This is a genomic window from Lysinibacillus sp. JNUCC-52 (genome assembly GCF_015999545.1).
Taxonomy (GTDB): domain Bacteria; phylum Bacillota; class Bacilli; order Bacillales_A; family Planococcaceae; genus Lysinibacillus.
In genome coordinates, this window is the sequence record NZ_CP065546.1 from 343,718 (window position 1) to 401,388 (window position 57,671).

54 protein-coding genes, 1 pseudogene and 1 other annotated feature (2 of these 56 running past the window's edge) are annotated in these 57,671 nt (G+C 35.3%); of the genes and pseudogenes, 41 read left to right on the forward strand and 14 right to left on the reverse strand.

From position 1 onward, the window contains the following. Positions 1 to 101: the 3' end of an AI-2E family transporter gene (locus JNUCC52_RS01925; RefSeq protein ID WP_172771527.1), read on the forward strand. It extends 1,099 nt beyond the left edge of the window; only the last 101 of its 1,200 coding nucleotides appear in the window; the start codon falls outside the window, past its left edge; the stop codon is at positions 99 to 101. 97 nt (positions 102 to 198) lie between these two features. Here JNUCC52_RS01925 and JNUCC52_RS01930 read toward each other — a convergent pair whose 3' ends face one another. Next, positions 199 to 1,362, reverse strand: coding sequence for an aminotransferase class I/II-fold pyridoxal phosphate-dependent enzyme (locus JNUCC52_RS01930; RefSeq protein ID WP_172771526.1), 1,164 nt, complete (start codon positions 1,360 to 1,362; stop codon positions 199 to 201). A gap of 245 nt (positions 1,363 to 1,607) precedes the next feature. Here JNUCC52_RS01930 and JNUCC52_RS01935 point away from each other — a divergent pair, with 245 nt between their 5' ends. Further along, positions 1,608 to 2,420: a hypothetical protein gene (locus tag JNUCC52_RS01935; protein ID WP_337982167.1), complete on the forward strand. Its 813-nt coding sequence runs from the start codon at positions 1,608 to 1,610 to the stop codon at positions 2,418 to 2,420. Positions 2,421 to 2,467: 47 nt separating this feature from the next. On the opposite strand, the gene JNUCC52_RS01940 is transcribed toward JNUCC52_RS01935, so the two are convergent. After that, on the reverse strand, positions 2,468 to 3,262 hold the full coding sequence (locus JNUCC52_RS01940; RefSeq protein WP_337981194.1) for an enoyl-CoA hydratase/isomerase family protein: 795 nt from the start codon (positions 3,260 to 3,262) through the stop codon (positions 2,468 to 2,470). 356 nt (positions 3,263 to 3,618) lie between these two features. On the opposite strand from JNUCC52_RS01940, the gene JNUCC52_RS01945 reads away from it, so the two are divergent. Then, positions 3,619 to 4,494 carry a tyrosine-type recombinase/integrase gene (locus tag JNUCC52_RS01945; protein WP_337981195.1) on the forward strand — a complete coding sequence of 292 codons (876 nt, stop codon included), beginning with the start codon at positions 3,619 to 3,621 and terminating at the stop codon, positions 4,492 to 4,494. 44 nt (positions 4,495 to 4,538) lie between these two features. Here JNUCC52_RS01945 and JNUCC52_RS01950 read toward each other — a convergent pair whose 3' ends face one another. The 3 genes from JNUCC52_RS01950 to JNUCC52_RS01960 all read right to left on the reverse strand — a co-directional run bounded on the left by JNUCC52_RS01950 (position 4,539) and on the right by JNUCC52_RS01960 (position 7,864). Next, entirely contained in the window at positions 4,539 to 5,393 is an 855-nt protein-coding gene (locus JNUCC52_RS01950) for a transglutaminase family protein (protein ID WP_337981196.1), read from the reverse strand. Positions 5,394 to 5,454: 61 nt separating this feature from the next. Continuing rightward, positions 5,455 to 6,420, reverse strand: a complete 966-nt coding sequence (locus JNUCC52_RS01955) for an alpha-E domain-containing protein (RefSeq protein WP_337981197.1) — start codon at positions 6,418 to 6,420, stop codon at positions 5,455 to 5,457. After that, positions 6,374 to 7,864 carry a circularly permuted type 2 ATP-grasp protein gene (locus tag JNUCC52_RS01960; protein ID WP_172771520.1) on the reverse strand — a complete coding sequence of 497 codons (1,491 nt, stop codon included), beginning with the start codon at positions 7,862 to 7,864 and terminating at the stop codon, positions 6,374 to 6,376. The genes JNUCC52_RS01955 and JNUCC52_RS01960 overlap by 47 nt, the downstream gene beginning before the upstream one ends. Positions 7,865 to 7,940: 76 nt before the next feature. Between JNUCC52_RS01960 and JNUCC52_RS01965 the strand changes: the two genes are divergently transcribed. From JNUCC52_RS01965 to JNUCC52_RS02010, 10 genes are all read left to right on the forward strand, one after another. Beyond that, positions 7,941 to 8,354 carry a hypothetical protein gene (locus tag JNUCC52_RS01965; RefSeq protein ID WP_337981198.1) on the forward strand — a complete coding sequence of 138 codons (414 nt, stop codon included), beginning with the start codon at positions 7,941 to 7,943 and terminating at the stop codon, positions 8,352 to 8,354. 454 nt (positions 8,355 to 8,808) lie between these two features. After that, positions 8,809 to 9,771, forward strand: coding sequence for a tyrosine recombinase XerC (locus tag JNUCC52_RS01970; RefSeq protein WP_172771518.1), 963 nt, complete (start codon positions 8,809 to 8,811; stop codon positions 9,769 to 9,771). Positions 9,772 to 9,841: 70 nt separating this feature from the next. Beyond that, entirely contained in the window at positions 9,842 to 10,345 is a 504-nt protein-coding gene (locus tag JNUCC52_RS01975; RefSeq protein ID WP_337981199.1) for a DinB family protein, read from the forward strand. 322 nt (positions 10,346 to 10,667) lie between these two features. Next, positions 10,668 to 10,817 carry a transcriptional regulator gene (locus tag JNUCC52_RS01980; protein WP_172771516.1) on the forward strand — a complete coding sequence of 50 codons (150 nt, stop codon included), beginning with the start codon at positions 10,668 to 10,670 and terminating at the stop codon, positions 10,815 to 10,817. Positions 10,818 to 11,018: 201 nt separating this feature from the next. Beyond that, positions 11,019 to 11,174, forward strand: coding sequence for a transcriptional regulator (locus JNUCC52_RS01985; protein WP_172771515.1), 156 nt, complete (start codon positions 11,019 to 11,021; stop codon positions 11,172 to 11,174). Positions 11,175 to 11,700: 526 nt separating this feature from the next. Then, entirely contained in the window at positions 11,701 to 13,422 is a 1,722-nt protein-coding gene (locus tag JNUCC52_RS01990) for a putative bifunctional diguanylate cyclase/phosphodiesterase (protein WP_139860479.1), read from the forward strand. A gap of 237 nt (positions 13,423 to 13,659) precedes the next feature. Beyond that, positions 13,660 to 13,938: a CD3324 family protein gene (locus tag JNUCC52_RS01995; RefSeq protein WP_139860477.1), complete on the forward strand. Its 279-nt coding sequence runs from the start codon at positions 13,660 to 13,662 to the stop codon at positions 13,936 to 13,938. A 125-nt stretch (positions 13,939 to 14,063) separates the two neighbouring features. Next, the gene (locus tag JNUCC52_RS02000) at positions 14,064 to 14,498 is read left to right on the forward strand and encodes a GNAT family N-acetyltransferase (protein WP_337982168.1); all 435 of its coding nucleotides are present in this window, start codon (positions 14,064 to 14,066) and stop codon (positions 14,496 to 14,498) included. A 14-nt stretch (positions 14,499 to 14,512) separates the two neighbouring features. Then, a complete protein-coding gene (locus tag JNUCC52_RS02005; RefSeq protein ID WP_337981200.1) occupies positions 14,513 to 15,085 on the forward strand; it encodes a GNAT family N-acetyltransferase in 573 nt (190 codons plus the stop codon). Between the two features lie 241 nt (positions 15,086 to 15,326). Beyond that, positions 15,327 to 15,830 carry a GNAT family N-acetyltransferase gene (locus JNUCC52_RS02010; protein ID WP_337981201.1) on the forward strand — a complete coding sequence of 168 codons (504 nt, stop codon included), beginning with the start codon at positions 15,327 to 15,329 and terminating at the stop codon, positions 15,828 to 15,830. A 490-nt stretch (positions 15,831 to 16,320) separates the two neighbouring features. On the opposite strand, the gene JNUCC52_RS02015 is transcribed toward JNUCC52_RS02010, so the two are convergent. After that, positions 16,321 to 16,788 carry a MarR family winged helix-turn-helix transcriptional regulator gene (locus tag JNUCC52_RS02015; protein ID WP_172771510.1) on the reverse strand — a complete coding sequence of 156 codons (468 nt, stop codon included), beginning with the start codon at positions 16,786 to 16,788 and terminating at the stop codon, positions 16,321 to 16,323. Between the two features lie 224 nt (positions 16,789 to 17,012). On the opposite strand from JNUCC52_RS02015, the gene JNUCC52_RS02020 reads away from it, so the two are divergent. From JNUCC52_RS02020 to JNUCC52_RS02045, 6 genes are all read left to right on the forward strand, one after another. Further along, the gene (locus tag JNUCC52_RS02020) at positions 17,013 to 18,224 is read left to right on the forward strand and encodes a MalY/PatB family protein (protein WP_337981202.1); all 1,212 of its coding nucleotides are present in this window, start codon (positions 17,013 to 17,015) and stop codon (positions 18,222 to 18,224) included. Positions 18,225 to 18,232: 8 nt separating this feature from the next. Beyond that, complete coding sequence (locus JNUCC52_RS02025; protein ID WP_337981203.1) at positions 18,233 to 19,519, forward strand: amidohydrolase; 1,287 nt, start codon at positions 18,233 to 18,235, stop codon at positions 19,517 to 19,519. Between the two features lie 39 nt (positions 19,520 to 19,558). Then, positions 19,559 to 19,765, forward strand: coding sequence for a DUF3311 domain-containing protein (locus JNUCC52_RS02030; protein ID WP_172771507.1), 207 nt, complete (start codon positions 19,559 to 19,561; stop codon positions 19,763 to 19,765). Position 19,766: 1 nt separating this feature from the next. Continuing rightward, a complete protein-coding gene (locus tag JNUCC52_RS02035) occupies positions 19,767 to 21,254 on the forward strand; it encodes a sodium:solute symporter family protein (RefSeq protein ID WP_172771506.1) in 1,488 nt (495 codons plus the stop codon). 63 nt (positions 21,255 to 21,317) lie between these two features. Then, on the forward strand, positions 21,318 to 21,974 hold the full coding sequence (locus JNUCC52_RS02040; RefSeq protein WP_172771505.1) for a carboxymuconolactone decarboxylase family protein: 657 nt from the start codon (positions 21,318 to 21,320) through the stop codon (positions 21,972 to 21,974). 33 nt (positions 21,975 to 22,007) lie between these two features. After that, complete coding sequence (locus tag JNUCC52_RS02045; protein ID WP_172771504.1) at positions 22,008 to 22,394, forward strand: RidA family protein; 387 nt, start codon at positions 22,008 to 22,010, stop codon at positions 22,392 to 22,394. Between the two features lie 58 nt (positions 22,395 to 22,452). Here JNUCC52_RS02045 and JNUCC52_RS02050 read toward each other — a convergent pair whose 3' ends face one another. Then, positions 22,453 to 23,067 carry a TetR/AcrR family transcriptional regulator gene (locus JNUCC52_RS02050; RefSeq protein ID WP_337981204.1) on the reverse strand — a complete coding sequence of 205 codons (615 nt, stop codon included), beginning with the start codon at positions 23,065 to 23,067 and terminating at the stop codon, positions 22,453 to 22,455. A 167-nt stretch (positions 23,068 to 23,234) separates the two neighbouring features. Between JNUCC52_RS02050 and JNUCC52_RS02055 the strand changes: the two genes are divergently transcribed. The 11 genes from JNUCC52_RS02055 to JNUCC52_RS02105 all read left to right on the forward strand — a co-directional run bounded on the left by JNUCC52_RS02055 (position 23,235) and on the right by JNUCC52_RS02105 (position 37,544). Next, a complete protein-coding gene (locus JNUCC52_RS02055) occupies positions 23,235 to 24,419 on the forward strand; it encodes a YhgE/Pip domain-containing protein (RefSeq protein WP_337981205.1) in 1,185 nt (394 codons plus the stop codon). A gap of 615 nt (positions 24,420 to 25,034) precedes the next feature. Next, complete coding sequence (locus JNUCC52_RS02060; RefSeq protein WP_337981206.1) at positions 25,035 to 27,077, forward strand: helix-turn-helix domain-containing protein; 2,043 nt, start codon at positions 25,035 to 25,037, stop codon at positions 27,075 to 27,077. Positions 27,078 to 27,490: 413 nt separating this feature from the next. Continuing rightward, a complete protein-coding gene (locus tag JNUCC52_RS02065; RefSeq protein WP_337981207.1) occupies positions 27,491 to 29,659 on the forward strand; it encodes an acetate--CoA ligase family protein in 2,169 nt (722 codons plus the stop codon). A gap of 4 nt (positions 29,660 to 29,663) precedes the next feature. Next, positions 29,664 to 30,119 carry a MaoC family dehydratase N-terminal domain-containing protein gene (locus JNUCC52_RS02070; RefSeq protein ID WP_172771499.1) on the forward strand — a complete coding sequence of 152 codons (456 nt, stop codon included), beginning with the start codon at positions 29,664 to 29,666 and terminating at the stop codon, positions 30,117 to 30,119. A gap of 70 nt (positions 30,120 to 30,189) precedes the next feature. Next, positions 30,190 to 30,606 (forward strand): MaoC/PaaZ C-terminal domain-containing protein, encoded by a 417-nt coding sequence (locus JNUCC52_RS02075; RefSeq protein ID WP_337981208.1) that lies wholly within the window; start codon positions 30,190 to 30,192, stop codon positions 30,604 to 30,606. A 26-nt stretch (positions 30,607 to 30,632) separates the two neighbouring features. Beyond that, positions 30,633 to 31,796: a thiolase C-terminal domain-containing protein gene (locus tag JNUCC52_RS02080; RefSeq protein WP_172771497.1), complete on the forward strand. Its 1,164-nt coding sequence runs from the start codon at positions 30,633 to 30,635 to the stop codon at positions 31,794 to 31,796. Positions 31,797 to 31,807: 11 nt separating this feature from the next. Next, entirely contained in the window at positions 31,808 to 32,224 is a 417-nt protein-coding gene (locus JNUCC52_RS02085) for a Zn-ribbon domain-containing OB-fold protein (RefSeq protein WP_172771496.1), read from the forward strand. Positions 32,225 to 32,260: 36 nt separating this feature from the next. After that, positions 32,261 to 33,457 carry an acyl-CoA dehydrogenase family protein gene (locus JNUCC52_RS02090; RefSeq protein ID WP_172771495.1) on the forward strand — a complete coding sequence of 399 codons (1,197 nt, stop codon included), beginning with the start codon at positions 32,261 to 32,263 and terminating at the stop codon, positions 33,455 to 33,457. 18 nt (positions 33,458 to 33,475) lie between these two features. After that, positions 33,476 to 34,612 carry an acyl-CoA dehydrogenase family protein gene (locus JNUCC52_RS02095; protein ID WP_337981209.1) on the forward strand — a complete coding sequence of 379 codons (1,137 nt, stop codon included), beginning with the start codon at positions 33,476 to 33,478 and terminating at the stop codon, positions 34,610 to 34,612. Positions 34,613 to 34,714: 102 nt separating this feature from the next. Further along, positions 34,715 to 36,193 (forward strand): aldehyde dehydrogenase family protein, encoded by a 1,479-nt coding sequence (locus tag JNUCC52_RS02100; protein ID WP_337981210.1) that lies wholly within the window; start codon positions 34,715 to 34,717, stop codon positions 36,191 to 36,193. Positions 36,194 to 36,263: 70 nt separating this feature from the next. Then, the gene (locus JNUCC52_RS02105) at positions 36,264 to 37,544 is read left to right on the forward strand and encodes an MFS transporter (RefSeq protein WP_337981211.1); all 1,281 of its coding nucleotides are present in this window, start codon (positions 36,264 to 36,266) and stop codon (positions 37,542 to 37,544) included. A 63-nt stretch (positions 37,545 to 37,607) separates the two neighbouring features. Here the strand turns inward: JNUCC52_RS02105 and JNUCC52_RS02110 are convergent. Next, positions 37,608 to 37,925, reverse strand: a pseudogene (locus tag JNUCC52_RS02110) (LysR family transcriptional regulator); the annotation flags it as partial. Positions 37,926 to 38,138: 213 nt separating this feature from the next. On the opposite strand from JNUCC52_RS02110, the gene JNUCC52_RS02115 reads away from it, so the two are divergent. The 3 genes from JNUCC52_RS02115 to JNUCC52_RS02125 are packed head-to-tail and all read left to right on the forward strand — an operon-like array spanning position 38,139 to position 41,691. Next, complete coding sequence (locus tag JNUCC52_RS02115; protein ID WP_228134512.1) at positions 38,139 to 39,494, forward strand: spore germination protein; 1,356 nt, start codon at positions 38,139 to 38,141, stop codon at positions 39,492 to 39,494. Beyond that, complete coding sequence (locus JNUCC52_RS02120) at positions 39,491 to 40,585, forward strand: GerAB/ArcD/ProY family transporter (RefSeq protein ID WP_172771490.1); 1,095 nt, start codon at positions 39,491 to 39,493, stop codon at positions 40,583 to 40,585. The genes JNUCC52_RS02115 and JNUCC52_RS02120 overlap by 4 nt, the downstream gene beginning before the upstream one ends. Beyond that, positions 40,585 to 41,691 carry a Ger(x)C family spore germination protein gene (locus JNUCC52_RS02125; RefSeq protein WP_337981213.1) on the forward strand — a complete coding sequence of 369 codons (1,107 nt, stop codon included), beginning with the start codon at positions 40,585 to 40,587 and terminating at the stop codon, positions 41,689 to 41,691. Before JNUCC52_RS02120 ends, JNUCC52_RS02125 begins: the two co-directional genes overlap by 1 nt. 96 nt (positions 41,692 to 41,787) lie before the next feature. Here the strand turns inward: JNUCC52_RS02125 and JNUCC52_RS02130 are convergent, their stop codons facing one another. The 4 genes from JNUCC52_RS02130 to JNUCC52_RS02145 all read right to left on the reverse strand — a co-directional run bounded on the left by JNUCC52_RS02130 (position 41,788) and on the right by JNUCC52_RS02145 (position 46,775). Then, on the reverse strand, positions 41,788 to 42,168 hold the full coding sequence (locus JNUCC52_RS02130; RefSeq protein WP_337981214.1) for a hypothetical protein: 381 nt from the start codon (positions 42,166 to 42,168) through the stop codon (positions 41,788 to 41,790). A 388-nt stretch (positions 42,169 to 42,556) separates the two neighbouring features. Further along, on the reverse strand, positions 42,557 to 43,306 hold the full coding sequence (locus JNUCC52_RS02135; RefSeq protein ID WP_337981215.1) for a glycosyltransferase: 750 nt from the start codon (positions 43,304 to 43,306) through the stop codon (positions 42,557 to 42,559). 332 nt (positions 43,307 to 43,638) lie between these two features. Further along, entirely contained in the window at positions 43,639 to 45,429 is a 1,791-nt protein-coding gene (locus tag JNUCC52_RS02140; protein WP_337981216.1) for a DUF4127 family protein, read from the reverse strand. An 80-nt stretch (positions 45,430 to 45,509) separates the two neighbouring features. Next, positions 45,510 to 46,775: a stalk domain-containing protein gene (locus JNUCC52_RS02145; RefSeq protein ID WP_337981217.1), complete on the reverse strand. Its 1,266-nt coding sequence runs from the start codon at positions 46,773 to 46,775 to the stop codon at positions 45,510 to 45,512. Positions 46,776 to 47,363: 588 nt separating this feature from the next. On the opposite strand from JNUCC52_RS02145, the gene JNUCC52_RS02150 reads away from it, so the two are divergent. The 6 genes from JNUCC52_RS02150 to JNUCC52_RS02175 all read left to right on the forward strand — a co-directional run bounded on the left by JNUCC52_RS02150 (position 47,364) and on the right by JNUCC52_RS02175 (position 53,942). Next, positions 47,364 to 49,343 carry a cation:proton antiporter gene (locus JNUCC52_RS02150; protein WP_337981218.1) on the forward strand — a complete coding sequence of 660 codons (1,980 nt, stop codon included), beginning with the start codon at positions 47,364 to 47,366 and terminating at the stop codon, positions 49,341 to 49,343. Positions 49,344 to 49,563: 220 nt separating this feature from the next. Beyond that, positions 49,564 to 50,061, forward strand: coding sequence for a DinB family protein (locus tag JNUCC52_RS02155; protein ID WP_337981219.1), 498 nt, complete (start codon positions 49,564 to 49,566; stop codon positions 50,059 to 50,061). Positions 50,062 to 50,298: 237 nt separating this feature from the next. Beyond that, positions 50,299 to 50,838 (forward strand): sigma-70 family RNA polymerase sigma factor, encoded by a 540-nt coding sequence (locus JNUCC52_RS02160; protein ID WP_337981220.1) that lies wholly within the window; start codon positions 50,299 to 50,301, stop codon positions 50,836 to 50,838. Continuing rightward, complete coding sequence (locus JNUCC52_RS02165; RefSeq protein ID WP_337981221.1) at positions 50,835 to 51,824, forward strand: DUF4179 domain-containing protein; 990 nt, start codon at positions 50,835 to 50,837, stop codon at positions 51,822 to 51,824. Before JNUCC52_RS02160 ends, JNUCC52_RS02165 begins: the two co-directional genes overlap by 4 nt. 376 nt (positions 51,825 to 52,200) lie before the next feature. Then, a complete protein-coding gene (gene adhP / locus JNUCC52_RS02170) occupies positions 52,201 to 53,217 on the forward strand; it encodes an alcohol dehydrogenase AdhP (protein WP_172771481.1) in 1,017 nt (338 codons plus the stop codon). A gap of 377 nt (positions 53,218 to 53,594) precedes the next feature. Further along, positions 53,595 to 53,942 (forward strand): hypothetical protein, encoded by a 348-nt coding sequence (locus JNUCC52_RS02175; protein ID WP_172771480.1) that lies wholly within the window; start codon positions 53,595 to 53,597, stop codon positions 53,940 to 53,942. A 264-nt stretch (positions 53,943 to 54,206) separates the two neighbouring features. Here the strand turns inward: JNUCC52_RS02175 and JNUCC52_RS02180 are convergent, their stop codons facing one another. Continuing rightward, complete coding sequence (locus tag JNUCC52_RS02180) at positions 54,207 to 54,413, reverse strand: hypothetical protein (protein ID WP_337981222.1); 207 nt, start codon at positions 54,411 to 54,413, stop codon at positions 54,207 to 54,209. Positions 54,414 to 54,699: 286 nt separating this feature from the next. On the opposite strand from JNUCC52_RS02180, the gene JNUCC52_RS02185 reads away from it, so the two are divergent. Further along, entirely contained in the window at positions 54,700 to 56,499 is a 1,800-nt protein-coding gene (locus JNUCC52_RS02185) for a S9 family peptidase (protein ID WP_337981223.1), read from the forward strand. A 156-nt stretch (positions 56,500 to 56,655) separates the two neighbouring features. Here JNUCC52_RS02185 and JNUCC52_RS02190 read toward each other — a convergent pair whose 3' ends face one another. Further along, positions 56,656 to 56,931, reverse strand: a complete 276-nt coding sequence (locus JNUCC52_RS02190; RefSeq protein WP_172771477.1) for a YqhV family protein — start codon at positions 56,929 to 56,931, stop codon at positions 56,656 to 56,658. Positions 56,932 to 57,284: 353 nt separating this feature from the next. After that, positions 57,285 to 57,537 (forward strand) — a binding site (T-box leader). 82 nt (positions 57,538 to 57,619) lie between these two features. Here JNUCC52_RS02190 and JNUCC52_RS02195 point away from each other — a divergent pair. Continuing rightward, positions 57,620 to 57,671: the start of an amino acid permease gene (locus JNUCC52_RS02195; protein WP_337981224.1), read on the forward strand. 1,313 nt of this gene lie beyond the right edge of the window; the window shows 52 of its 1,365 coding nt (coding positions 1-52); the start codon lies at positions 57,620 to 57,622; the stop codon falls past the right edge of the window.

Here is a 57,671-nt window from a genome sequence, read left to right on the forward strand (position 1 = left end):
GCTATGCGATTTTTAAAGTTTTAGTAACTCATTTATTTAAGTTATTTAAGAGACGATACAATCGCTATGAGGATGAAGAAGTCCAAAAATATGATGTGTAACAAAACACAGCTACTGCGTGGATGCGGTAGCTGTGTTTTTAGTAAAAAAAGCATGTGAAAGGGGAGAATCCCGTATCACATGCTTTTTGAATTAATATTAAATTGAAACGTTTTTCAAACGATCTACTGCTTCTTGCAATACATCCTTTGGCTGCACAAGTGCTAGGCGCAAATAACCTTGTCCTGCTGTTCCAAAAACTGTTCCTGGTACTGTCACAACACCGATTTGCTCGATTAGCTTAAATGCCAATTCAGTACAGTCAATATCGTACGGATATTTTGCCCAAACGAACATACCACCATCTGAAGGGGCTGCATCCCAACCTAAGTCATGTAAGCCGTTCATTAATGTTTTATGACGCGCTGAGAAAGTGGCACGCAAGTTTGCAGTAATTTCTTCTGCATTATCTAGTGCAACAACTGCAGCATCTTGAATTGGTTCAAAAATACCGAAGTCTAAATTTGATTTTAGTTGCTTTAATATAGCAATCATTTCGGCATTACCAGCAATATAGGCAATGCGTGTTCCAGCTAAGCTGAAGCTTTTTGAAAGCGAATTAATTTCCATCCCTACTTCTTTTGCGCCTGGTGTTGCTAAAAAGCTAATTGGACCTTCACCAGTAAAATAAAACTCTGAGTATGCTGCATCATGTAGCACAATTACGTTATATTTTTTAGCAAAAGCAATGACCTTTTCGAAATAAGCAAGAGAAGGCATCGCAGGTACTGGATTCCCTGGGAGATTTAAAATAAGTAGTTTTGCTTTTTGGGCAATCTCTTCTGGCACTGCATCTAAATCTGGTAAATAATTGTTTTCGGCTGTTTGAGGCATATAGTAAGGTGTTGCACCTGCTAGATGAATGCCCGCATCATAAGCAACGTACGCTGGGTTTGTTGACAGTACGATGTCTCCTGGATCACAAAATGCGATAGGCAAATGGACTAATCCTTCTTGAGAGCCTATTGTTTGAATAATTTCACTTGCAGGATCCAAATCAACATTACTACGGCGTTTATAGTAACGGCTCACTGCATCGTAAAAACGTTGTGTGCCACTTAACGTATAGCCATATGATTCTTCTAAGCTAGCTCGATACGATAAATGCTCGCGAATTTTCGCATGTGGTGGAAGGTCTGGGCTACCTAAGCTTAAATCAATCAAAGACATTCCTTTTTCTTGTTGTTGCTTTGCAAAGCTCTTTAAATCTCCAAAAATTGCTGGTGTAAATAAAGACATTTTTTTTGATGGTACGATTTTCAAAACTAGTACACTCCTTATAGTTCTATAACAGAATAGTAGTTCACATTTTAACATACTAAAGCACAGAAAGGGAAAGTTATTCTGAAAAAAGAATATATTCTATTAATGGAGAAGATGCTTGCGTAGGCTAGCGTAAATATTTAAGCTAATATGAGAAAAACTTGTGTACATGATAGTATCTTGTTTATATTAGCAAATAAAAGTGTTAATTCTGCTATTATGAAACGAGGAAGGTGGTTGTATTGATGAAGGTTTGTTCGTTAAGTGGACCGAGTGGAACAGGGAAAAGTACTAGTGCTCTAGTTTTTGCACATAAAATCGGTGTAGAAGCGATCATCGATGATGGTTTACTTATCGTCAATGGTGTAAAAGTAGCGGGCATATCCGCAAAATTTGAAAAAAATACGATAACAGCTGTACGACGTGCAATTTTCACAGAGGAAACTCATCGTGAGGAAGTTATAAAAGCACTCGATACATACAATGTACAATCTATTTTACTCATTGGCACGTCAGATAAAATGACGAAAAATATTGCTGCGCGTTTACAGTTAGGACCTATCGAAACGTATTATTATGTTGAAGATATTCGCTCGCAAAAAGAAATTCAAAAAGCGAAATTTATTCGCCAGACACAAGGTAAGCATGTTATGCCGATACCGTATCGCCAAGTCGAGCAAAATTTCTTTAAACGACTTATTCAAAAAGGGAAAGAGATTTTCACTCCAAAGCGTGAAAAAATCGGTGAAACAACAATCGTTCGACCTGATTTCCAACAAGAATATATTGAAATTGAAAAACAGGTATATGTACAGTTACTTACGTATTGCTGTAATGAGCAAGATATCGTGCAGAAGGTTGAGCATATCCACTTTAGTCTTGGAGAACAGGCTAAGGCAACTATATCATTGCAATTAAAAATGCCGATTGATTATTTATTACCAAGACGACTCTATCTATTGCAAGAAGAAGTACAACGTTCGTTCCTTCAACATTTTGGCTATGAACTAGATGTCATTAATCTTTACGTTCATCCCGCGATGCATAAACGAAAATAAAATACAGGTACTCCATACGCAAAAAGGCGAGAAGAGTACCTGTATTTTTATTTAGACGGGCGAGTAAATTGTGGTTGACGTTTTTCGACAAAGGCGCGACAGCCTTCTGTAAAATCGCTGCCTACAAATGGTGTAGAGCCTTGCCAAAGTGCTGGTACACTATCGATACATTCTTGTACAGATTGTTTTACAGCTAGTAATGATTCTGGTGACATACCAGCAACAAGCTTACCCATTCGAATCATATATTTATTTATGTCCTTTTCAGCAACTAAGTAGTTGAGCATGCCAAGTTTAAATGCTTCCTCAGCTTTAAACATACGACCAGTAAATACTAAATCCTTCGTTGTAGAAGGGCCGACAAGTTGGACAAGGCGTTGAGCGAATTTATTGTTTAGTGTGATGCCTAATTTACCTACTGGAATGCCTAATTTCGCTTTTTCAGAGCCGATTCGAATATCACAAGCTAAAGCCAGCTCTAAGCCAGCGCCCATCGCAGGACCATTAATAACACCAATAGTAGGAATTGGTAAACGTTCTATCGTTGAAATCGTTTTTTCCATATGTAAAAATGCTTCCTCAGCTTTTTCAAGTGAAATGGCGTTAAATTCTTTAATATCAGAGCCAGCAGTAAAGTTTTCACCAGAACCACGTAAAATTAGCACTTTATTTTTCGGATTATCTAACACTTTTAGGGCAATGTTAGCTAATTGTTCCCACATATTTGCTGTTAACGCATTTTTCGCCTGCGGTCTGTGAATAGTGATAATCGCAAGCCCTGCCGTTTCCTGATAAATAATTTTGGCATCCTCAGCCTCAAGACGAGTCGTTCTTACTTGCATAATTGAAAAGCCCCCTACATTAAGATAATACTTATATTATATAACACAAAGAAGGGGAAACACTAAATAATACGAATTTTCATGTATTTTTAGCCTGTTATACAAAATTACAAGCATATTCAAGTGATTGTACTACAACAGAAGATTACTATTGTAAAAAATTAAAACATATGAGAAACTACTATAGGAACATTTGTTTCTTTTTAACTAAGAGACATTTCCAATCGAGAAGCGGTCATCTATTCCTTTGTTACAGATTATCCGACACTATAGTTTGTAAAAAAACTTTACTACACGCCCTCTATATATTATAAAATGAAACTAACTTACGCCCAATCTAATAAGGAGGGAGAAAAATGGTAAAATTAAAGGAGGCATGGCAAAGCTATTTATTGCTTTTAGATTCTTTAAAGAAAAGTGCAGCTACTAAAAAGCAATACAATATAGATGGACAGCAATTTTTAGCATTTGCAAGTGAGCAAAATATTGAAAATGTAGACAGCCAATTCAAAGAATTAATATTTATATATAGTAATTATTTAAAGGAGCACTATCCAAATGTAAATACATTCAATCATAAAATCGCTTCACTTCGTAGTTTTGTAGACTTTATTTTTTTGCGAGAATGGGTAGAACCATTCGATTATGAAAGTATTTTACAGCCTAAAAAGAGAGGTAAAGACACATTAAAGTTGCTTACGAAAGAGCAATTAATGAGCATTGTAGATGTATGGCCAACATATTTTCAATATGCGAAAACACAAGAGCATGCTTGGCTTGCACGAAGAAATGGTTGTATTGTGCAAATGTTTATCGAAACAGGTTGTAAGCCAGCAGAACTTGTTCGGATGAAATGGACACATCTCTCCACGGATAATTTACATATGTCTATTGCCAATCGAAATGGAAAAAGAGAAATGAAGCTTTCAAATGTGTTAATGGAAATGTTGCTGCAGTATAAAGGGGCAACAGAGGAATTGCATGAGAAGAAAGTGGGCGAATGGCTTTGGGTTAGTGAGGCTAGTCAAACAAAACCGATTACAACGAAAACAATAGAGCGGATATTTCAAACGATATCTAAAGATATTGGCACGAATGTACGAGCGACGGATGTCCGTTATACTGTACTCCAAAAGGCTTTACAAAGTGAAAAAACAATTGAAACGATTCAACAAAACATGGGCTATGTTCGAAAATGGGTGCTAACCGAGCGTGGAGAAAGATTTAAATAAATGTGCAGTAAAAGATGTTTTCACATGATTTACTGCACGCTCTATTAAAAATGTGTTAAAGCTTTTACATTTACTTTGACCGTCAAATTATGCTTGCCACCTGAATAGACACCTTCGACGGGACTAATATCTGTGTAGTCTCGACCAATGCATAAAATAATGTGATTTTCTAATACTTCCACATTATTTGTAGGGTCTAAGCCAATCCACCCGATGCCAGGTATCATTACTTCAACCCAGGCATGTGTTGCGATATCACCAATTAAAGCTGAATTTTCATCAACATATAAATAGCCACTTACATAGCGAGCAGGGATTCCTTTAGCACGTAAAATCGCTAACATGACATGGGTAAAGTCCTGACAAACACCACGTTTTAAATCAAATGCCTGACTTGCAGTCGTCGTGACATTGGTCGCTGTTGGATCATATTCAAATGTCGAATATAAATATTGCATTAAATTAAGTGAAAATAATACTGGATTTTCTGCATGACCAATAGCATGAAAAACTTCTTCTATTTGTGCATCCGTCATGTAGGTAAAGCTTGTCGACTTTAAATAGGGCAAATAATGTTCGTAAAATAGTTGAGAATGGAAAATCGTCTGCATTTCAGGTGAATATTGAATCCGATGAATGAAAGGGGCTCGTTGAATACTGACGATAGACGTAGTTTCTATTTCTAGCTCTTGATGTTGCTCAGGAATATAAAATGTCCCGACTGTATTGCCCCAAATATCCGCATGCTCACGCGTCAACGAGGAAGGTGAAATAGCAATTCGATAGGACAGCAAACGCTGACGCTCATCACTCCGAGGCTTTAGGCGGATAGTATTTAGGCTTTGATCGACTTCAGATTCATATTGAAAAATATTTGTATGTTGAATTTCAAATTTCATTGTATCCGCTTCCTTTTGATTACTGACTTGCGTGTTGAAAAGGAGCTGTGAATTGTTCCTTTCAAGATTGTAGGCTGGGTTCATATAAATGATAAATTGTAGAAAATGTATGACCAAAATCAATACATTGACACAATCTTTCCTCCATTGAAAATATTGCTTCCTCTAAAGAAGTCGTCGATAAGTCGATATTGTTAATGGCAGTTAACAAAGCTCTTAATGGCGTATTAAGTGCTAAAAATCTTGCAGTTAGATGGTCTTCTTCGATGTGCATAAATGCTTCTTCCAGTTTTTTTAGGCAAACAATTACAGAGCGAGGAAAATGCTCATCATGCAATAAATATTGAATAACGTGTATCAAATATGTTTGATGGTGCTTACGTAAGTATGGCTCTGTCGCTTTTGCTAAATCAAGTAAAAACGTTCCGTCTGCTTCTTGTAAATTGCTAGCCATTAGTTTTTGTTGCTCTAGCATAATTAATATCATTCGAATCATTTTCTCTACACGTTCAAGCCATTTCCCAACTTGCATAAAATAAAAAGGTAAATCACGTTCCATAGAGCCCTCAATTAAGCCCGTAACCGTTAAGGATGTCTTCCGAACATTGTGTAAAAAATAATTTAAAGAAATTAACGGAAAAGGCCTTTCACGTACAGTAATCTCTTGCTGCATATATAAATAAAAAGCATTGTGTAATTCCCAAAGCTCAATAGGAATACTATCTCGTGTAATGCGTGCATTTTCTCGAATTGCTCTTAATGTTGCATGTAAAGCATTGCTATTGTTCTCCGAAAATAAAAGGTATTCAATAAGAGGATTGACACGAATGACCTCATAGCTTGATATAAACTCTTCTTTTGATGCACAAATATCTAAGATGGCTTCCCAGTGATCGAGATATTCATTTTCTTTACCTGATTGCTCCAGCATATTCAACAGCTGTACTTGTAATATATGAGCATTTGTTTCTGTTCGTTCACTATATCTTGCCATCCAATATAGTGCGTCTGCTACTCGACTTAGCATGCTGTAATTCCTCCTTTAGTATCCACGTATCTTTAGCGCCGCCACCTTGCGATGAATTGACGATTAATGATCCTTCTTGCAGTGCAACACGCGATAATCCTCCTGGAAGCACAAAAATATCAACACCATTCATAACATAAACACGTAAATCGACATGACAAGGATAGAATTTGCCCTGCTGATAGGCTGGTGCACGAGATAACTGAATTGTCGGTTGTGCAATGTATTGTTTAGGATGCTTTACTATTTTTTCATAAAAGCTTGCGATTTCCTCTGTACTTGCATGTGGTCCAATTAGCATATCGTAGCCACCTGAAGCACTAACATTTTTGATGACTAATTCATGTAAGTGGTCAAGAACCCATGCGCGTTGTCTATCATCATCTAAATGATACGTCGTCACATTTTCAATAATTGGCTCCTCATGTAAATAATATCGAATCATATCTGGCACGTACGCATACATCGCTTTATCATCCGCAACACCATTGCCAACTGCATTCAAAATCGCGATATTTCCCGCCTTATAAGCCTCAATTAAATGGGGCACTCCTAGTAAAGAATCTTCTCGAAAGACAGTAGGATCTAAGAAGTCATCATCGATGCGTCGATAGATAATATCAATTTGCTCAAGACCGTAAATTGTCTTCATATATACTTTAAAATCTTGAACAATTAAATCCCGTCCTTCCACAAGCTGAATATTAAGTTGTTGTGCTAAAAAAACATGGTCGTAATAAGCAGAGTTATACATTCCTGCTGTTAATAGTACTGCTTTTGGTTCACCGCGTGCTTGTAAAGCAGGTGGTCGATGTGAGAGGAGAGCTTTTTTCATAATGGCCATTTGTTTTTCAAGCGATTGGATTGTATGTTTTGAAAAAAACTCAGGATATACTTCCTTCATTACATAACGGTTTTGAAAAACATATGAAATGCCTGAAGGATTCCGTAAATTATCTTCCAGTACACGGTATACACCATTCTCATCGCGAATGAGATCGATGCCAGCTAAGAAAATATGATTATTTATAGGCACTTGTACACCAAGCATCTCTGGATAATAAAATGGATTTTGTTCGATAAGATTTCTAGGAATAATCCCATCTTTAACAATTAGCTGTTTATTATAAACATCCTGTAAAAAACAATTTAAGGCTTTTACTCGTTGTTTCATTCCTGTTTCAATTAAGTTCCATTGCTCATGCGGAATAATAATCGGTACAAAATCAAAAGGCATCGTTCGCTCCGTCCCACCCTGTGCACCATATACTGTAAATGTTATACCTTGTCTAAGAAAGCTTGATTGTGCTTGCTGATATTTCTCTTCTAGCTGTTCTTCGGTAAAAGCACTAAGTTTACGATAGAATGAGCGATAATGTGGTTTCGGCTGATCACCATCTAACATTTCATCAAAAAAAGAACCTGAATTATACAATTTCATCATGTGAACCGCCTCCGAATTTAAGTAGTAGAAAAAACGTGTTACACTAATAAGGAATACATAAAAGGAGCTAGTAAAAATGACAAACATTAACTTAATGCAAGCTTATGAATTAGACAAACTATCAAAATTAGATTTAACTGACGAGGAGATATTACAGACATTACGAACTGGGGATGTGTCATCATGGTGTAATCTCGAACCCAAATATGAATTTAATGAAACATTGGCACTTTATAAAGAAGGGGAACAAACTTTTCTTGATGCCTTTCACGGTAATTATCGAATTAAATATGTAACATTACCAGGCATTCAACGTTTACTACATCTTCGTTTTGAATTAGAAGCAACAAAGAATTTTGACTTAGAAGATACTGGAATTAAAAATTTATCTTGCGACGAAGAAATTATTTCGAAAATTCAAAATATATTATCTATTAATTGGAAGCTAACGAAGCAAATAGATGGTACATACAGCATTTTCGCTAAATAATTACAATTATCCAAATAATACCACGCGCGTTGTGAGACGAATCGACTTGTACCATTACCCATCCTTTACAATTTCGATTCGTCTCAGCGCATAGTAGTATACTAGAGTTTAATATTCATTTGGCGAGCAGATTATGCATAAAAAACGAAAGCTAATGGAGAAAATATGAAGAGGGTAATCTTTTCTCTAGTCAATAGATTTCTTTGTGGTTTGATTAACACAAAGAGATAGTTAAACCATTTTCGAATGAAGCTCGCTGTATAATGTTAATTGCATAACAGTTGTCGTTTTACAAAGATGTTTTCTAATTACTTAGAAGTCATCTTTTTTTGTTAGACATTGAAGAACACTTGTTCTTATTACCGTAAAAAGGCACATTTTTATTAATAAAGTTCCCAAATTTATATTTGGGAACGTTTTTTCGTGGTAAAATAGAGAAAATAGAGGTGATTTTATGCAAAAAACGCAACTGCCAAAAATAATGAAAGATTTCCTTGTCTACTTAACGACAATTAAAGGAAAATCTCAGCGCACTAGAAAAGAGTACGAATATGATTTAACATTATTTTTCCGTTTCCACTTAGCTATGGAAAACGATATGGATATTACACAAATAGATAAAATAAGTATTGCAACTATTACAATAGAAGAAATCCGTAATATTACATTAGAAGATCTCTACTTATTTATGGAATATTGTGAAGTACAACGACAAAATTCCGCTTCTGCTAGAGCGCGGAAAGTAGCTACATTAAAATCGTTTTTCAAATACATTAAAGGGAAACGCCGTTTAATTGAAGAGAATCCTGCCGAAGAATTAGAAACACCCAAAATTGGTCGAAGAAAACCTATTTATATGAACATGGATGAGGCAACACAATTTATCGAAGGCATTCAAATACATCGTGCATCGCCACGCAATTATTGCATGATGATGTTTTTCTTAAATCTAGGCATTCGAGTTTCTGAGCTTTGCCAACTTAATACATCATCTATACAAGGACGCTATTTAACTGTTATCGGAAAAGGGAATAAGGAACGGACAGTATATTTGAATGATAGCTGTATTTTAGCGCTGCGAAATTATGAACAAAGCGGCAAAACGTCATACAAAGGGGAAGGAGAAGAACCACTTTTTATTTCGCAAAAAGGAACGCGCTTTACACGCCAAACAGTGGCCAAAATCGTCAAACAAATAAACAAGCAATCGGGGCTTCAAAAGGATCGACTAACGCCTCATAAACTGCGACATACATCCGCAACAATGATGTATAAGGCGGGTGCCGATATTCGTAGTTTACAACATATACTGGGCCACTCTAGTGTCGCAACGACGCAAATCTATACACATATTGAGGATGAACAGCTACAACATGTTCTAGAGAATAACCCATTTAATATTGTCGATAACAGCTAGAAAAGGAGCATACGAAATAGTACAGCGCATATATTCAGAGTAGGACCTTAAAATAGAAAGGGGATAGAGTATGATATCATTATTACTTGAACAATTAAGTGCCACAAGAGAGCAGTTATTAAAGGAAATAGCAATTTACAACGATACACAATTCAACCAAAAACCTGATGCAGATAGCTGGAGTATAGCCCAAATATGCCATCATTTAGTGCTAGTAGAAGCTTCGACAATCAAGGCAATTGCTTGGGCGTTATCTTCACAGGAAAATACGAATCCCGAACGTCAAAATGTTCAGCAAATTAAAGATAGAACAAGAAAGCTTACAGCGCCAAAAATCGTTGAACCTGCTTCTACGCCTTTTGAAAAGCATGAAATTTTGACGCTACTAGCTGATACAAGAAAGCAATTTACTGCTTTTTTGCATGGAATAGAAGATCCTTCTTTGCTGGCAAAAAAGGCAGTGAACCATCCTGCTATTGGTAAATTACCACTCGACCAATGGATAGAACAGGTGTATCTGCATGAACAAAGACATATTGAACAGATACATGAAATGAAACAAATCGTTGGCTAAACTGTATTAGGAGTTAACATGAAAAAAAGAAAGATAAAGTTGTACACAAAAAAGTGCTTAACAGAACTTCGAAACACTCTATTATTTGAAGTAATCTGGAATATCATGTTATGGATTCCGAGAATGGTTTTTCGGCTATTGAAACAGTTATGGTAGAACAAATAAATAAAAGTCCGACTTCTCAACTTTGAAATTTACTGAGAAATCGGGCTTTTTTCACCTTTTTAAATGAATAACCTATTGACGAACAGCATAATCTGTTATATATTAAATAAAAATAAAAACAACTGTTATAAAACAGTTTGTATAGGAGGAATTTTTGATGTCAAAATATCGAGATGGTTATGAGTTTTATTGTGAAATGTGTGATCTTTATGGGCTAGAGCCAATTTCTTTCCGTTATTACATTATCCAACTATCACAAGAACAACTTTCAGCTTATAATATGCAAGCGAAACAATTAGGGATTTAATACATTAACTACAAAGGATGTGGTTATGACGGACGCCAACGTGAATAGTTTATGAAAAGCCCAGCCATACTAATATAGTAGACTGGGCTTTTATGAATATGAAAGAAATTTCAGAAATTACTATTGACTTGATAACATAACTGTTATATATTATTTATACAAATAAATAACTGTTATAGTACAAAGAAAAGAGGAATAGCAATGGCACAGTATAGAGAAGGTTACGAATTGTATTGCAAAAAATGCGAGCAATTTAATTTAGAGCCAATTAATTTTCATTATTATATTAATAAGTTATCGCAAGAGCAATTAAAATATTACAATGAAGCTGCATACGAAAGGAAGTTCGCCATATGACAGACTATCGACAAGGCTATGAATACTATCGACAAATATGTAACAGCCATGAATTAGAGCCAATTAATTTTCATTATTAAATATTAAATTTATCACAGGAACAACTTGAAACTTATCATGAACAAGCGAAAATGGTAGGAGGTCAAATTGAATATGAAATCTATTAACATGTAAAATGCCTTACTGCCCAGCTATGACAGTAAGGCATTTTCACATATAAATATATTTGGACATTTGTGATTAACAAGGTAAATAGTATTTCTATAGTTTAAATAGTAGTACAAATGTAATTAAGTAAAATGGTAAATTGCTGAAACACGTGCGTTTAAAGTCATTCTTTTTTGTCTAATTTATAGAAATCTATTAATTTTGATAGGTACAGTTTGTATATTTGGGTTGAATTAACTGCTTTTCTAAGACTATAATATAATTACATAAAAAAGGGCCATCTACCACAACTTTATACCTCACTGTAATATAAAGAATAAGTACTAAACCCTCTTATTTTAATGAACGGAGAATGAAGATGATGAATATCACGCCTAGTAGTATTAATCAAGTAAACTACAGCCTGAAAGAATTACAAGATATTTTTTCAGCAATGAACAGTTCAATCATAGTAGCTATTACAGATCGGACAGGAAAAATTACCTTTGTTAATGATCATTTTTGTAAAATTTCTAAATATAAGCGTGAAGAATTAATTGGACAAGATCATCGTTTACTAAACTCGGGTTTCCATCCTAAATCATTTTTTAGAGAAATGTGGAAAACAATCGGAAAAGGTGCCATGTGGAATGGTGAGGTATGCAACCGTGCAAAAGATGGCAGTCTATACTGGGTGAAAACAACAATCATTCCTTTTCTCGATGATAATGACAAACCATATCAATATATTGCCATTCGAGTAGATATTACTGCACAAAAGGACATAAAAAAAATTACACATATTGCGTATCATGATGAATTAACAGGGTTACCAAACCGTCGTAAATTAGAACAACGTTTAGAAAATGAATTCCATCAATCCCGACGTACAGAAGAGAAGTTTGCGTTATTTTTCATTGATGTCAATCGTTTTAAAAACATTAACGACGGACTTGGCCACATCATTGGTGATATGTTCCTAGTTGAAATGGCAAACCGTTTACGCAATATAGATTTCACATCCAATTCATTTTATAGGCATAACAGTGATGAATTCGTCATGATTTTAAATGATGTTTCTCGTATCGAGGAAATGGCAAAAGAAATTATTGCCGTTTTCAATGACAGTTTCATCGTTGATGCTTACGAATTTTATGCAAGTATTAGTATTGGAATTAGCATTTTCCCCGATCATGCTAATTCAATTGAAGATTTATTAAAAAATGCTGATATCGCAATGTATGCTGCAAAATCTACACGTGGGAATCAATATAAGCTTTATCGACATAATATGGATGAGGCAAATGATAAATGGTTATTGCTTGAAACCAAACTTCATCAAGCATTAAAAAAGGATTTATTAGAGCTACATTATCAGCCAAAAATTGATTTAAAAACAGATCAAGTGGTAGGTATGGAAGCATTGCTTCGTTGGTATGATCCAGAATTAGGACAAATGCCACCAGATCGTTTCATCCCATTTGCGGAAGAATGTGGGCTTATAAATGATATTGGTATATGGGTATTACATAAAGCTTGTGCACAAGTTTGTGCATGGAACGAAACATTTCAATTAAATTTACGTGTAGCTGTAAATATTTCGCCAATCCATATTAGTACACCAGGTTTTGTTGAAATGGTACGCGATGTAATTGAAAAAACAAAAATTGACCCACATTCTTTAGAAATTGAAATTACAGAAATGAGTATGCTTGATTATACAGAAGAGCTGATAAATACAATTGAGCAGCTACGAGCATTAGGCATTACGATTGCATTAGATGATTTTGGAACGGGCTATTCATCATTAAATTATTTGAAAAAATTCCCTGTAGATGTATTAAAAATAGATCGGGCATTTGTGCGTGATATTCTGCCTGAGAAAACAGGGATAGCGATGATATCCGCAATGATTTCGTTGGCGCATGCTTTAAACCTCAAAGTAGTAGCTGAAGGAGTCGAAGAGGAAGCAGAATTAAACGTGCTTCGTGAGCATGGCTGTGAATTCGTCCAAGGCTATTATTTTAGTAAGCCGTTATCCGTGAAGGACTTTACGACGAACATTATAAAACAATCACGAACAATTAAATCTAGCTCCTAATGGGGGCTAGATATTTCAATATTATATTAGTTTACATAATAATATTATTCATAAAAATAGTATTTATATTTTTTATAACATATATGGTACAATTTGTATTGTAAACTTTTCAGTTAAGGAGGCTTGATCGTATGAGAAAGCATACTATTTTTGCATAGCAAAGGCTATTGCAAAATATTGAAATGAAATAGCCTTTGCTCTTCCTAAAAGGACGATAAAACATTTAGGAGTGCAAACATGAGCTATAAAAAAGCAAGTAATCTGTTACCAGCAGAATTGATCGCGTTAATACAAAACTATGTTGATGGTGAATATATTTATATACCTCGAAGACAAGATAGCAAGAAACGTTGGGGGTCAGGCACGACAACCAAAAAAGAATTAGAAGTAAGAAATAATAATATTTATCAGGATTATCTTTCAGGCACTGATATGGAGACATTAAGTGCAACATATTATTTATCTTTAAAGAGTATTCAACGCATCCTACTAAAGGAAAAAAGAACAAATGGATAAAATAAGCTATGTGGTTGATTGCCACATAGCTTATTTTTATTTATGAAACAAATATAAGGTATTTTCATGGTCTGTCATTCAACTATAATCTAACTAACAAGATAAGCTAAAAGGAGAAATGAATGATGACTTTTTATGTAACGCAAGAGATAAATGAAAAGGCTAAACAGCTAGTTAATTACGCACTTTATAAATTTAATTTAAAGCATTTTCCAGTTGATTTAAGAGGTAATTACGAAGAAATGAATATATTCCTTAAAGATGAAAACGACAATATTCGTGGCGGCATTCTTGCAGAAGTATGTTGGAATTGGCTAGAAATTCACACTTTAATGATAGATGAGGACATACGAAAATCAGGATTTGGCACAAATTTATTACTAGAACTTGAGCAGATGGCTTTAGCAAAGCAGTGCGATTTTATTAAGGTAGATACATTAAGTTTTCAAGCATTAGAATTTTATGAGAAGCACGGTTATCAAGTATTTGGGACTTTGTATAATGTAGGTAGAGACTTTAAGCATTACTATTTGAAAAAAGATTTAACGAAGAAGAAATAACTGGAGGTTTAACAATGCATAATTTATTTACAATTGACTGTGGTGATATTTTTTTAAGAGAGTTTTGTAGTGAAGATGCCGATGGGATTTATAAGCTTACTTCACAACCAGAAGTATATGAGTTTTTGCCAGATTGGCGTTCTACGAGAGAACAACGATTAAACTGGATCATTAATGAAGAAATACCATCCAACAAAGCGTTTTTATCTGCTGTTCCTAATATTAACGGTCATAATTACTTAAAACTAGCAATTATATTAAAGGCAACGGGCGAAGTGATTGGTTTTTGCAATACTGGAACGAAAGAAGAGCTGAGTGAACCAAATCAAGAAATTGCCTATGCTATGTCAAAACATTTCAGAAATCGCGGCTACACAACTAAAGCGGTAAAAGGCTTACTTCATTACTTGTTCGAACAGACAAATATTGAACAACTCAATGCAATCATTCAACCGCGTAATGTCAGTTCTTTGAATGTTATTGAAAAATGCGGTTTTAGTTTCGAAAAAACAATAGAAATAGATTCACTAATATATGGACATTATACTTTATATAGGGAGGTTTGGAAAAATAGAAAAGTTCAGTAGTTGTATTGAATACTTTTGAATGTAGTTCAAGCAGTCACCCTTAAGTAGAGCTAATCATATACTTAATTTACAATAATTATAATTAATGATAAAATCTAATAACCAATTAATATAGCATTACACTATGTAATTCCACCATTAATTTGGATTAATAGTAATAGGAGTAGCTGCCAATAACATATACCTATTTTAATATTTTTGTCTTAATAATGATGTCAAAAATGATAATAGGAGAATAAGTATGAATGAATTGAACACAGAAAGATTAAGAATACTTGCGCTAAATGAAGAAAACTTAAGATTACTCATTGATCACCCAAAAAAGTTAGAGCTTCAATTATCCTTAATGGAATCAGTTAGCTATTTAGATGCAGAACTTCAACAAGCGATGGAAATTCGACATTCTAAGTTAGTACGAGATAAGGAAAACTATATTTGGTATACCAATTGGTTAATTGTGTCGAAAAGTCAAAACTGTAGTGTTGGCGGAATTATGTTAAAAGGTCTTCCTAACTGCTCTGGAGAGGTAGTAGTAGGGTATTACACTTTGCCTGAATATCAAAGGAATGGCTATATGACAGAAGCGATTTATTCAATGAAAAACTGGTTGTTAAGCCAGCCTAATGTGAAGTTTGTTGTTGCTGATACCGAAAAAGATAATATTGCATCTCATAGAGTTTTAGCAAAATCAGGCGCTGTACTTTATAAAGAAACAGCGGAATTATTGTATTGGAGATTTAGCTGAAAATAATTATTTCATAATATAACGTCTTCCTATTATTATGGGGATTCTTTATCTTTTTATAAAAGGGGATAGTGATTCATTTGATAGACTTAATATTAGTCTTATCTTTTATGCTTAATCCAATATTCGCAATTGTTTTTTGCTTAAATTTAACTAGTTATTTGAAAAAGCTGATTGTCACAAAGGATGTAAACACAAAATATAATATTATTTGGATGTGTATTGCTTCAACGTATATCGTGTTCACGTTAACTTGGATGTTTACAAAAATTAGTGTGTAATTAAAGTAATAAGGTAGGGAAAGATGATATGGGATTATTTCTTTCCATCATAAAGCCTACAATTATCGAGAAATTTCTTGCTAATCCTAAACAATGGAAAAGGGATTTTAACTCAACATTTACTAAACGGCAATACTAAAGAGCCATCGTATTTATGATGGCTCTTTTTGTTATGAGAAGGTCTGTATAGTACTAAACGCTACATGGCATTAATCTCTATCATTAAGTACTTTTCGTGTCCTTCGATTAATGACGTTTAAAATCGTAATATAATTTTGAAAATCTTCCACAGTAAATTGCTCAAGATTTTTCAAATGGCTTCCATACTCTTCTTCATCTAACTTTTTATGATATTCGTATACTAACTTGCCTTTTGGTGTTAATTCGATGGTCAATTCTCGATAATTGTCAGGATTTCTATATTTAAAAGCTAAGTCCTTTTTAATTAATTTATCGACCATTTGAGAAACTGCACTTTTCGTTCGGTTCGTTAAATCAGCAATTTCAGAAGTATTTGTTTTTACTTGATCACCAATTAAGTTTAGCGTATGTACTTCTATCATATACAGCTCATCTTCAGTTCCATATTTTCTAGGAATGTTTTCGTAGGAGCTTATTAGTCTAGATGTCTCGTAAAGCGTTTCCATTAGTTCATAAAAAACTTTCTCCTTATCCATTCGATTAACCTCCTTTCAAAAATTTTAGACATAATGATTTTATTCTAACATATTCAAAAATCTTATAATGATAGTTACTTGCAAAATAGATATTTTTTAAAAAATCTGAATTTTTTTATTGACCATTTTACAGTTAAGGTGCTAAACTGAGAAAAATTAAATGCAAACGTTTGAAAAAATGCTTTATAAAAGAAATATTGGTGAAAGTTAGAGGAGGAAATAAAATGCAATACAATTTTGATGAAATGGTTCAGCGCCGAAATACGTATTCCTTAAAGTGGGACGGTGAGGAATTAATAAAAGAAATTGGTTATACAGAAAGATATGATCATGAGACGATACCATTGTTTACGGCAGATATGGATTTACCAGTACCTCAACCATTGATAGAGGCACTTCATAAAACAGTGGATCATCGTATTTTTGGATACTCCATATTTCCAAACGAGTACTTTGAAGCGATTCAGCATTGGTTTAAAAAAAGACATAATTGGACTATCAATAAAGATGAAATTGTATACAGTCCTGGTACAGTGCACGCTTTGAATATTGCGGTTAGAGCGTTAACTAAACGTGGGGAAAGTATTATTATCCAACGTCCTGTTTACCCACCATTCACAGCAGCTATTGAAGGAAATGGCAGGATTGTTCGTAATAATGCATTGATACGTAACAGTGATGGCTATTACACAATTGATTTTGAAGATTTTGAAGCCAAGGCACAAGAAGAGAACACTAAAATGTTTGTTCTTTGTAATCCACATAACCCGACAGGAAGAATTTTTACGAATGAGGAATTGAAAAGGCTTTCAGATATTTGTGAAAAAAACAATGTCATCGTTATTGCAGATGAAATACACGGAGACTTGATAAGAAAAAATCAAACCTTTACACCATTAGCTAAAATTGTAAGTAATACAGACCATATTATTACATGCACGGCCATTAACAAAACATTTAATGTCGCTGGTCTACACTGTACGAATGTTATTATTACTAATCCTGAAATGAGAAATAGCTTTAGAGAAAAAATGGGCATGCAGTTACCATCTCCGTTTACGATATCTGCACTGATTGCTGTCTACAATGACGGGGAAGAGTGGTTAGATCAACTAACACAATATATTGATGACACGATGGACTATGTGAAAAGTTTTCTAGCTGAAAAGTTGCCGACGGTGAAAGTTACAATACCTGAAGGAACCTATGTCATGTGGATGGACTTTAACGGATACGGTCTTTCAGCACAAGAAATTCATCATCGAATTTATAATAAAGCGAATGTGCTGCTTGAAGATGGGGACCTATTTGGAAAAGAAGGTGAAGGGTACCAACGTATTTGTATTCCATCACCGAGACCACTTATTCAAGAAGCACTTGAAAGAATTGCTAAGGAATTTCAGGATATTGAAACAAACAATCAATTGGAAAGGTGAGAAGTAATATGAAAACATCCTATAGTATTGATTCGTTAAAAATGGCACAACAATTAGAGGATTATGTAATTGGTATAAGACGAGATCTTCATAGACATCCCGAAATTGGTTTACATGAAGTGCGAACAATAAAAGTAGTTACAGAAGAACTAAGCAGCATGGGAATCGGCTACGAGATTGTGCCTAATGGTGGCATTATTGGCTTTATAGAGGGCAATCAAGCTGGGAAAACGTTAATACTTAGAGCAGATTTAGATGCATTACCGATGAAAGAAGAAGAAACGAATTTAAAAATGAAAAAAGTAGTCGTTTCAAATACTGACCAAGCTGCTCATACCTGTGGACATGATGGACATACCGCCATGCTTTTAGGTGCTGCGAAAATATTAAGTCAAAATAAAGACAAAGTAAAAGGTAAAGTGCTGCTCGCTTTTGAGCAAGGAGAAGAGATGGGTGGAGGCATTTTTAGCCTTTTAAAGCGATTATGCGAAATTGGGGCAGACGGTGTTTGGGGCATCCATTTAAAATCTGATATGCCGACAGGAAAGATATCTGTTGAAGCAGGACCGAGAATGGCAGCTTCGTTTAGTTTTAATGTTGTCATAAAAGGACAAAGTGGTCATGGTTCACGACCAGATTTGTCAATAGCGCCATTAGATTGTTTTACTGATTTTTATAATAATTTAAAAACAATGCGATTAAGCACTTTAGATCCGTTTAAAACAATTACCTATTCAATTGGTACAATTCATTCTGGCACGGCAATTAATATTATTCCTGAAAGTTTACAGTTTTCTGGCACTGCAAGATATTTAGATTTTGAACAAGGTGCACATGCAGCTAATGAATTTAAGAGAATACTAGAAAAGGTTTGTGAGTTGCATCATTGCACCTTTGAATTTATTACTGAGCCTAAGGAATGTGATTTAATTGTCAGCAATCAAAAAGATTGTGCTCAACTAGCAATGGCCGCTGTACAAGATGCAGTTGGGGCAGATGCATTGTACGCTACACCAGCTTGGATGGCTTCCGAATCATTTGCATTTTATGAAAAATATTTTCCAGGTGTCTTTGCATTCGTCGGTATACAAAATTTAGAAAAAGGAGTCGGAGCAGAACATCATAATGTTTATTTTGACATAGATGAAGATGCATTAAAGTTTGGTGTAGCGGCTACTGTACAATACGCACTTTATTTTTTAGATAATGAAAATCCTATTGTATTTACTCCTGATAAAAGAGATATTAAAAGTTTATTTGTTGAAAACGGCTTTGCGCAATTAGTAAGACAATAAGCTATATTCATAAATCGATGGAAAAAAGGAGATAGAAAAATGACACGAAAAAGACTTTGCTACTTATTATCGTTCATTGCATATTTTGGCATGCCTATAGGCATCCCCTTTATAAGAAGTGCTGAACCTTACGTTTTAGGTCTTCCATTTCTGCTCTTCTGGATGGTTTTATGGATTTTGTTAGGGACAGGCATAATGCTAATAGTGCACCGAATAAATCCTAGTGCGAGAGAGGAGCTAGAATAATATGATTATTTCAGTAGGAATCATTGCATTTTTCTTATGTGTTGCTTTACTTTTAGGTGTTATAGCAAGTAGAGGAAAAGATATGAGTCTCGAGCAATGGAGTGTTGGGGGCAGGGGCTTTGGATCTATTTTCATTTTTTTATTAATGGCTGGTGAAATATATACAACGAGCGCATTTTTAGGTATTAGTGGCTGGATGTATGGAAAAGGCGGTGCAGCATTTTACAATATTATGATGCTGAACTATGTTATTGCCTATTGGTTAACGCCGAAAATATGGGGCTATGGAAAGAAACATAAATTACTATCGCAATCTGACTTTTTTGAAAAGGCCTATAAAAGTAAAGCACTAGGTATGCTAGTAGCTGTAGTAGGGTTAGCCGCTCTGATTCCTTATTTAATTATTCAGCTAAAAGGTCTAGGCATTATTGTATCTGAAGCTTCCTATGGTGCGATTGATCCAAAAATCACGATTTGGATTGGTACAATTGCGATGATTGTCTATGTGATGGTTTCTGGTATCCATGGCTCAGCTTGGACAGCTGTAATTAAAGATTTTCTTATTTTAGGAGTAGTATTATTTTTAGGGCTATACTTACCTTTCCATTATTATGGAGGTATACAACCGATGTGGGAGGCAATTGAAGTTGCTAACCCAGGGTTTCTATCGTTGCCAGACTCTGGTTTAAGTGCTTCATGGTATGTATCGACGATGATGTTAACATCCTTAGGGTTTTATATGTGGCCTCATACATTTGTTGCTACATTTTCAGCAAAAAGTGGAAATGCCTTAAGGAAAAATGCCATTATGCTTCCTATTTATGCTTTGTTCATCTTATTTGTGCTATTTGCGGGAGCAGCCGCTATTTTACAAGTACCAAATCTTTCGGGTGGTAATGTCGATTTAGCATTATTTAAAATTTCCACACAAACGTTTAATCCTGTTATCGTTGGCTTTATCGGAGCAGCGGGGCTATTAACTGCCATTGTGCCAGGATCATTAATCTTGATGTCAGCAGCAACGCTCTTTGCGAAAAATATATTAAAACCGCTTCGTCCTCAAACTACGGATCAGCAAATTGGCATCATTGCACGTTATACGGTTCCTGTTGTCGCATTAATCGCATTGTACTTTACGTTTAGTGGAGGAGGAGCCATTACGTTATTATTTTTAATGGGGTATGGTCTTGTTACACAATTTGCACCTGCCGTAGTCTTTAGCTTTTTGAAGAAAAACCCATACACAGTACAAGGCGTATTTGCAGGGATTATTGTTGGTGTGGCGATTGTTGGTTGGCAGGCTGCTACAGGTACAAATTTAAGTAAATTGTTCCCAAGTTGGCCATCTTATCTTCAAGATATCAATATCGGTTTTCTTGCATTAGGCGTTAATATTTTTGTAAGTTTAACTGTTAGTGCATTTACGAGAAAAGGCATTGTTATGAATGACGAGTCTTCTAATGAAAATGCAGTAGAAAGTATTTCTTAATCATTATTTTCAGAATATTTTGAATTTAATTCAATGAATAATAAGTAAACGGAGGCATTTTTAATGGAGAATAATAGTTTATATCAAAAATCATATATTCGCAGATTACCTGAGCTTGCAAAACTAACACCAAAGACGTTTAAAGCATTTGCTGAATTCGATAAATTAGCACTTTCTGATGGAATCATACCTAAAAAAACGAAAGAGTTAATAGCCATTGCCGCTGCACATGTCACTGGATGTCCTTATTGCATCGATGCTCATGTTGCGAATGCAAAAAAATTAAACATTTCTATGGAAGAAATAGCAGAGGCGATCATGGTGGCTACTGCATTAAAAGCTGGCTCTGCTATAGCACATGGCTTAAATGCATTCCAGGCATATGATGGAGAGAATAATGAAGATTTATATCAACAATCCAATATTGCTCGCTTTAAAGAAATGAATGATTTAAGTCCCGAAGCTTTTCGTGCATTTAATAAGTTTGATTTAGAAGCATTGAAGCCAGGGCTCATAAGTAAGAAAGATAAAGAGTTAATTGCTGTTGCGATTGCGCATATAACTGGTTGTGCATATTGTATTGAAATTCACGTCAAAAATGCAAAGAAATTAGAAGTTTCCCGCGAAGAATTAGCTGAAGCGATTTTCGTTGCTACTGCGCTAAAAGCAGGTTCAGCACTTGCTCATAGCGTAAATGCACTCAACGCGTATGACTTGTAACTCGAAACAATTAGAAAAAGGATGGATTAGCAAATGACACAAATTATTTACACGGACAAGGCACCAAAGGCCATTGGTCCATACTCTCAAGGGGTTATTGTAGGCGATTTACTATTTTTATCTGGACAAATTCCTGTTGACCCTACAACGAATGAAGTAGTCGAAAGCGATATGATAACGCAAACCAATCAAATAATGAAAAATATAGCAGCTATTTTAGAGTCTCAACATCTTTCTATTAAGAATATAGTTAAAACGACAATTTTTTTAAAGGACATGCAACAATTTGCACTTCTAAACGAGGAGTATAGTAGACATTTGGGAGATCATCGTCCTGCAAGATCAACAGTAGAGGTAAGTAGACTACCTAAAGATGTACTCGTAGAAATAGAAGCCATTGCATCAATAAAAACTAAATGAAGTTATATGAAAGTTATGAGACATTTCCTATTAAATTAGGAAATGTCTCTTTTTTATGTTATTTCTTCAAGCCTGCTGCAAAAAAAGGACCATTTAACGTAATGGTAGATAATATTTGAGCCATTTCTTGTGGGGTTTCTTTTCGATCTTCTAGCAACCATTGTTGAATAACGCCGATATGAGCTGAGGCAATATAAGAAACTAAGTATTCCCCTGGGACTAGCAAATTAACCTGCTTTATGGGATTTTCAGTACTTTCAAATAACGTTTTCCACATGAAATTTTTTAATTTTGTTTGAAAAGACAAATCACCATTTGGACCTAAAATCGCCTTAATAAATTTTCTATTCCGCTCCAAAAATTCAAATATTAACACGGCAATTTCAAGTGGCTGTAAGATTGAATTATTCGTATTTATGCTTGCCACCAATTTAGCTATATTTTGTTTTACGATATTTGACATTTCTAGCATAAACTCTTCTTGGCAACGATTCATTAAATCGTACTTATCCTGATAATGTGCGTAAAATGTTCCTCTATTGATTTTAGCTGTTGCTGTAATGTCCTTTACTGTAATTGACTCAAAGCCTTTTTCTTCAATTAATGCTACAAAGGCTTCTTTAATGGATTCAATTGTACGAACTACGCGTAAATCATTGTAATTTTCTTTCACATTTCCTCCTCCTAAATTTTATCAGACATATTACTGAAATGTGTTCTATAAACGACATCAAGACCATTTTTGATTATTGAAAGCATACAAACGCACACTTATAATTCAAATTGTAATAAACAACAGGTTGTTCATTATTATAACTCAAAAAGAGAAGAGGTAATGAAATGTTTAAAAATAAAATGGTTTGGTTTGCGCCCATAATTGCAATTGTCGTTATTTTTGTTTTTTCACTCACTTTATTTCCGTCAGTGCAAGCAAAACCAAAAAATTTACCAATAGCGATTGTTAATGAGGATCAAGGAGTGGAAATCCCTAATCAACCGAAAGTAAATTTAGGTAAAAACATCGTAGACATGATCCAAACTACAGCGGGGTCGACAAAAGGTGAAGAACCTGCAGTAAAGTGGGTAATTGTAAAGAATAATAAAGAAGTACAAAAGGGATTAGATGAACAAAAATACTATGCCGCTCTAGTATTTCCGAAAGATTTTAGTGTAAAACAGGCATCATTACAAACTGCGAATCCAACTTTACCCGAAGTTCAAATCTATATTAATCAAGGTATGAATATGGCGGCTTCCACAATAGCAGGGCAAGTTGTCAACGGGGTAGTTGATAATATTAACAATAACGTACGCTCACAGCTTTTTGCAGCAATAGCATCGCAAGGAGGAACTTTAACGGTAGAGCAAGCTTCCAATTTAATCACACCCATTTCAAAAACCATTACAAATGTAAATGCAACAGGAGAACATAGTGCAAACGGTAATTCCCCTGTTTCTATGTTTCAGCCATTATGGATGGCTATTATGGCAAGTGCAGCAATCGTCTTTATTGCAATAAATAAAATAGAAATAAATTCACGAAAAGAGAAGCTTACTATAATGGGTGGTCAAATTATTATGGGGGCGCTTGTAGCTTTAATTGTAGGTTTCGGCCTTACATTGTTAGTTGAGAGTATGATAGGAATTGACATTCCAGCATATATGGACACTGCCTTATTTTTAACCATTACTTCCTTTAGTTTCTTCTTATTAATAACGGCAGTTATTTCATGGTTCGGCATTCAAGGTATAGCTATTTTTGCACTCATGTTATTCTTTGGGGGACCACTGCTTGCGTTAGCCCCTGAAATGATGTCATCCTTTTTTCATGACTGGATTTATCCATGGTTACCAATGCGATTTATGGTCGAAGGTTTACGAGAACTTTTCTTCTTTGACAAAGGATTTTCTTGGAACACATCCGTATCAGCCCTTACATGGATTGGTATAGTTAGTTTTATCGTTATTTTCGCTTCCGTTATAAAAATACAACCAGTACGTCTAGAACAAGGCGTACAAGAGTAAATTTTAAAGTGTAGACAAACGGCATCAAGAAGTTATACTTGATGCCGTTTGTCATTTTTATATACTTTGACTAAATGTAAATGAAAATTTCTTTTCAATGCCTTCTGGTGATTGCAGTGAAGGGCTAGCGACTCCTGCGGGAAAGCACGAAACGTAAGACGCAACTATCCGCGCGACAGCGAGGGTTGCGGCTTACGTATGTGCCCGCGGAAAGCGCTAGCCCGAAGCGGAAATCAACTGCAGAAATCTTCTATATTTAGTTTGCCTATGTCTCTTCCCATGCTAAAAAATCGTTATTAATAAGAACTTTTTCCTTGTCTATTAAGGTGATTGGAGTGAAGGGCTAGCGACTCCTGCGGGAAAGCACGAAACGTAAGACGCAACAAACCGCGCGTAGCGAGGGTTGCGGCTTACGTATGTGCCCGCGGAAAGCGCTAGCCCGTAACGGAAATCAACTGGCAGAAATCTTCATTTAATAGGTAAGATTCCATATAAATAAACACTATCAAAAAGATAAATATAGAATATTCTGTTAACTGGTGATAAAATTACATTTATAAACATATAGTACAAGTTAAACGTTATACAGTTCGCATTTTTTTCAAGGAGGTATTCATGATAAATAAAAATGATTACGAGAATGTTGCCTTTAACCAATTGGAAATGCTTCGAAATGAAATAAATAGAACGAAAATGAATAGAAATTTATTCAATAAAATTGATAACTATTATGTACTTTGTATTTATGAACAACAGAAAATCGCAAGCAATGATCATGCGACCAAAGCTAGTACGTTGACTAAAAATGTCATCACTAATTCTTTTGTCATCTGGGATCATACCTATAAAGAGAGTGAGCAATTATTCATGAATTTACGTATTTCTTCTAGAAATCGCGTAATTACTGAAATTGCAAAAAACATCGTTTCATTTTTACTGCAACAATACGAGGACCAATTAAACGAATCACAGAAGCGAAAATCAACGCATCGTAATGCACTTCAAGTTGAAAAATATATCCATCGCATGGAGAATATGATCAAAGCTAACACTTTCCTTGGTGAAGATACAGCTTGGGAAGAGTTTTGCTCATGGTTCCAAGTATATTTAACAGAATGGGTACTTGAAGAACTAGAAAGTTTGATTGGCTATGACATGATGAACCAGATGAGCAATGAGGATTTAAATGAAGTATTTTATCAGCAAATGACGAAAAATCTATCATCAAATGATATGTTTATTTCAAAATATACAAACATCGTTAACAACTATATGACAGAGTGGTTTCATAACATTATTGAATCAATGAAGCTAGCAATTTTAACAACAGAAGAAATTGAATCTATGTTACAAATAACTACACCTAAAAATCATGATACTCTGCCTCTTAGTAAAAGTATTGCTCTCTCATTAGGGGTAGAACAACATTTACACGTCATGAATAATGCCCCTTATCAATATGTAAGGGAAGCACTTTATAAAAATAATTTTCAACGTATAGAAAATACTCCTTGGCCTACTACACCTTTATATAAAGGCAATCTAGAAGGAATTATTCAAATACGTCCATTTCAACCTAGCGAGCATTCCTTCGCCACACAATTATTGATTGAGAAAGCACAAAATCAAGCGCAAAGCTTAACAGATTTAGACGTAGATATGTTTGATGCATTATGTAGTATCTTTTTATCGAAGGCTCGTTATACTGAAGATATTATTGAAATACACTTTACTGATCTATTAATGATTCGTGGGTTAAAGCCGAAATTAGGAGGCGAAGGGAGAAGGGGTGGATATGAGCAACAACAAAAGGACAAGGTTTTGCAATCGCTTACAAAAATTCAAAGCTTATGGCTCGAATTAAATAAAGCAACGGTCTATGAAAAAGGAAAAGCTGTACAAACGCAGCTTCAAGGACGAACATTTCTTTTTGTCGATCATAATCGAAATGAGTATGATATTGCTCAATTAGATAAACATAAAACATTTACATTTACAGTTGATAAAGTTTTTACAAAGTATTTATATGGATCAGGACGGCAAATTGCCCTTTTACCTATTCAAACATTACATTATAATCCATACAGTCAAAAGTGGGAAAAAAGATTAGCAAGATATTTTAGTTGGCGATGGCGAACACAAGCAAGAAAGGGCGATTTCTTGCAACCAAATAAAATACGAACTTTATTAGAGGCAATTGGGGAAAATGTAAATGAACGCACACCATCTCGTACGAGAGACCGTTTAGAAAAAGCATTGGATCAATTGCTTGAAGACGGCGTTCTGTCTGCTTGGCATTATCATAAATGGGATGAAACGATTGCTAATAATAAGGGCTGGGTTCGACTATGGTTAGATTCAACCATTCTTGTGGAACCACCTGAAATTATCAAAGATCAGTACCGTTCTATTGAAAAAACAAAAAGTCCATCCCATTATTCAATTAATTTCCAAGACAGTGCTCAACATAAAGCAAAAGGAGTCACAATTGGCAATCAATTACGAGCGATACGTAAGCAATTTAATTTATCTCTTTTACAAGTTTCAGAGGAACTTGAAATTTCACCTTCCTATATAAGTAATATAGAAAGAGGGGTTAAAACTCCTTCGGTCAAAATTCAAAATAATATAAGTCGCTGGATGCAAAAATTTATGTAAAAATTGCATGCAAAAACTGCCTACATCTATCGAGTGTTTACGATAAATGTAGGCAGTTTTTTTTATTTGAAGCTGTATATCTTCAAATTTTTCACTTTTCCTTATTTGACTTTCAGTTGCTATTATCTTGTACTTAGCGATTTATCTATATAATGAATATTTCAGTTTTTGCTTTTATCCTTCCCATAAGTCGAGGTTATCGTGCGTAAATGTCGTGTGTAGTGTGTACAAAAAATAAAATACAAATTTTTGAACCCTTGCTATATATACGTTTCCTACATGTTTTTCTTTTTTTTACTCCTTAATAATTAAATCATTTTACATACTTTTGTTTTCAGAATATTTAAAACGCATCCATTACAATGAACAATATAATCAATTGTTTTTCTATTATTCGAAACCGAGGTGAAATAATGAATAAAGAATTGAAAGCTTACGAATCATTAGAACCATTATTTAATCCGAAGTCTGTGGCAGTACTTGGTGCTTCTACAAATCCGTATAAAATCGGATACATTCAATTGAAAGCGCTTATAGACGGCGGTTTTGCTGGAAATATTTATCCTATTAATCCGAAAGCTAGTGAAATAGAAGGCCTTACTTGTTATCCTTCCATCACAGCTGTCCCAGAGGAAGTAGATTTAGCAATATTTTGTGTAGGTGCAGAACAAATTGTGGACAATTTACAGGCATGTGCGAAGAAGAATATAAAAGCAGCCATTATATTTGCATCTGGATTTTCTGAAACTGGGGAAGAGGGCGTACTGTTACAGCAAGAGTTAGCTAACATTGCAAAGGAAAACGGTATCCGAATTATAGGACCAAACTGTGTTGGGTTAGTTAATACAACGAATGGTATGATTGGGACATTTTCACCAGCTATTTTAGCCGTGCCATTACATGAAGAAAAGGCTGTTGGCTATGTTTCACAAAGTGGTGCATTTGGTGTATTAACATATATGGCGGCAGCACAAAATGGTTTAAGCTTTAATTATTTTGCAAGTGTCGGCAACGAAATGGAAACCGAATTTTCAGATGTAGTAGAGTACATGATTCATGATCCAAAAACAAAAGTCATTACAGGCTATTTAGAAGGGGCTAAAGATACTAAAAAGCTACGACGTTTAGCAAAAGAAGCCCTCCAACTTAACAAGCCCATTGCGTTGATGAAAACTGGAAAGAGTTCAGCAGGTAGTAGAGCGGCGGCTTCACATACAGGCTCGCTTGCTGGATCAGATTTAGTTTACGATGCGTTTTTCAGGCAGAGTGGTATCGTTCGAGTTGATGATTATGAAGATATTATTACGTTTTCAAAGCTATTTTTATCTAATAGACTACCACAAGGGAAAAATACGGTATTAATTACAAGCTCAGGTGGACGAGGTATTAATGAAGCAGATCGGTGCGAAGGACTAGGATTAAATATTATTGCGCTAAGCGAAAAGACAAAGGCAGAAATTAAAAAGCATGTTCCTTCTTTCGCAAGTGCAATCAATCCAATTGACTTAACTGCAGCCGCTTCAGTAACGAATCCCGAATTATATATTGCACCACTTCGAGCGCTTGTAGCTGATCCAGAAGTTCATAATATTATCCTTACAGAATTTCCTTTGTACTGGGAGGCAGATAATCCATATTTACAAGAGTTTATTGACATATGCAAAAACTCAGATAAATTTGTCTTCATTACGACATTCCCATTAGAAGGCATGTCTGTACCTAAAGGAAAAGCTGAACTTGAGAAAAATGGCATTCCTGTCATTCCAGGTAATTTAAATCCAATCAAAGGCTTAGCAAAGCTTGTAGAATATAGCGAGAGTTATAGAAAACATCAACAAGCAACAATCCAAGAAGAGGAATTACCTAAGAAACGAATAAACATGTCACATGTAACAGGCTCGACATTAAGTGAAGCTCAAGCAACAGACATTTTAGATTTGTACGGGATTCCAACAACAAAACGAATTGTCGCTAAGACGGCCGAGGAAGCTGTTCAATTTGCGAATTCGATTGGTTACCCAGTCGTGTTAAAAGTTGATTCTGCGGATATTCCACATAAAACCGAGGCAGATGCGATTCGACTAAATGTACAATCAGCAAACGAAGTTATGAAAGCGTTTACTGATATTTATCACAATGCAAGAAACTATAAAGCAGATGCTAACATCAACGGTATTTCTGTTCAAGAGATGCTTCCTGAAGGGACAGAGGTAATTATCGGCGCAACAAAGGATCCGAATTTCGGACCAGTCGTCATGTTTGGCTTAGGTGGCATTTTCGTTGAAGTATTTAAAGATATTTCATTTAGAGTGGCGCCACTAACAAGAACCGATGCTGTTGAAATGATTGAAGAAGTAAAAGGAAAAGCGCTTCTGACAGGTGCTCGTGGAAAAGCCCATAGCGATATTGAAGCCATCATTGATGTGTTACTGAAGGTTTCGAAGCTTGTCACTGAAAATGAAGAGATTATCGAAGAATTAGATATTAATCCTTTAATCGTCTATGAAGATGGCGTAAAAGCAGCAGATGCAATGATCGTCGTGCAAAAAGATGTATTAGAGAAATCAGCAGTTAGGGGGTAAAGGTATGGATTTAGATCAAAGCTTAATAGGTTTAACAGGACCACAATATGTTTTTGAAGTCGAAAAAAGGCACATTCGTCAATTTGCCGAAGCAATCGGGGATTCTAATCCATTATATGTAGATGAAGAGTATGCAAAATCAACGATTTATGGGGGCATAATTGCACCTCCAAGCTTTCCAGTAGCGATAGGGGCTGATAGTGGGCAAGGGGTAGAGCTACCTTTGGATTATAGCCGTATGCTGCATGGCGAGCAAGAGTTCATTTATCATCGACCGATTCGCGCAGGAGATCGTTTGTCCTGTCAGATGAAAGTGACAGATGTATATGAAAAAGAAGGAAAAAATGGGCCAATGCAGTTTTTAGTAATGGATACAGAAATGAAGGATCAAGAAGGCGAGCTAGTGGTGATTAGTCGTACTAACATCATTTATCGAGCTGTAGCGAGTAGTAAAGTGTAAATAAACTGTTGAACGAAGATACTGATGTCTTCGTTCAATTTTAATCCATCATTAAAGGGGGAAAAAAATTATGCTTGAATTTAAAAGTTTACAAGAAGGACAAAAGCTTGAACCACTTGTGAAGCCTGCTGTGACAAAGGTACAGCTTGTGAAATATGCTGGTGCATCAGGGGATTTCAATCCTTTACATACAGATGATGCATTTGCTCAAAGTATCGGAATGCCAGGGGTTATTGCACATGGCATGCTTGTTATGGGCTTTCTTGGTCAATATATGATGGACCTAGCAGGTACTTCTGCTGCGCCGACTAATTTTAAAATGCGCTTTGGGGCGATGACAAAACCAGGCGATGAAATTACTTGTTCTGCTATCGTCAAAAAAGTATATAAAAACGAAGCTAAACAATTCGTCGATTTGGAACTATATGCAGAAAAAGCGCCAGGAAAAGTTGTTGGATTTGGAGAAGCAACATTACAAATGATTTAACAAATGGAAACAAGGAGGTTGGCAATATGGCTACTATTAAAGATCGCTATGCCATAGTAGGCGTAGGAGAAAGTGAACGTTCGAAAAATTCAGGTACAACACCTTTACATTTAGCATTAGATGCTGCTCGTGCTGCATTACAAGATGCAGGTTTAGAAGCGAGAGAAATTGATGGCTTTATGAGCTACTCTGAAAATGACTCTTGTACATCTCATCAATTAGCAACCTATTTAGGTGCACGACCTAAATATGTAAAAGATATTATGGGAGGCGGAAGCAGTACTGAAATGTTAATTGCGGATGCCATCGGATTAATTGAAACAGGTCAAGTGAATACCGTGTTAATTTATCGTGCCATGAATGGTCGCTCTGGCGTTCGTATGGGCGGTGGTGGCTGGGATGTCAATATGCTTCAAGGGGCAATGGATGGCGGTAGTTTTTTCATTCCTTACGGGGCTGGTGGACCAGGTCAATGGTTCGGCTTATTCGCAACGCGTCATATGCAACAAACGGGTATTACACAAGAACATTTAGGGCACGTCTGTGTTAGCTTTTATGAGCATGCGCAACGGAATCCGAAAGCCTTCTTCTATGGTAAACCGTTATCGATGGAAGAGTATTTAAAAACACCACATTTAAGCTATCCATTCACAAAACATGATTTTTGTTTGGAGTCGGACGAGGCAAATGCCATTATCGTCACATCTGCTGAGAAAGCAAAAGATTGTAAGTCAAAACCTGTTTATATTATGGGTATTGAAGCGCGACGTACCGTATCACATGCGCATTACTGGACGAATTTGGATGAAGTAGCATCGGACTTTGTTGCACCTTCTCTTTATAAAAAGGCAGGGGTTACACCACAAGATATTCAAGTAGCTTCTATATACGATTGCTTTAGTTGGGTTGTATTGCGCCAATTAGAGGCATATGGCTTTGCAGCACGTGGCGAAGTCGGTGATTTTGTTGCAAATGGCAATCTGAAAATGGGCGGTAAGCTTCCGACGAATACAGCAGGGGGCATGCTTTCTGAAGGTTATACACATGGCATGAACAATGTCCTTGAAATTGTGCGTCAAATTCGTCACGAATATAAAGGAACAGATCGTCAAGTTGAAAATTGCGAAATTGGCATTTGTACTGGCTGGTCAGGCCCAGATATTGCGGGTGCAATGATTTTAAGAAACTAGGAGGAAAAATCATGAGTTATCAAAAACCGATTCCACTTAAAACACAAGACAACCAACCATATTGGGATGCAGCTGATCGTCATGAGCTAGTCCTACAAAAATGTGAAACATGTAATTCTTATAATCACCCACCTGGTCCAGCTTGTTCAAAATGTGGAGCTACAGAACTTAGCTGGGAAAGTCAAGGTTCGGATATTACAGGAACTATCTATTCGTATGTTGTGTCATATCGCCCCTTCCTACCAGGCTTCCAAGATGATTTACCAACGATTATTGTAGTCGTGCAACTAGACAAATTGAACGAAGTAAAAATCATTGGCAATGTGCTTGCATGTCCACCAGAGGAAATTAAAATTGGCATGCCTGTAAAAATGACTTGGCAGGATATTACGGAAGATCGAGCTCTTCCACAATGGATACAAGCTTAACAGACCTATTTCGGTTTAATAGAAAGGAATGATTAGATGGATTTTTCATTTACGAAAAAGGAAGAGCAATTTCGTCAAGAGTTAAGAACTTGGCTAGAAGCGAACTTACCCGATGGATGGTTACAAGGCGAAGTGCAATTAGATAAGGAATCGAAGGAATATGAGTTATTTTTACGAGACTGGCAAAAGAAACTATATGAAGGTGGCTGGGCAGCGATTGCGTGGCCGAAACAATACGGTGGACGCAATGCAACGCTTATGGAGGAGATTGTCTATCAACAAGAAATGGTACGTGTGAAAGCACCACCGTTAATTAATTATGTAGGTCTTCATATGGTTGCACCGACTTTAATGCAAATCGGTACAGAAGAACAAAAGGAAAAATATATTGAAAAAATCATAACAGGTGAAGAAGTTTGGTGCCAAGGCTATTCAGAGCCGAATGCAGGTTCAGATGTAGCAGCTATCCAAACGACTGCTGTAAAAGATGGGGACCGTTGGATTATTAATGGGCAAAAAGTTTGGACGAGTTTCGGTCATGTAGCGGATCGTTGCTTTTTAATTACTAGAACGAATCGTTTAGAGAAAAAACATAAAGGCATTACGGTATTCCTTCTCGATATGCATCAGCCAGGGGTTGAAACTCGACCAATTGTCTCAATGGATGGTCAAAAAGATTTTAACGAAGTGTACTTAAATGATGCCATTGCGTATGATGCAGAAATTATTGGTCAAGTAGATGAAGGCTGGAAGGTGATTATTGCCCTTCTAATGCATGAACGAACTGGCATTGGTGGTCAAGTATTTACGTTAGAGCAACAATTTAATGATTTAGTTGCGCTAGCTAAAGAGTTAAATGATGACGATGAACCACTTATTAAAAATCCATTTATTCGTAAAACAATGGTGGATCTATATACGCGTTCACGTGGCTCACTATTAAACTATTATCGAAATTTAACAAAGCAATTGAAAAATGGCCATCCTGGTGCAGAAAGCTCGATGGATAAGCTACTCGTTAGTGAATTAACAAAAGAACTGTTTGCTCAAGCAATTTCGATGCAAGGTCATCATGGCGTACTATGGAAAGAAAACGCATTGATGGATCGGTCCTATTGGCAGGACAATTATTTGTACTCTTTTGGTCAGACAATTGGCGGAGGAACAAGCGAAATACAAAAGAATACCATTGCTGAAAGAATTTTAGGTTTACCAAAAGATATGGGTCGATAAAAAGCGGGGGTGTCATATATGGATTTTTCTTTAAATCAAGAACAAGAAATGTTTAGAAACTATGTACGCAAATATTTAGATGATGTCGGACAAACGAAAGTAGCCCGCGAGTTTACAGAAGGAAATACAAGCTCTTTCCAAGCGCTGTATGCTGGTTTAGCTGAACTTGGCTGTGCAAGTGTGAATGTGTCAGAGGAAAATGGTGGGATGGGACTAGGTCAGTTAGATTTAGTACCGATTTTAGAAGAGACTGGTCGTGCATTGCTACCAGGCTTATATTTAGAAACAAATGCATTAGCGGTACCACTTCTTGAGAAATTTGGTACGGAAGAACAAAAAGCAAAATATTTATCTGCTATCGCTAGTGGTGACCATACGTTTACTGTTGCGTGGTTGGAGCCTAACGGAAACTACAAGCCTTCAAATGTGAAACTACATGGTACATTGCAAGATGACGTTCTGACGTTGAATGGTGTGAAATCATTAGTACCAGACGTAGAGCTTGCTAGTAGCCTACTCGTACTAGTGCGTACTTCTGAAGGGCTAGGTGCGGAAGGAATATCATTAGTCATCGTGGATTGTGATGATGTATCACTACATGTGGAGCCTCAAAAAAATATGGATGAAACACGCTTGCTTGCCGAAGTGACTTTTAACGATGTTCAAGTTTCCAGTCAGCAAATTCTTGGCACTATCGATCATGGTTGGGATGTTTTACAAGAGGGTTTATTATCATTTAATGCAGCCCTTTGCTCATCGATTGTTGGAAGTATGGAAAAAATCGTTGAAACTGCCGTCGAATATGCAAATATTCGTGAACAGTTTAATCAACCAATTGGAAGATTCCAAGCGATTAAACATCGATTAGTCGATATGAAAATGGATTTAGAAACAGCTCGTTCATTAGCTTATTATGCCAACTGGGCGATTGAAAGTAATGCAGATGATAAAGTAGAAGCGGTTTCAAGCGCTCGATTATTTGCTACCGAGGCATTTATTAAAGTGGCATCGCAAAGTATTCAAATTCATGGTGGTATTGGGTTTACAGAAGAACTTGATTGCCATTTATACGTGAAACGCGCTCGTTTCTATGAGAATTATTTAGGAAGTACACAGCAATATTATGAACAGGCAGCAGTTGCATTAGGTTGGTAATATCAGCAAGGTGATTATCTTGCTTCTTACATATTGTAAACGCAGCATTCTCAATGTGTAAGACTGTTAGAAATCTTATATTTGAAAGGGTGGGGAAAGACATTGAAAACATTGAATAATTTGAAAGACTATCAAAATGTCATTAACGGTAAGGCAATTCCATCATCTTCAGGTAATAAAATTGATAGCTATGATCCCGCAACTGGTAAGGTGTGGGCAACTATTCCTTGTAGTACTATTGAAGATGTTGAAGCAACCGTGACGGCAGCGCGTACTGCCCTTCCAGATTGGTCAGCGCTTCCTGCTAGTGAAAGAGCAAACTATTTAAGACGTATTGGCGATATGATTTCACAATATGGCGATGAATTGGCTGAACTCGAAACAAAAGACAATGGTTGGGTTATTCGTGAAACGAAGTTTGGACTTATTCCTATCCTCTCAAGTATGTGGTATGATGCCGCTGCCGCTGCTATAAATGTTGGAAGCAAAGGCGAAACAGTCCAGCTTGGGCCAAACACAGTAGGATTTACAATGCGTGAACCTTTCGGGGTTGTCGTTGGCATTATTCCTTGGAATTCCGCATTGTGGACATTTACGGTAAAAGCAGCTGCAGCACTTGCAGGTGGGAACACAGTTATTATTAAACCTTCTGAGCTCGCAGCTGCAGCACCGCTCCGTTATGGTGAAATTATTCAGAGTATCTTACCACCTGGTGTATTAAATGTAATTTCTGGAACAGGTGCTGAAGTGGGCGATGCCCTTGTTCGTCATCCGAAGGTTAATAAAGTAAGCTTAACGGGTTCAGGAAAAACTGCGCAGGCAATTGTCCAATCTACAGCGCAACAACCTAAGTCAATGGTATTCGAACTTGGTGGGAAATCACCAAATATTGTTTTTGAAGATGCCGATTTAGCTAAAGCAGCAAGCGGTGTCACAGTAAATGGAATTTTTACTGGTAATGCAGGACAACTTTGTGTCGGAGGCTCTCGTATCTTAATTCAGCGCTCTGTCTTAGATAAAATGATTGCTCTTATGAAAGAAGAAATGGCAACACATATTCAATTAGGTAACACATTAGATATGCAAACGCCAATGGGACCAGTTGCCAATGAATTGCAATACAAAAAAGTTTGCTCGTATATTGAGTTAGGGCAACAAGAGGGTGGAGAAATCATCGTGGGTGGTCGCTATGGTGGTGCCAACTTGTTACCAGGTCAAGAGGAGCTAAAGGATGGCTATTGGATCGAACCAACCTTATTAAAAGTAGAAAGTAATAACTTGCAAGTTTGCCAGGAAGAAATTTTTGGACCAGTTGCCGTCGTAATTCCGTTTGATACAGAAGAAGAGGCACTTGCGATTGCCAATGATACAGAATTCGGACTAGGTGCGGGCGTTTGGACTTCTGATTTAAATCGTGCACATCGAATGATTCGTTCGATCGAATCTGGTAATGTTTGGGTGAATACGTATCGCATCGTTGGAACTGAACTGCCATTCGGTGGCCAAAAAGCGAGTGGTTTTGGTACAGACTCTGTACTGGAATTTACGCGTGAAAAAACATGCTATATTCAAATTGGCTAATAGGCAACGACCAATATAGAGGTATGGAAAATATAGTCGTAGGACAAGTAAAAATGAAACGGGGAATAGTATGCCACAAGCAAAAAATGGGCTATTTTATGGATGGTATATTGTTTTAACAAGCTTCTTAATTATGTTTTCGGCATTTTCCATTGTAAATTCTCTTCACAGTTTATTTCTTGTGCCGGTAACAAGCGAATTGGGCATGACAAGAACGACTTTTTCCATTGTTCTTTCTGTAGGGGGGCTAGGTGTCGCCATCGCATCACCTTTTATGGGCAAACTACTTACTAAAGGCAACATGAAGTTAATTATGTCTGTATGCGTTATTTTTGCAGGCTGTGGCTTTATGTTATATTCCTTTGCACAATCGGCAATTTATTTTGCCATCATTGCTTTTATTATAGGGGTATGTGTTGCTGGATTTTCCAATATTCCGATATCCATTATGCTGACGAATTGGTTTTATGAAAAAAAGGGGCTAGCTATGGGGTTAGCATTTGCTGGTTCAGGCGTTGGAACGGCTGCTCTTAGCCCTATTTTAACAACGTTGATTTCTAATTATGGTTGGCGAACAACATATGTGATAGCAGGTGTACTAATTATCGTCATATCGCTACCATTAATTTTATTTTTCACAAAGAAAAACCCTGCAGAGAAAGGGACAACAGCTCTTGGGGCAGAACATATCGAAGAGGAGCAAGCAAATACTACCCAATCAGGTTTAACGTTGGCGGAGGCAAAGAAATCAGGCATGTTTTGGCTATTTATTTTCGGTGTCGTATGCTTTGCCCTTGTTGCAGGCGGAGTTCAAATGCATATACCAGCTTATTTAATAGATATTGGCCATCCTGCGCTATTCGCTGGAACAATTTTCGGTCTATTATCTTTATCAAACACGGTCGGTAAACTGGTTCTCGGAGCCATTTTCGATAAATTTAGAACAACTGGTGGAATACTATTCGTAGGTGTTTGTATGACAATAGCGATGGTGTCATTGCTATTGTCAGGAGCTAAGAGCTTTGCGTTCGTATTCGCTATCGCATACGGATTTAGTATAGTTATCGCATCGATCGGCCCTCCTTTTATGACAGATGATTTGTTTGGTAAAAAAGATTTTGGTGCCATCTTTGGCTTTGTACAAATATTCTTCGTTGCAACGAGTTCACTTGGCGTAATTGTATCTGGTCTTATCTACGATCTTACGCAAAGCTATAAAGTAGCATGGATTATTTTTTTAGGATTATTTATACTTAGTGTGCTATGTATTTTACTCGCAACTAGTATGACAAAGAAAAAGCGCTTAAATGTTGAAGCGATTGTCATGGAAGAAAGTGTTGAAGGTATTTAATATTGTTCAACATGATAGAAAGAGAGTTTCCTCTAAAAGGAAACTCTCTTTTTGTTATAGCTAAATAAAATTCGTTAATTCACCAGGTAACGTACCAATAACTAATTTACCCGCTTTTAAATGTTTCAAGGCAATGATTTGATTGCTTGTATTATCAATTGCTCGAAATATATGTATACATTGCTCAAGTAATATTTTCCCAGCATCTATAATCGCAATTTTTTTCCCTATACGATCAAAAAGTGGAATGCCGAGCTCCATTTCTAATACTTTAATTTGATGGCTTAGCGTTGGTTGAGAAATATTTAATTTTTCAGCTGCCTTTGTAAAATGAAGTTCATCGCATAGTACTTTAAAGTATTCTAGCTGGCGTATTTCCATAGACGTACATTCTTTTTTTTATTTCTTATTTATACCATGAATATTATGTAGATTCTTAAAATCTAGTGGATTAAGGCACCTCTACAGCCATTCACCTTTAACCTATAATTCCGAAAGAAACGAGCGATTAGAACGTTTAGTATAAAGTGCATACGGTTAACCTATTCATACTAAATCAAATATTTACATGGAGGTGTATATTGCTTGGATAATATGGCTAATTCGAAATTTCCTCCGTTAATGATTGAGCTATCTGAAAAGTTTTCTCCTTCTGATGATATAAGCTTAAAAACTTTACAAATAGAAGACAATACGGTATTTATCTTTTACTTAAAATCAGCAATAGATGGTGCTAAATTGCATGATATGCTGATAAAACCTTTTTTCGATATGAAATCAAATCAAAGTTTTACATTCTATATTGAATCGTTACCAAACTTAACAAATATGCAATTTGGGGAAGAGCTTCTAATCGAAATAACAAAGGGGTATCTCCTATTAGCAATCAATGATGCGTTTTATTTAATTGATATTAAATTAGTAAATACAATGGCTTTACAGCAAACAATCATTGAGCCAACTGTATACGGTCCCCAAACCGCTTTAAGCGAGGATATTGAGACGAATTTAAACATCATTCGCCAACGTTATCATGAACCAACATTAAAGTATGACACGCATGCTTTAAAAGGAAAAAGTCATAAGACTTTAATCATTATGTATGATGAAAAAACAGTAAAGCAATCGGTTCTTCAAAACATTCAAGAACAAATAGAAAATCTAGATATCCCACTTATTCAATCGACGGGAGAATTACAGCTACACTTAAATGGCTCTAAATTTTCCCTTTTTCCTATTACTATTCTAACGGAGCGACCTGACCGTATTTCTTATAATCTTGCGGCAGGAAAAGTGGTAATTATGTTAAATGGGAGTCCTCAAGCTTTAATTGCTCCCGTTGTATTTTTTGACTTTATGACATCGATGGAAGATAACTATCATACTTATTGGATCACTTCATTTACATTGATTCTCCGATATATCGGTTTATTTGTCTGTTTTGTATTACCAGCTATGTATGTTGCGATAACCTCTTATACGCCTGATATTCCAAGAACGGAATTGGCCCTTACTGTTGCTGGTAGTCGAGTTGGCGTTCCATATCCGTCCTTTATCGAAGTAATATTTATGCTTATTTTTATGGAGTTTCTTACAGAGGCAAGTATACGATTACCAAAGGCTATTAGTGCAACGGCTACGACAGTTGGTGGCCTAATTTTAGGAACTGCGGTTACTGAAGCTACATTAGCATCCAATATTATGATTATTATTGTGTCAGCTGTTGCGATTACGAGCTTTGTCATCCCAATTAGTGAGATGAGTTTTTCTATTCGCATTTGTAGATATTTATTAGTGATCTATACGACGCTGTTCGGTATGATGGGGTTAATTTTAGGTTCTTTATGGCTGTTAATGTTCTTAGTCAATAAACGGAGTTTTGGTGAGCCCTATTTAAAAGTCTATTGGCGGTCAGATAGGAAGGAATTAGAGGTGCGATCAAAAGGATGAGCAGGTACCTATATTACTTTATACTTGTCACAATGGTTACAAATCTTATAGCATCTGTGCCAAGAATATTAATGAGAGAAAGTACAAATGGTGTTATATTATCCATGATAATTGCAGTCATTTTTGGCGTTATTCTGACGATCATTGTTATTAATTTGTTTAGTTACTTCCCAAATATGACCTTACCAGAAATAATGAAAAAGAGTATGCCTAAATGGTTTTATTATCCTGTCTTATTATACTTTGGCTGTTCATGGTTTGTAGCGGGGCTCATTACGCTTACAACGTATGTTTTTATGTTTAATACATTTTTGTCCTATGAAACATCTATTACTATTACAACGCTGGCATTTTTATTAGTTATTTCTTTTGGATTGTTTATAAAAGAAAAAAGTGTACTTTATATGACAGAGCTAATACTGATTATTTTTTTACCTGTCATTATCTTTTTAATTATAAAAATATATACTGAGCCAAAATTAGAATGGGACTTTGTCAAAATTGCATTTACGTACATCAATGATTATCCTAGCTATAATTCCTTTTCAGCATCTATGTATATTTTTATTGGCGCAGTGAACATCATTATTTTTAATAAATACATTCAAATAAAGAAAAAAGCAGGCATAAAGCAATTTGCCACATTAGCTATTGTAGGTGCCTTTACTTTATTTACAACCTATTTCATACCGATTGGATTTAATGGCTTTGAGCAAATTGAAAATCTTACGTTTCCATGGATTACTACAAGTGATTCAGTACGTATGAAATACTCACTTATTGAACGCGTCACATTTCTTTTTGTCATCGTATTTATTGCGGTTGCCTTTATTAGCTTACTGATACATTGGTATGTGTCGTTAAAATTATTTGAAAGCATTTTTCATTTTAAAAAATTCAAATGGAAAGAGACAAATCTGACACCATTTTTAGTTGTTCTTCTATTTGGGATTATTGCAATCGCTACGACACGGGTAATTAATGAATTTGAGTTAGTGAAATTATCAGTGCTTTTTTATGACTTATTACCGTTATTTTACGGTGTTTTAATCGTCAGTTTACTAACTGCTAAACGGAGGCTCAAATTATAATGGCACATATAAAATATTTTGCTATGATGATTGTCGTTATAAGCTTCCTTTCAGGCTGTGGCTTTAAAGATATTGATAACCGAGTATTTGTTACTGGGATTGGAATTGACCCTGCCGAAAATGATGAAGGGGAATATAGAGTTACGCTGAAATTAGCGATACCTGTATCCATTAAATCAAAGAGTAATACTAGTTCAAGTTATCAATTTTTAGTGCATGAGGGAGATAATATCGGAGAGATTATCCAAATATTAGAGACTCATACAGATAAGGTTTTAGAGTTTGGACATGCAAAGGTTATTTTAATTAACGAAATCCTGTTAGAAGAGAATTTGAAAAATTTTATGGATTATTTATTTAGAAGAGGGGATATCCAATCTATTGCCTATATAGGGGCTGCTAGAGAGTCTGCTGAAGAGGTTTTAAGAACCTTACCAAAAGGGGAATCAGTAGTAGCGTCTCCGTTAACTAAGTTTTTTGGTGAAACGGGCAATGATAGTCCATATGTCGTTTCTGTCTATTTATATGAGATACGAAGAGATTTTCACAGTAAAGGGATAGATCCAATACTACCTATCGTTGAAATGAACAAACCTGGTACACAATTAATTGTAAATAAATTATTAGTTGTCGGGGATAATGGAAAACCACTTGAACTTTCATCTAAATATACGCAAGCTTTTAATGCTCTTAAAAACAGCATTCCTGGATATAGTTTTAGACTCGACAGCGACGGTTTTAAACTATTAATAAATATGATGACTACTAAAATGACATACGATATTATTCAAGAAAATGGGCAACCGCAATCTATAAAAGTTAATGTCGAGATGTCTGGAACAATAAGCCAGTCAAACAAGACATTACTAATGGATAAATTGGAAGACTATAATAAATTAGCTGCGAGAGAAATAAAACAGGAATTAGAAAAATTTTTCATTACCCTTCAAGAGGAAGAACTTGATCCTTTTGGATTTGGATTGAGATACCGAACTATGCAATTACATCAAAAGGGCACCATTAATAAGTGGAAAAATGCTTATCCTACATTACCATTTGATGTCACAGTTGACGTCAATTTAAAAACTACAGGAACAATTGATTAAATTCTTGATACAAAGTATTTTAAGGCAGGAACGATAAACTATACGCAATGTAAAGAGCCTTTCTAATTTTTACTATAGAAAGGCTCTTTTTAAAAATTATTTGTCATTCGGGTAATGTATCGCTTCTTTAAATTCATCGGTAGCTAGTATATTGTAAAACATATTTCGTTCGTTTACGTTTGCTATTGTACCTGTAACTGTTTGGTCTATCCATAAGTAGTATTCGTCATCGTTAATTTTTATCTTATATTGCGGAACGATTTCATTGTCTACTTCTCCAAATTCTCTCGCTTTTTTTATTGTTTTCTCTATTATTTTAATATCTTTCGCATCGGATATTGTTTGGAATGTATCAGGTCTTACATCCTCGAAATTAATTAGTTCTTGAATTTCAATAGTGGTTGTTTCCTTCGTATCGTTACATGCAACTAGCCATAAAGAACAAATCATTAATATAATACCTTTTTTTATGTTCACCTTACTTCACCTCTTTTTTTGTTGCGTTAAACTATATATACCCATTTTTATATTTTTTTCACACTTTTGTCAAATACGCATTGTTCATGTATATTTGATAATCAGCAAAGAAGGGCATAATTTTTTGCAATATCGTATAATTGATGATTTAAACAAACGATTTAAAGAAAAACACGAATTATTATAATTCAAAATCTGTTTAATGTTCGTATAAAACAACCAAAAATGCTCTTTGCTCACAAGCTGGAGACATTGTCTGTTGAGCAAAACACGAATATTATATGGAAGCACAAAAATGTAGAGTTGTTGGAGCGGATTAGTAGACGCTTATCATTAAGAAGATTTACCATAGCCTAACGCGATTATTAGTTTGAGCAATCGTATTTTGTTATCTATCATGATTTTCATAATAGGCTTCATCCGCATATTTATAGTCTGTTCCTTTTAGATAAGCTAAAATGATTTTCGGCCGTTTTAGTAAAATCCAGTCGCCATGTTTATCAAACTTTCTACTTGAAGTTATCATCCCATTTTGAATCGTCCCGTATTTTTTCCCATTCTTTTTTCCCCATACTTTTAATCGTTTTGCAAAATCTGCATCTTCCGCCATAAGCATATTTTCATTAAATCCACTAATGGATTCATAATCTTTTTTATAACACCAAAAGATACCGACTGAAATTGCTCCATATTTAAAGAGTAGTGGCCCAATTAATAACAAAGTTGAAACAAAAATTCCTAAAGACATTCTTTCAAATTTCCCTGTAACGCCACCACCAATGTACTTTCCAGTCATTAAGTTGTCCACGGCTTTAGACAATACATGTGCATTCATTTGCGTATCCGCATCAATTGTAACGATAATTTCACCTCTAGCGATTTTAATTCCAGCGTTTCTAATTTTCGAAAGGTTCTTATCATTATTTTTTAATGTTATACAGTGATATGTTTTAGCAATTTCTTCTGTTCGGTCTGTACATCGATTTAACACAACAATGATTTCAACCTGATCTTTTAATAATTTGGAAGCTTCTATTACAGATTCTAAGCATTTTCCAATGTACTTTTCTTCATTATGAGCGGGTATAACAACTGAAATCCTTATATCTTCTAAAAAATTAGCCTTTTCACTCTTCACAACATCGCTCCTTTAATAAAGCAATTTGTACATCCTTATCAATAAATCTTTTCTTAATGAATTGTATGAACCAATGGAATTGAATATTTTCTTAGACATATTCATGTTTAATAGCTTATTAAGCATTTTCCTATTGGAAGCGGGGAACTTGCTACGAGCTTAATCCTGCACGAGTGATTCTATCAAAGGGGAGTAATCGCTTTTCATGACTTTTTCATAACTACTAAATAAGGGGCTACGGATGGAGAAGCGGAGACATGTTGCCTTTGTAATAGGTGACGCATCTAAAAAAGCCTTACTACACTTAAATGTAATAAGGCTCTTCATTTTATTTAATCGTATAAATTAGATGCTCCAGTGTCTATTTGGGCTTCAAAGTAACGATTCCAAGGAAGACTAACATCTGAATCAGTTAATGTAGGCGCAGAACTAAAGAACACTAAACCTAAGCTTCGAGGTCCATTAATTTTTTCAATAACACGTCGGCCAGAAAAAGATTTGACAACCTCATTTTGGGCTGCTTGCATTTGAGTAAGCATGAAATTATCTATAGCTTTTATTTGAGAAGCAGACATCGTACTAGACTGACCAGGCACACCACTTTTCATATTCCATTCGTTACCTTTATACGTATTTATAATTTCATTTTTAACATTTTCTTGTCGATTCGATTTGTAACTATAATCTTCTATTATACGGTCAATTGACAAAGAAGCAAACGCTTTTGAAGCATCTCTTAGTTTAGTTGGATTAGTTTCATACTTCATAAAATTCATTCTTGAACCTGCTGTTCCTAAAGCAATGCCCATACGATTTCCTAATGTATTCCAAGCAGAATACGCAAGCATACGAGAAGCATTAGTTCCTGCCAATATGTTGCTCATAATATAACTATCAGCATGAGCGCTATAAAAATCCAACACAACTGTAGGTATACTGTTTACCATATTGCTTTCATAAGCCGAAACTAAGGCACCGCGATAAATTGAAGCAGGACTTAGAACTAGAATACTTACATCTGCTGAGTTTTTATCAGTTACATACGTACCACCGTTAATTTCAATTTGTTTCTTTAAAGTAGCGTGTACATTCTCATAAGCGTATTCATCTTTAATGACAGTTGTTTTTCCGTCAGTTCCAAAATATTCAACATAGTATTTTAAAGAAGGCTGGTTGTAAAGTTCTTTCGTCATACGAGCTAATAAGTTTAATGAAATACCGTCAATATCAGATACAATTCTTGATTTAGCAACCCCTAAGACGTTATTTTGTTGCCATGTTAGCCAATTAATCTCATTTGTTTGTACTGTGTTTTCTAAAGTATTTGAATCATCTACACCGAAAACGGCATAATCAATTTTACCAGTAGCTGTTTTGTCAACAACTACCTTATTTAAATCAAACTTTCTCGCTCTCGCTGCATAATATTTGGATTTGGTTGCTTCAGAAATATTCGCAAATTGAATTTTTCCGCCTCCAGCTGGGTTATCTTTAGCATAAGCAACATCATAGTTAGCTTTAACATTCGCATGGCTTGAAGAATTAAGGTTGCGAGGTATTTTTCCAAATGTACGGAAGTTTTCATAATCTTTCTCTGTTAAACCTTCATACTCAAGGGTAGAAGCAAAACGCATTACTGAATCAAAAACATAAATCGGTTTGTTAGGGAAAGCTTTATCAATTTCATCAATAATATTTAGATTAGAAGTCCCTTGGGAAGTAGAGTACGCTGGTGATAATCTTCTTGATTCCACTAAACCACCAGAGTGAATCATATCAGCAGAAAAGATAAATCCGTCTGCTAAATGGTCATTATCTTTAATCCATTGAATAACTGCAGAGGCATCACCGCCATGTGACCCAGTCCCTGTATAATCTTCTTGTAAGCTAGTAGCTATAATACTTTTAGGTGGCATGATTAATTTAAGACCAGCCGCTGCTGCTGCCTTTTTAACCGTATCCGTGTTCATAGGTCTGTCATCCAATGGCACTAGCATAACGGTTTTATTTGGATTAGCTACTTCAGGAATAGCTGCTTCCGCTTTTGAGAAAGGGAGACTAGATAAGATGAGTCCAGCTGCTAGAACGGAAGCCAAAACCTTTTTCATTTTGTTATTTTTCAAAATAAACGCTCCTTAGTTGTTTTTTATTCTAAAAATTAAGGGCTGATGAAAAATCAGCCTTCGTTTTATAAACAAGTAGTTTAATATGAATATTGATCAATTTCAGCTAATAAAGATGAGCCTGATTGGCCTTCATTAGCTGTAATACGGTCTAGTTGGTGTCTAGGAGAATCCTTAAAGGCAACACCAAATTTAACTGTAGGAGCTAAATCAAATCCTACTTCTAATGCTACTTTTTCAACAGTTGCATTCGTTTGGCCATATGGATAAGCAAGGGTTTGTGTATTGCCGATTCCTATGTTGTTCTTAATAGCATTATAGGAAGCCTGTAAATCGGCTTTAATACGAGCTTCATATTGTGATTGAGTTTCATTGTAGTATGGTGCTGAAAGTAAGCTTTGACTGGCAGGACCAGTTACTCCATCATGCTTTTTGTGAAGATCATGTGTGTGGCTTTGAATATCGATTAAACCTGAATTTTTCATTATTTGAGCTTGGTTCCAATCAAAATGCTTTAAAGAACCAGGAGTTTGTCCCATTTGACTTGTAACGACAAACATTGTTGCTTTCATACCATACTGTTGTAGTATTGGGAACGCTTCTGTGTAGTTATTTTCATAGCCATCATCAAATGTAATAATAATCGGCTTATCAACGCCTGAAGGTAAGTTGCCAGTCGTTTTATATGTTAGGTACTCGTCAAATGAGATACCATCAAATCCAGCATTTTTAAGTGCAGCAATTTGCTCTGCAAATTGAGAAGTCGGCATTTCTGCTCCTGACCCAGTCCCAGTTGGTGCAGTTGAACTTATGCTGTGATACATAATAATCGGAAATTTAAACGTATCATGCACAATACCTACAACAAAGTTAGGCGACCCATCCCAATTCACTTCTGTATTATTAAAGCCTTGAGAGAATGTTCTAGTTGGAACCATTGTTCTGCCACCTTTTATATAAGGAGCTTGAGGCAGTGTAAATGGCACCCCATTTTTATAAGCTGTTTTACTTCCTACAGTTACCTTAATTACCGTACCATCATTATCTGTAATTGTGCTTTCCTTAGTTGCCCCATTATAAACAACTGTAGCACCCATCGAAGGGATAATTTGTGAAATCGGTACCATTGTTGTGCCGTTCAAAAGTTCTGGAGCAGAATCGGATGTAAACGTAATTTGTTTACCATTTACATAAACATCTGGGGAAGAAGCAGTTCCTGCATAAACATTCTCTGCAGAACCTAAAAGACCAAACCCAATTGCTAGAGCAAGAGAAGAGGATATAAATTTTTTACCCATTCCTTTAATACTAGATTGGGGATTAGTTTTAGAAAGATTTTTCGGCATTATTTGTAGCACACTCCTTTTTTTCCATAATTAACTATCTCGCTGGCATTTACCCGTAACAGGATAAATATAAACCAACATCCTTTTTCATTCATTCCTAATACACCCAATAAAGGGGGTGATTAGTACTATTGTTAATTACAACAATATTAATTTTATTATATTAGTATTTATTTTTCACTATTTTTTCGTCACTTTTAAAAATTACCTCATTTTAAATTATCTACCATTTATTCACTCCGCATCGACATTTGTGTTGTATTCAGCCATTTCACAAGCCTTCATCAAATAAAAAAATCTATCGAACAGGGTATACTGCATATTAATGTACTTATCAAAATCATACGAAGGCTCAGTTTTTATAAAGAAAAGCCGCTTCCCCTCAAGGAAACGGCTATAAACACATTGTAATGGGGAAAAATAAGTGTAAACACTGTCATTTTTCAAAAGCTAACAATAGATATACACATTTATGCAGTAGAGAAGAACAATTTTGGGTAGTTTATAAGTCTAGACGAATTTAATTCATTCTAATTAAGTTGGTTTTGTAAAAAATTTAGAATGCTTTACAAAAAAAGGGGTCTGTACATGGAAATTCTCATATCAATATTATTTCTCCTCGTATTATTATTAGTTACAAATGTGCTAGCACATTATGTTCCATTCATACCAATTGCGCTTATTCAAATAGCAGTTGGTATTGTCGTTGCTATACTAGCAAAAGATTTCTCCATCGAGATTGAATCAGAATGGTTTTTATTATTGTTTATTGCGCCGTTACTTTATTATGATGGAGCGCATTTTCCACGAGAACAATTATGGAAGATGCGGTTACCTATTTTAGGTAATGCGATTGTTTTAGTATTGTTAACAACGATTGTTGGCGGTATATTTGTACATTGGATGATTCCTTCAATTCCATTGGCAGCTGCCTTTGCATTAATGGCTATTTTATCGCCAACTGACCCAGTCGCAGTAAACGGCATCGCCAAACGCGTTCATATTCCAGAACATATCATGAATTTAGTTCGAGGCGAATCATTAATCAATGATGCATCTGGATTGATTGCGTTTAAATATGCCGTTGCAGCGATTGTAACAGGTTATTTTTCAATAAAATCAGCAACGATTGACTTTATGTACATGTTCTTTTTAGGCGCACTTATAGGGATAATCGGTGCATTATTTCTGTTTTGGATTCGCCTTCAATTACGCCGCATAGGAATTATAGATGTAACATTTTACGTATTGCTACAAGTACTAGCACCTTTTATTTTATTTTTCCTATCAGAAGAAGTTTTTCACGCATCTGGTGTAATATCTGTCGTAGCAGGAGGCATTATTGCAACCATTATTAAAGAAAAAGCTGAAAGTGTTATTGCACAAGAACATGTAGTAACACAACATGTATGGTCTATCCTAACATTCTCATTAAATGGCATTATATTTATTTTACTTGGATTAATGCTACCTACTGCAACAAAATTTATTCTCGTAAGTGAAGAAATAAACAATAGTGTTCTTATTTTTTATGTAGTGGTTATTGGTGTGATGGTATTAGGTATCCGCTTTATTTGGACGATGTTTTTCGACCTTTTGGATAAAAAGCTATTTAAGAGTGAAGATACTTTAACATTTAAAGATCATATTGTAACAACACTTGTAGGAGTTCGTGGAACGATTACGATGGTAGGGATTATATCGTTACCGTTCCTAACCGAAAAAGGAGAAAATTTTCCTGAGCGGCAATTACTCCTCTTTTTAGCAGCTGGGGTAATATTATTCACTCTAATCATTGCAACGATCTTTTTACCTTTATTAAACAAACAGGAAGCAATACAACAGTCTAATTTGATGAAGGAAAAACGAAAAATGATCGAACATGCTATTCAAAGTATTCAACTTGAAACGGATGAAGAAAACGCTCCTGTAGCACTAAGTTTAATAAATCAATATAACGCAATGTTATTAAATATAGAACTAGAACAGTCAGAGACAATACTTCAAACTTACAAGCAAAAAATACTGGAAGCTAGGCAAGTTGGGATGGAATTAGAAATATTTTATACCCGTCAATATATGACTGAGCACGGATTTAATCAAACAATTCAACAGGAAATTAACTATATTCTGAAAGAAAGAAAAGATATGTTAAATAACCGCTCATTTACTTTATTAAAACGTCGTCTACGTAATTTTATACATGAACGAAAATTAAGCAAACTTCCTATCGATATTGTAGAGCAAATAAATAAGGTTAAGAAAGATTTAACAGACTATGTATCCTCTTCCATCGTGAGCCACGTGCAAGAAACGAACGAACATTCCATAGATATTGCGCAAAAAGTAGCGATGTACTATCGTCACATGCAATATGCTACTTATAAAATGGATGCCTCAAAAAAAGAAGAAACAAAAGAATATTTAGCTTTAATAGCAATTGAAGCGCAAAGAAGCCTAATAAACGAATGGTATCAAGCAGGGAATATAAACAATGAAGTCGCAAAAGAACTAAGAAGATTTGTCATTAATTTAGAAAGTGTGATTTTGCTCGAAGAAGAAGAGTGATTATTAACTAGAAAACATATCAACGTCTTGCAATTCACCTATGTTAAGGTACGGTCGATATAGTTTATAAACAAGCAATCCATTCATTATGGTTGCTTGTTTTTCTTTATTTTTTAAGTCAAATACGCAGTATTCAAAAGTGAAAAAACATATTTTAGGGTCATTTACAGTTAAATGGAATTTATAGTATGCTGATAATAAAAAAGGAGGAGAGGCATTTATGAGTATACAATTAATTGTCGGCGACGTTACACAAGAACTGGCTAATACGCGCCGTATTCTAGAACGCTTGCCAGAGGAACATATGACATGGAAGCCGCATGACAAATCTATGACGCTTGGCGGGCTTTCTACGCACCTGATCAACTTACTGAACTGGCAAATCGCCATTATTCAGTACCCAGAGCTAGATCTTTCTAAAGTGCCACTCCAGCGGGAAGCACTCGAAAAACGATCTGATTTTCTAGATGAGTTCGATGCGAATGTCGGCAAGTTAGAAAAGTTACTTGCAGCATGTGACGAGCAAACCCTTAGTGAACAATGGACGCTACGCCAAGGTGATTATATCATTCACCGTGATTCACGAGCAATTGCATTACGTACGTTTGGTATAAGTCACATGGTACATCACCGTGCGCAACTCGGGGTATACTTGCGCCTTCTTGATATACCGATACCAGGCAGCTATGGCCCTTCGGCTGACGACAAAGCTCAATGAGCTATACAAGGGCATATTCTTAAACTTTTCGTTTTTAGTAGTCTCCCTGAAGCGATAGCGATGCTTAATGATTAGAGTTGCATATGCAACTCTTTTTTCTTTATCAGGAGGTTTTTTTACATAACATACGTATTCAAGCTTTTTATCCATCTCAATTTGAACGGGAAACAATAGATGAGAGTATTCTATCTTTTGCTCGTTATTACTTGTAGAAAAGAAAGGAGGAAGTATCACTTTATGTTTGCATTAATTGAACGGCTACACAAAAAGGATGAATTTGCTTTAAGGGAAGTAATTCACGTATATGGAGGATATGTTAAAGCGATTGTCTTAAAAGTATTACAACCTAATCAAACGGCGATTGAAGAATGTATAAATGATGTCTTTCATATCATTTGGCAAAAAAGCTATCAATTTACTGGTAATGAGGATGATTTTAAAAAATGGATAGGTGTTATTGCAAAATATAAAGCGATTGATACATATCGTGCGCTTCAAAATAAGCCGAAAACAACAGAATTATTCCCATCAATATCAAGTGTAAATGCTTTACCAGAAAGTATCGTAGAAGAAAAACTTCAAAAAGAGCAACTGTTTATCAAAATTTTAGGCTTAAATAAAACGGATCAGGAAATTTTTTTGCTGAAATATTACTTGGGCTATTCCAATGGAGAAATAGCCGAGATATTTGATATTTCTAAAGCAGCCGTCGAAAATCGTTTATATCGTGGCAAGCTTAAGTTAAAAGAAGAGATGAGCTGGGGGGTATCTAGATGAGTGAAAAAGACTTTATTCGAATCGATATTGATAAAATAGAACCTGTTGAAATCTCAGATTGGGAAATGAAAAACATAGAGAAACGTATTTTACGTGTATCAAAGAAACGCGCTAAAAATAAAATCAAATGGTTAAGTGCTATCGCAATGACAGCCATAATAGTTACGAGCAGTACAATTTGGCTACCTGCAGTGGCTGACCGACTACCAATTATTCAACAATTAATACAAGTAAATAACAGTCCACAATTACAAGTATTTAGTGACTACAGTACAATTATTAATCAACTAGATGAGAGTAATGGTTCTACAATCGAATTAGCCGAAGCTTTTTTTGATGGTAGCATCGTATCGATAAGTTATGAAATGAAACTTGATAAACCGATCAATGGAAACCCCTTATTTTGGCTAGAACAGTTAGAAGTGAATGGGAATACTGTAAACGTACAAAGTCAGCAGATTATTAAAAAAGATGATTATACGTTGATTGGTATGTTTACGGCAAGAGTTTCAGATGAAGTGATCGATAAAACAATTAGTGTACAATGGAGCCCCGAAGTACTTAAAGGCATGGACTATACAACCCTTATTGAAGGGGACTGGGCTTACCAATTAGAGCTTTCACCAACTAAAGCCCATTCAAAAAAGCTAAACATTCCATTTGGTAATGAACAATACCAGTTAGTGTTTAACCAATTAACAAAGGGAAAATATGCAACGGCGCTGTATTTTGAGGGTAACTTAGAGTGGAATACTGAGTTTTTAATGTTTGAGATTAAAGATAATGTAGGAAATGTCTATGAGGATATAGGAACATCAAGCTTTAAAAGTGATTCAGGACGTGTAAATGGATACATAGAATTATTCGTTCCCGATACCGCTATTCAAACATTAATTCTTACACCGTCGATACGAATTGTTGATGAAAAAACATTAACAAAGAAGGAAGATATTCAATTACCAATTATTAAAATTCCACTTGAATAACTTTATATTTCATTTTGCTAGAACAAAGTTAATGAAGGGAGGGAAGATAATTTAGACTGTGACGGTTTACTTAAGCTAACGAGGTATGATGATGTAAGTGCGATAAACGTCCTTTTCTGTTGAACTTTTTGCATTCCAATGTAGATATAGCAATGTAAAATAAAATCACAACCAACCTTTTGTTCAATTAATAAAATATTCAAATTATTTTAAAATATAGCATTTTTCTAAGAAGCTAGACTCATTTTTTACGAATTTATGTAAACATATTGTATTCAAATAAAATCCTTAATAAAATGAAAATGGATCTACATTTAAGTGCATGCACGTTTGTTAATTAACATGAATTTCTTATTTTTAAGGAGGCATTTTAATTATGAAAGCAGCAGTCGTAACGAAAGACAAAACAGTAAGTGTAGAAGAGAAACAACTTAGACCATTACAGCCTGGTGAAGCATTAGTGCAAACAGAATATTGTGGTGTATGTCATACAGACCTACACGTTAAAAATGCCGATTTTGGTGATGTCACGGGGATTGTTCTAGGACACGAAGGTATTGGTAAAGTTATTGAAATTGCTGAAGATGTTACTTCATTAAAAGTTGGTGACCGTGTATCGATCGCATGGATGTATGAGAGCTGTGGTCACTGTGAATATTGTACGACAGGTCGTGAAACATTATGTCGTGACGTTAAAAATGCAGGGTACACAGTTGATGGTGCAATGGCAGAACAAGTTATCGTATCAGCTGATTATGCTGTAAAAGTTCCTGATAACTTAGATCCAGCAGCTGCTTCTTCTGTAACGTGTGCAGGTGTAACAACTTATAAAGCTGTGAAAGTGTCTAATATCCGTCCTGGACAATGGATAGGGATTTTTGGTATTGGTGGTCTAGGAAACTTAGCTGTACAATACGCGAAACATGTTTATGGTGCAAAAGTAATTGCATTTGATATAAATGATGATAAACTGGCGTTTGCTAAAGAAGTAGGGGCAGACGTAGTTGTTAACTTATTAAATGAAGACCCCGTTACAAAAGCGAAAGAACTGACAGATGGAAAAGGTTTAGATGCAACAGTGATTACAGCTGTAGCTAAAACGCCGTTCAACCAAGCTATTGATGTTGTAAAAGCTGGCGCACGCGTAGTTGCAGTTGGTTTACCTGTAGATAAAATGGATTTAGATATCCCACGTTTAGTACTAGATGGTATTCAAGTAATTGGCACATTGGTAGGAACTCGTCAAGACTTACAAGAAGCATTCCAATTTGCTGCAGAAGGTAAAGTAGTTCCAAAAGTAACATTACGTAAAATCGAAGAAATTAATGAAATCATGGAAGAAATGGAACAAGGTAAAATTACAGGCCGTATGGTTATTGATTTTACAAAATAATTGAGTTGTTTAACTTAGCTCTTAAATATATTTAATCAACGAGGCACTTCCAATTCGATTCAGCAATCGAGGGAGGTGCTTTTATAGCTTTTTTTCAATTTTTATCAATAGGAACATTCAAAGATAGTAGATCGTTAAATAAGTTTTTTTCATTTTAAGCAGCAAATTAAAAAATACCTGAAATAGTAACAAAAGCGAAGTATATTACTGTAAGGGAAGCTATTGAATTAGAATTAAAGTCATAAGAGTTGTACCTTGGGAAAAAGATGGACTCTAGTAAACCAATAAGAATGAGTAGCTGGATAAGAACAATCTCCGTTGGATAAAATATATATGAACTTCAGTAGTTCAAATTTAAAGGTTTGGGAGGACTAAATATGTCATCTGAAATGGGAGAAACACCTCGTACTGGTCGAGACATTAACGATGGAATTGTCTATTTTGGTGGGCAAGCTGAGAGTGTTTTTAGCTCATTGGCTGAACCAGCTCGAGTTTCAATACAAAAGAAAGCAGACGACCTAGCTGCAAAGTATCTTAGTAGTAACCCTAATCCAGACTATTACGAGTGTATTGAAATTGTAGCAGAGGGAGTTTTGACAGCTGGGAACGAAATAAAGGCTAGCAGTGGTTCTTGGGGAGATTCAGTAGATGCAGCCCTAGAGGCTGGCGTTGGAACTCCAGCAGCAAAAATAGCTTGTAAAAGAATAACGATGACTGAACATTAATTTTGAAAAGCGAAAAGCGTAGGCATAACAAGCTTATGCTTTTTGCTATTTATTGATTTCTTTTATCCTCTCGGCAATAGTAGTCCAATGTGTTGGCAGTTCTTAACCGTATACAACAAATCCAGTGGAACAACTTTATATTACTTAATGAGTTATGAGCTATTTTTTATTTTGTGTAAGTATTTTACTTATACGGTTGAGTAGCAATAAATTTACATAAAAAACGCAGCTACTAGATAGCCACGCTTGACAGTGTAATAAACGTTAATTATTCAAATTATGAACGTAAGCTTCGATGGATTTAAGTTGATCTTTGTTAATTTTACTATGAGGTTGTGGTTGGAACCATTGCACTTCATTATCATGATAGATTCCTCGATAATCAATCCCCTCAATGTTTATTTTAAATTGAAAACGTTCGTGGATGTTTCCTTCAAACAACGGTGTAATTACCTCGAAATTTTGTAGCATAATGACAATCTCCTTTCTTCTTTTTTGTTGAATATTAGTATTCCCTTAACTAATTCGCTTATAACCTAACATTAACAATATAAAATGAAAGAAGATTAGAATTTCATAATAATAAAACAACAAAGTCCATCTTTTATGTTCATAACTTAAAAGTTACATACATATATGAAGATGTAGAAGCCATTCTTATATCTTATTATCACGTATTATACATTGAAGAGTAATAATGGTATTTTATAAATAGATAGACTTTTCACTCAATTTAAAAAAGTAGGAGGTTTTCATTATGATATCTTTTTCTAAACCAGATGTAGAACAGTTTTTAAGAACATTTTCGATTGGAGATTTTGCGGTTAGTCCAGATGAAGAACAACTAGTTTTCAGTACAAATTTAAGTGGAAAGTATAATTTATGGGGCATGAATTTACCAAATACGTTCCCGACACCGCTTACTTTTATAGACCAAAGCTGCCAGGGCCTTCTCTATGATAAACAAGGACGGTTTATCATTGCTGGTTTTGATCAAAATGGAAACGAAAATACGCAATTTTATGGAATTCCACTTCAAGGTGGAACAATGAAAAAGATTATTTATGAAGAAGGTACCCGTAATTCCATGCCAATTTTATCCGAAGATGGGAATAAGCTTTATTATACATCTTCGAAAGGAAATCCTTTGTATTTAAATGCATATGTTTATGACTTGGTAACAGGTGAGGAAGAAACGGTTCTTATTGGTGAAGATGCGCCCACTTATTTAATCGATTTTAGCCCGAATGAAAAGGTAGCCCTCTACTATAAACATTTCTCGAATACGTATACATTACTATACGCTAAACGAGGAGAGGAACATATTCTCCTGACACCACCAACAAATCAGCAACATACGGTTAGTGACGCAGTGTTTGTATCCGATGAGCTCATCTATTTATTAACGAACTATGATGCTGATTTTACGTATTTGGCTTCGTATAATTTAGAGACAAACGAATTTGTAAAATTGAAAGATTTTGAGAATGAAAGCTTTACTAGGTTGAAATATAACAAAGAAAATCAGTACTTGTATGTAATCAGTGAAAAAGGTGTAGAAGATCATTTATACATGTATGATTTACGACTGAATAATTGGGAAGAACTAACTTCACCATGCAGTGTCATAGAAAAACTTATCGTTACAAAATCAGGTAGTTTGTATTTGTTAGGACGAAGTGCTACGACGCCACATAATATTTATCAATTTAAGGAAAATAGTTGGACAGCTTTAACGGAATACACAGTGCCAGGTGTAAGTCCAAGTGAATTAGTTGAGCCAGATGTGATTACTTATTCCTCCTTTGACGGACTTGAAATAGAGGCCTTATTTTTCAAAGCTAAAAAGGAAAATGATAATGGAGAAATCATCTTTTGGCCACATGGTGGTCCGCAAGCTGCCGAGCGTAAATTTTTTAGAGCTTCCTTCCAATTCTTTTTAAAAAATGGGTATAGTATCTTTGCTCCGAATTTCCGTGGGTCAACAGGCTATGGATTGGCTTTCACGAAAATGGTAGAAGGAGATTGGGGACACGGTCCACGCCTTGATAATGTAGCAGGTCTCGACTGGCTTATAAATAATGATTATGCGGAAAAGGGCAATATCTTATTGATGGGCGGAAGTTATGGAGGGTACATGGCCTTATTGCTTCACGGTAGACATGCTGAATATTTCAAAGCCGTAGTAGATATATTTGGTCCATCTGATTTGTTTTCATTTATCAACTCGGTTCCTGAGGACTGGAAGCCAATTATGGACAGATGGGTAGGAAACCCTGAACGAGACAAGCAAAAGCTTATTGAATACTCACCATTTACGTATCTAGAAACGATGGTGAAACCAATGTTAGTTATCCAAGGAGCGAATGACCCACGAGTTGTGAAAGAGGAGTCTGATCAAATCGTGCAAGCTTTAAAAGATAAAGGTCGTGATATCGAGTACATGCTTCTTGAAGACGAAGGACATGGGTTCTCTAAAAAAGAAAATGAAATTGCTGTTTATCAAAAAATCCTTTCATTTTTAAATCAATTCGTTGAATCTAAAGTAAAGGCATAATTAACAGGAAAGAGATTCAAAAATTCTTTCTTAAAATATAAAAAAGACTAGGTTCTACTATTGTAGAACCTAGTCTCGTTTACCTAATTTAGGAAACGCCCAAAAAGTCTTGATATGTACGAGTATTGAGCAGTCGTCATTGCATTTTCATTAGCATTACTTAATATGTGAGCTAAGAATAATAAGTGTAATACCCGTAAATAGGCAAACGATTCTCATCACAGGAATTTTATCAGCTAGGCCAAACAAAGCAATTGCAGTCGTCACAATTAAAACTGTTGGACCAACCAATGCCAGCATTGTATTAATATAAAATGCTTTTTCTAAACTATTTAACTTGAGCATTAAAAATCCAGCACTTACCTCAATACTTCCAGACAATACGCGTAAAATAACCATAGCAAGAAGAGATTTTTCAATAATTGTCATCATCCTACCTTTATAGAAAATTTTCGCTTCTATTAAAATTTCATTATTAGAATAATTATGAACTTCTGCTTTAATGAAATACTAAAATCAATATATGTATCGTTCGTATTAAATATACTTGTTATATTTTCATTAATAGTGTTACGTTTAAAAGTGATTTTCTAGTTAAAAGAATAAAGGATGAAATATTTCAAAACGTGACATTATTGTAAAAGTTCCTTGTGCTCCTGGGAGTAGTATTTTTATAGTAAAATGTCATATGTAATTTAGCAGATTATGAGGAAATTTTAAAAAATATATTGACAAAATAATTTTTTTCTGTAAAATGAAAAACAATTCAAAAATATTTGTATAGAACAAAGGCTATGAAAAGAAATAGTATCAATTATTTTTACGAACAGAAAGTTACCGGTTGATGAGAGGTGCATGTAAAACGATTGAGAATTCATCTTGGAGCTGTGTACCGAAAAGATCATTCTAAGTAGGCTACACCGGTAAGCATCCGTAATCATGTGCGAGAGTATCGTCTAAATGACCGTACTTCTTAAGGTAAGTAATGTGAATTACTTATAAATTAAAGGTGGTAACACGAGTTGAATCGTCCTTTTGGTTAATCCAAAAGGGCGTTTTTTTTTATTCCTTTTTTTAAGCAAAGTATTTGAAAATCTAAACGTATTAGGAGTATGACATTATGAAAGACAATCATCAAGAAGATTCACAGCTTAAGCGCGGATTAAGTACGC

Bases quoted from the DNA above. Each gene is read 5' to 3' on its own strand.
- JNUCC52_RS01935 (WP_337982167.1), top strand. From the start codon at position 1,608: ATGAAGGTTTGTTCGTTAAGTGGACCGAGTGGAACAGGGAAAAGTACT.
- JNUCC52_RS01940 (WP_337981194.1), bottom strand. From the start codon at position 3,262: ATGCAAGTAAGAACGACTCGTCTTGAGGCTGAGGATGCCAAAATTATT.
- JNUCC52_RS01945 (WP_337981195.1), top strand. From the start codon at position 3,619: ATGGTAAAATTAAAGGAGGCATGGCAAAGCTATTTATTGCTTTTAGAT.
- JNUCC52_RS01950 (WP_337981196.1), bottom strand. From the start codon at position 5,393: ATGAAATTTGAAATTCAACATACAAATATTTTTCAATATGAATCTGAA.
- JNUCC52_RS01955 (WP_337981197.1), bottom strand. From the start codon at position 6,420: ATGCTAAGTCGAGTAGCAGACGCACTATATTGGATGGCAAGATATAGT.
- JNUCC52_RS01960 (WP_172771520.1), bottom strand. From the start codon at position 7,864: ATGATGAAATTGTATAATTCAGGTTCTTTTTTTGATGAAATGTTAGAT.
- JNUCC52_RS01965 (WP_337981198.1), top strand. From the start codon at position 7,941: ATGACAAACATTAACTTAATGCAAGCTTATGAATTAGACAAACTATCA.
- JNUCC52_RS01970 (WP_172771518.1), top strand. From the start codon at position 8,809: ATGCAAAAAACGCAACTGCCAAAAATAATGAAAGATTTCCTTGTCTAC.
- JNUCC52_RS01975 (WP_337981199.1), top strand. From the start codon at position 9,842: ATGATATCATTATTACTTGAACAATTAAGTGCCACAAGAGAGCAGTTA.
- JNUCC52_RS01980 (WP_172771516.1), top strand. From the start codon at position 10,668: ATGTCAAAATATCGAGATGGTTATGAGTTTTATTGTGAAATGTGTGAT.
- JNUCC52_RS01985 (WP_172771515.1), top strand. From the start codon at position 11,019: ATGGCACAGTATAGAGAAGGTTACGAATTGTATTGCAAAAAATGCGAG.
- JNUCC52_RS01990 (WP_139860479.1), top strand. From the start codon at position 11,701: ATGATGAATATCACGCCTAGTAGTATTAATCAAGTAAACTACAGCCTG.
- JNUCC52_RS01995 (WP_139860477.1), top strand. From the start codon at position 13,660: ATGAGCTATAAAAAAGCAAGTAATCTGTTACCAGCAGAATTGATCGCG.
- JNUCC52_RS02000 (WP_337982168.1), top strand. From the start codon at position 14,064: ATGACTTTTTATGTAACGCAAGAGATAAATGAAAAGGCTAAACAGCTA.
- JNUCC52_RS02005 (WP_337981200.1), top strand. From the start codon at position 14,513: ATGCATAATTTATTTACAATTGACTGTGGTGATATTTTTTTAAGAGAG.
- JNUCC52_RS02010 (WP_337981201.1), top strand. From the start codon at position 15,327: ATGAATGAATTGAACACAGAAAGATTAAGAATACTTGCGCTAAATGAA.
- JNUCC52_RS02015 (WP_172771510.1), bottom strand. From the start codon at position 16,788: ATGGATAAGGAGAAAGTTTTTTATGAACTAATGGAAACGCTTTACGAG.
- JNUCC52_RS02020 (WP_337981202.1), top strand. From the start codon at position 17,013: ATGCAATACAATTTTGATGAAATGGTTCAGCGCCGAAATACGTATTCC.
- JNUCC52_RS02025 (WP_337981203.1), top strand. From the start codon at position 18,233: ATGAAAACATCCTATAGTATTGATTCGTTAAAAATGGCACAACAATTA.
- JNUCC52_RS02030 (WP_172771507.1), top strand. From the start codon at position 19,559: ATGACACGAAAAAGACTTTGCTACTTATTATCGTTCATTGCATATTTT.
- JNUCC52_RS02035 (WP_172771506.1), top strand. From the start codon at position 19,767: ATGATTATTTCAGTAGGAATCATTGCATTTTTCTTATGTGTTGCTTTA.
- JNUCC52_RS02040 (WP_172771505.1), top strand. From the start codon at position 21,318: ATGGAGAATAATAGTTTATATCAAAAATCATATATTCGCAGATTACCT.
- JNUCC52_RS02045 (WP_172771504.1), top strand. From the start codon at position 22,008: ATGACACAAATTATTTACACGGACAAGGCACCAAAGGCCATTGGTCCA.
- JNUCC52_RS02055 (WP_337981205.1), top strand. From the start codon at position 23,235: ATGTTTAAAAATAAAATGGTTTGGTTTGCGCCCATAATTGCAATTGTC.
- JNUCC52_RS02060 (WP_337981206.1), top strand. From the start codon at position 25,035: ATGATAAATAAAAATGATTACGAGAATGTTGCCTTTAACCAATTGGAA.
- JNUCC52_RS02065 (WP_337981207.1), top strand. From the start codon at position 27,491: ATGAATAAAGAATTGAAAGCTTACGAATCATTAGAACCATTATTTAAT.
- JNUCC52_RS02070 (WP_172771499.1), top strand. From the start codon at position 29,664: ATGGATTTAGATCAAAGCTTAATAGGTTTAACAGGACCACAATATGTT.
- JNUCC52_RS02075 (WP_337981208.1), top strand. From the start codon at position 30,190: ATGCTTGAATTTAAAAGTTTACAAGAAGGACAAAAGCTTGAACCACTT.
- JNUCC52_RS02080 (WP_172771497.1), top strand. From the start codon at position 30,633: ATGGCTACTATTAAAGATCGCTATGCCATAGTAGGCGTAGGAGAAAGT.
- JNUCC52_RS02085 (WP_172771496.1), top strand. From the start codon at position 31,808: ATGAGTTATCAAAAACCGATTCCACTTAAAACACAAGACAACCAACCA.
- JNUCC52_RS02090 (WP_172771495.1), top strand. From the start codon at position 32,261: ATGGATTTTTCATTTACGAAAAAGGAAGAGCAATTTCGTCAAGAGTTA.
- JNUCC52_RS02095 (WP_337981209.1), top strand. From the start codon at position 33,476: ATGGATTTTTCTTTAAATCAAGAACAAGAAATGTTTAGAAACTATGTA.
- JNUCC52_RS02105 (WP_337981211.1), top strand. From the start codon at position 36,264: ATGCCACAAGCAAAAAATGGGCTATTTTATGGATGGTATATTGTTTTA.
- JNUCC52_RS02115 (WP_228134512.1), top strand. From the start codon at position 38,139: ATGGCTAATTCGAAATTTCCTCCGTTAATGATTGAGCTATCTGAAAAG.
- JNUCC52_RS02120 (WP_172771490.1), top strand. From the start codon at position 39,491: ATGAGCAGGTACCTATATTACTTTATACTTGTCACAATGGTTACAAAT.
- JNUCC52_RS02125 (WP_337981213.1), top strand. From the start codon at position 40,585: ATGGCACATATAAAATATTTTGCTATGATGATTGTCGTTATAAGCTTC.
- JNUCC52_RS02145 (WP_337981217.1), bottom strand. From the start codon at position 46,775: ATGCCGAAAAATCTTTCTAAAACTAATCCCCAATCTAGTATTAAAGGA.
- JNUCC52_RS02150 (WP_337981218.1), top strand. From the start codon at position 47,364: ATGGAAATTCTCATATCAATATTATTTCTCCTCGTATTATTATTAGTT.
- JNUCC52_RS02155 (WP_337981219.1), top strand. From the start codon at position 49,564: ATGAGTATACAATTAATTGTCGGCGACGTTACACAAGAACTGGCTAAT.
- JNUCC52_RS02160 (WP_337981220.1), top strand. From the start codon at position 50,299: ATGTTTGCATTAATTGAACGGCTACACAAAAAGGATGAATTTGCTTTA.
- JNUCC52_RS02165 (WP_337981221.1), top strand. From the start codon at position 50,835: ATGAGTGAAAAAGACTTTATTCGAATCGATATTGATAAAATAGAACCT.
- adhP (WP_172771481.1), top strand. From the start codon at position 52,201: ATGAAAGCAGCAGTCGTAACGAAAGACAAAACAGTAAGTGTAGAAGAG.
- JNUCC52_RS02175 (WP_172771480.1), top strand. From the start codon at position 53,595: ATGTCATCTGAAATGGGAGAAACACCTCGTACTGGTCGAGACATTAAC.
- JNUCC52_RS02180 (WP_337981222.1), bottom strand. From the start codon at position 54,413: ATGCTACAAAATTTCGAGGTAATTACACCGTTGTTTGAAGGAAACATC.
- JNUCC52_RS02185 (WP_337981223.1), top strand. From the start codon at position 54,700: ATGATATCTTTTTCTAAACCAGATGTAGAACAGTTTTTAAGAACATTT.
- JNUCC52_RS02190 (WP_172771477.1), bottom strand. From the start codon at position 56,931: ATGATGACAATTATTGAAAAATCTCTTCTTGCTATGGTTATTTTACGC.